The 57,671-nt window shown below is 40.9% G+C and carries 58 protein-coding genes, 1 pseudogene and 2 riboswitches (1 of these 61 running past the window's edge); of the genes and pseudogenes, 33 read left to right on the forward strand and 26 right to left on the reverse strand.

Translation table 11 applies throughout. The features are described from left to right. Nucleotides 1-949: pseudogene (locus HMPREF2573_RS03875) on the reverse strand (hypothetical protein); the annotation flags it as partial. 107 nt (nucleotides 950-1,056) lie between these two features. Here HMPREF2573_RS03875 and HMPREF2573_RS03880 point away from each other — a divergent pair. The 3 genes from HMPREF2573_RS03880 (at nucleotide 1,057) to HMPREF2573_RS03890 (ending at nucleotide 5,775) form a co-directional block, all read left to right on the forward strand. Next, nucleotides 1,057-2,388 carry an MFS transporter gene (locus HMPREF2573_RS03880; protein WP_003657442.1) on the forward strand — a complete coding sequence of 444 codons (1,332 nt, stop codon included), beginning with the start codon at nucleotides 1,057-1,059 and terminating at the stop codon, nucleotides 2,386-2,388. A gap of 278 nt (nucleotides 2,389-2,666) precedes the next feature. Further along, on the forward strand, nucleotides 2,667-3,491 hold the full coding sequence (locus HMPREF2573_RS03885) for a tetratricopeptide repeat protein (protein WP_003657443.1): 825 nt from the start codon (nucleotides 2,667-2,669) through the stop codon (nucleotides 3,489-3,491). Beyond that, entirely contained in the window at nucleotides 3,460-5,775 is a 2,316-nt protein-coding gene (locus tag HMPREF2573_RS03890) for a lipase family alpha/beta hydrolase (protein WP_070472626.1), read from the forward strand. The genes HMPREF2573_RS03885 and HMPREF2573_RS03890 overlap by 32 nt, the downstream gene beginning before the upstream one ends. Before the next feature lie 121 nt (nucleotides 5,776-5,896). Here the strand turns inward: HMPREF2573_RS03890 and adk are convergent, their stop codons facing one another. The 6 genes from adk to HMPREF2573_RS03920 all read right to left on the reverse strand — a co-directional run bounded on the left by adk (nucleotide 5,897) and on the right by HMPREF2573_RS03920 (nucleotide 12,745). Then, nucleotides 5,897-6,553, reverse strand: coding sequence for an adenylate kinase (gene adk / locus HMPREF2573_RS03895; RefSeq protein ID WP_038520231.1), 657 nt, complete (start codon nucleotides 6,551-6,553; stop codon nucleotides 5,897-5,899). A 272-nt stretch (nucleotides 6,554-6,825) separates the two neighbouring features. Beyond that, a complete protein-coding gene (gene ccmI / locus HMPREF2573_RS03900; RefSeq protein ID WP_003657446.1) occupies nucleotides 6,826-8,088 on the reverse strand; it encodes a c-type cytochrome biogenesis protein CcmI in 1,263 nt (420 codons plus the stop codon). 9 nt (nucleotides 8,089-8,097) lie between these two features. Then, complete coding sequence (locus HMPREF2573_RS03905; protein ID WP_042510389.1) at nucleotides 8,098-8,613, reverse strand: cytochrome c-type biogenesis protein; 516 nt, start codon at nucleotides 8,611-8,613, stop codon at nucleotides 8,098-8,100. After that, nucleotides 8,610-9,200 (reverse strand): DsbE family thiol:disulfide interchange protein, encoded by a 591-nt coding sequence (locus HMPREF2573_RS03910; protein ID WP_042510390.1) that lies wholly within the window; start codon nucleotides 9,198-9,200, stop codon nucleotides 8,610-8,612. The genes HMPREF2573_RS03905 and HMPREF2573_RS03910 overlap by 4 nt, the downstream gene beginning before the upstream one ends. Nucleotides 9,201-9,221: 21 nt before the next feature. After that, entirely contained in the window at nucleotides 9,222-11,246 is a 2,025-nt protein-coding gene (locus HMPREF2573_RS03915; RefSeq protein WP_003657449.1) for a heme lyase CcmF/NrfE family subunit, read from the reverse strand. Nucleotides 11,247-11,422: 176 nt separating this feature from the next. Next, nucleotides 11,423-12,745, reverse strand: a complete 1,323-nt coding sequence (locus HMPREF2573_RS03920; RefSeq protein ID WP_049149252.1) for a DUF445 domain-containing protein — start codon at nucleotides 12,743-12,745, stop codon at nucleotides 11,423-11,425. Between the two features lie 263 nt (nucleotides 12,746-13,008). On the opposite strand from HMPREF2573_RS03920, the gene rsmD reads away from it, so the two are divergent. The 6 genes from rsmD (at nucleotide 13,009) to HMPREF2573_RS03950 (ending at nucleotide 18,056) form a co-directional block, all read left to right on the forward strand. Then, nucleotides 13,009-13,617 carry a 16S rRNA (guanine(966)-N(2))-methyltransferase RsmD gene (rsmD, locus tag HMPREF2573_RS03925; RefSeq protein WP_003665437.1) on the forward strand — a complete coding sequence of 203 codons (609 nt, stop codon included), beginning with the start codon at nucleotides 13,009-13,011 and terminating at the stop codon, nucleotides 13,615-13,617. A gap of 227 nt (nucleotides 13,618-13,844) precedes the next feature. After that, nucleotides 13,845-14,966, forward strand: a complete 1,122-nt coding sequence (asd, locus tag HMPREF2573_RS03930) for an aspartate-semialdehyde dehydrogenase (RefSeq protein ID WP_003660239.1) — start codon at nucleotides 13,845-13,847, stop codon at nucleotides 14,964-14,966. Nucleotides 14,967-15,119: 153 nt separating this feature from the next. Continuing rightward, entirely contained in the window at nucleotides 15,120-16,109 is a 990-nt protein-coding gene (locus tag HMPREF2573_RS03935) for an asparaginase (RefSeq protein ID WP_070472629.1), read from the forward strand. Beyond that, nucleotides 16,106-16,912 carry a tRNA pseudouridine(38-40) synthase TruA gene (gene truA / locus HMPREF2573_RS03940; RefSeq protein ID WP_003660240.1) on the forward strand — a complete coding sequence of 269 codons (807 nt, stop codon included), beginning with the start codon at nucleotides 16,106-16,108 and terminating at the stop codon, nucleotides 16,910-16,912. Before HMPREF2573_RS03935 ends, truA begins: the two co-directional genes overlap by 4 nt. A gap of 120 nt (nucleotides 16,913-17,032) precedes the next feature. Continuing rightward, on the forward strand, nucleotides 17,033-17,254 hold the full coding sequence (infA, locus tag HMPREF2573_RS03945) for a translation initiation factor IF-1 (RefSeq protein WP_003657459.1): 222 nt from the start codon (nucleotides 17,033-17,035) through the stop codon (nucleotides 17,252-17,254). Nucleotides 17,255-17,387: 133 nt separating this feature from the next. Continuing rightward, nucleotides 17,388-18,056, forward strand: a complete 669-nt coding sequence (locus HMPREF2573_RS03950) for an esterase/lipase family protein (RefSeq protein ID WP_003657460.1) — start codon at nucleotides 17,388-17,390, stop codon at nucleotides 18,054-18,056. Nucleotides 18,057-18,162: 106 nt separating this feature from the next. On the opposite strand, the gene HMPREF2573_RS03955 is transcribed toward HMPREF2573_RS03950, so the two are convergent. Further along, nucleotides 18,163-19,239, reverse strand: coding sequence for a porin (locus HMPREF2573_RS03955; protein WP_003657461.1), 1,077 nt, complete (start codon nucleotides 19,237-19,239; stop codon nucleotides 18,163-18,165). Between the two features lie 607 nt (nucleotides 19,240-19,846). On the opposite strand from HMPREF2573_RS03955, the gene HMPREF2573_RS03960 reads away from it, so the two are divergent. The 3 genes from HMPREF2573_RS03960 (at nucleotide 19,847) to truD (ending at nucleotide 23,450) form a co-directional block, all read left to right on the forward strand. Further along, nucleotides 19,847-20,578, forward strand: coding sequence for a MiaE family protein (locus HMPREF2573_RS03960; protein ID WP_003673963.1), 732 nt, complete (start codon nucleotides 19,847-19,849; stop codon nucleotides 20,576-20,578). Between the two features lie 12 nt (nucleotides 20,579-20,590). Then, nucleotides 20,591-22,060 carry an NAD(P)H-hydrate dehydratase gene (locus tag HMPREF2573_RS03965; protein WP_003657463.1) on the forward strand — a complete coding sequence of 490 codons (1,470 nt, stop codon included), beginning with the start codon at nucleotides 20,591-20,593 and terminating at the stop codon, nucleotides 22,058-22,060. A gap of 304 nt (nucleotides 22,061-22,364) precedes the next feature. Then, nucleotides 22,365-23,450, forward strand: coding sequence for a tRNA pseudouridine(13) synthase TruD (gene truD / locus HMPREF2573_RS03970; protein ID WP_070472631.1), 1,086 nt, complete (start codon nucleotides 22,365-22,367; stop codon nucleotides 23,448-23,450). Nucleotides 23,451-23,525: 75 nt separating this feature from the next. On the opposite strand, the gene HMPREF2573_RS03975 is transcribed toward truD, so the two are convergent. Continuing rightward, on the reverse strand, nucleotides 23,526-23,819 hold the full coding sequence (locus HMPREF2573_RS03975; RefSeq protein WP_003657466.1) for a polyhydroxyalkanoic acid system family protein: 294 nt from the start codon (nucleotides 23,817-23,819) through the stop codon (nucleotides 23,526-23,528). A 106-nt stretch (nucleotides 23,820-23,925) separates the two neighbouring features. Then, nucleotides 23,926-24,501, reverse strand: a complete 576-nt coding sequence (gene dcd / locus HMPREF2573_RS03980) for a dCTP deaminase (protein WP_003657468.1) — start codon at nucleotides 24,499-24,501, stop codon at nucleotides 23,926-23,928. Nucleotides 24,502-24,770: 269 nt separating this feature from the next. Here dcd and HMPREF2573_RS03985 point away from each other — a divergent pair, with 269 nt between their 5' ends. From HMPREF2573_RS03985 to HMPREF2573_RS09420, 6 genes are all read left to right on the forward strand, one after another. Continuing rightward, entirely contained in the window at nucleotides 24,771-25,274 is a 504-nt protein-coding gene (locus tag HMPREF2573_RS03985; protein ID WP_036344481.1) for a Crp/Fnr family transcriptional regulator, read from the forward strand. An 89-nt stretch (nucleotides 25,275-25,363) separates the two neighbouring features. Then, a complete protein-coding gene (locus HMPREF2573_RS09720) occupies nucleotides 25,364-25,882 on the forward strand; it encodes a DUF294 nucleotidyltransferase-like domain-containing protein (RefSeq protein WP_036344483.1) in 519 nt (172 codons plus the stop codon). Continuing rightward, the gene (locus HMPREF2573_RS09725) at nucleotides 25,816-26,247 is read left to right on the forward strand and encodes a DUF294 nucleotidyltransferase-like domain-containing protein (RefSeq protein ID WP_255360631.1); all 432 of its coding nucleotides are present in this window, start codon (nucleotides 25,816-25,818) and stop codon (nucleotides 26,245-26,247) included. Before HMPREF2573_RS09720 ends, HMPREF2573_RS09725 begins: the two co-directional genes overlap by 67 nt. Then, on the forward strand, nucleotides 26,189-26,524 hold the full coding sequence (locus HMPREF2573_RS04000; protein WP_198920377.1) for a putative nucleotidyltransferase substrate binding domain-containing protein: 336 nt from the start codon (nucleotides 26,189-26,191) through the stop codon (nucleotides 26,522-26,524). The genes HMPREF2573_RS09725 and HMPREF2573_RS04000 overlap by 59 nt, the downstream gene beginning before the upstream one ends. An 8-nt stretch (nucleotides 26,525-26,532) precedes the next feature. Next, the gene (locus tag HMPREF2573_RS09415; protein ID WP_198920378.1) at nucleotides 26,533-26,895 is read left to right on the forward strand and encodes an exonuclease domain-containing protein; all 363 of its coding nucleotides are present in this window, start codon (nucleotides 26,533-26,535) and stop codon (nucleotides 26,893-26,895) included. A gap of 10 nt (nucleotides 26,896-26,905) precedes the next feature. Continuing rightward, nucleotides 26,906-27,142 carry a 3'-5' exonuclease family protein gene (locus HMPREF2573_RS09420; RefSeq protein ID WP_201738240.1) on the forward strand — a complete coding sequence of 79 codons (237 nt, stop codon included), beginning with the start codon at nucleotides 26,906-26,908 and terminating at the stop codon, nucleotides 27,140-27,142. A 101-nt stretch (nucleotides 27,143-27,243) separates the two neighbouring features. Here HMPREF2573_RS09420 and HMPREF2573_RS04010 read toward each other — a convergent pair whose 3' ends face one another. From HMPREF2573_RS04010 to HMPREF2573_RS04020, 3 genes are read right to left on the reverse strand one after another with little or no spacing between them, the layout of a single operon-like run. Beyond that, nucleotides 27,244-27,960 (reverse strand): LrgB family protein, encoded by a 717-nt coding sequence (locus HMPREF2573_RS04010; protein WP_003657471.1) that lies wholly within the window; start codon nucleotides 27,958-27,960, stop codon nucleotides 27,244-27,246. Nucleotides 27,961-27,965: 5 nt separating this feature from the next. After that, entirely contained in the window at nucleotides 27,966-28,343 is a 378-nt protein-coding gene (locus HMPREF2573_RS04015; RefSeq protein WP_003657472.1) for a CidA/LrgA family protein, read from the reverse strand. Nucleotides 28,344-28,383: 40 nt separating this feature from the next. Beyond that, nucleotides 28,384-29,640: an FAD-dependent monooxygenase gene (locus tag HMPREF2573_RS04020; protein ID WP_003657473.1), complete on the reverse strand. Its 1,257-nt coding sequence runs from the start codon at nucleotides 29,638-29,640 to the stop codon at nucleotides 28,384-28,386. Nucleotides 29,641-29,917: 277 nt separating this feature from the next. Here HMPREF2573_RS04020 and HMPREF2573_RS04025 point away from each other — a divergent pair, with 277 nt between their 5' ends. Beyond that, complete coding sequence (locus HMPREF2573_RS04025; protein ID WP_003660250.1) at nucleotides 29,918-31,090, forward strand: MFS transporter; 1,173 nt, start codon at nucleotides 29,918-29,920, stop codon at nucleotides 31,088-31,090. 117 nt (nucleotides 31,091-31,207) lie between these two features. On the opposite strand, the gene HMPREF2573_RS04030 is transcribed toward HMPREF2573_RS04025, so the two are convergent. After that, nucleotides 31,208-33,232 carry a UvrD-helicase domain-containing protein gene (locus HMPREF2573_RS04030; RefSeq protein ID WP_042510549.1) on the reverse strand — a complete coding sequence of 675 codons (2,025 nt, stop codon included), beginning with the start codon at nucleotides 33,230-33,232 and terminating at the stop codon, nucleotides 31,208-31,210. A 309-nt stretch (nucleotides 33,233-33,541) separates the two neighbouring features. Between HMPREF2573_RS04030 and rsgA the strand changes: the two genes are divergently transcribed. The 6 genes from rsgA to argB all read left to right on the forward strand — a co-directional run bounded on the left by rsgA (nucleotide 33,542) and on the right by argB (nucleotide 37,121). Beyond that, complete coding sequence (rsgA, locus tag HMPREF2573_RS04035; protein ID WP_070472633.1) at nucleotides 33,542-34,639, forward strand: ribosome small subunit-dependent GTPase A; 1,098 nt, start codon at nucleotides 33,542-33,544, stop codon at nucleotides 34,637-34,639. Nucleotides 34,640-34,739: 100 nt separating this feature from the next. Next, entirely contained in the window at nucleotides 34,740-35,153 is a 414-nt protein-coding gene (locus tag HMPREF2573_RS04040) for a rhodanese-like domain-containing protein (protein WP_003657479.1), read from the forward strand. A gap of 106 nt (nucleotides 35,154-35,259) precedes the next feature. Continuing rightward, nucleotides 35,260-35,535 carry a glutaredoxin 3 gene (gene grxC / locus HMPREF2573_RS04045; protein WP_003660255.1) on the forward strand — a complete coding sequence of 92 codons (276 nt, stop codon included), beginning with the start codon at nucleotides 35,260-35,262 and terminating at the stop codon, nucleotides 35,533-35,535. Nucleotides 35,536-35,578: 43 nt separating this feature from the next. Continuing rightward, nucleotides 35,579-36,025 (forward strand): protein-export chaperone SecB, encoded by a 447-nt coding sequence (secB, locus tag HMPREF2573_RS04050; protein WP_003657482.1) that lies wholly within the window; start codon nucleotides 35,579-35,581, stop codon nucleotides 36,023-36,025. A 140-nt stretch (nucleotides 36,026-36,165) separates the two neighbouring features. Beyond that, nucleotides 36,166-36,630, forward strand: coding sequence for a dUTP diphosphatase (dut, locus tag HMPREF2573_RS04055; protein WP_003665418.1), 465 nt, complete (start codon nucleotides 36,166-36,168; stop codon nucleotides 36,628-36,630). A 38-nt stretch (nucleotides 36,631-36,668) separates the two neighbouring features. Continuing rightward, nucleotides 36,669-37,121 (forward strand): acetylglutamate kinase, encoded by a 453-nt coding sequence (gene argB / locus HMPREF2573_RS04060; protein ID WP_077656151.1) that lies wholly within the window; start codon nucleotides 36,669-36,671, stop codon nucleotides 37,119-37,121. 43 nt (nucleotides 37,122-37,164) lie between these two features. Here the strand turns inward: argB and HMPREF2573_RS04065 are convergent, their stop codons facing one another. The 9 genes from HMPREF2573_RS04065 to HMPREF2573_RS04105 form a co-directional block, all read right to left on the reverse strand. Beyond that, entirely contained in the window at nucleotides 37,165-37,884 is a 720-nt protein-coding gene (locus tag HMPREF2573_RS04065) for a rhomboid family intramembrane serine protease (protein ID WP_003673286.1), read from the reverse strand. A 3-nt stretch (nucleotides 37,885-37,887) separates the two neighbouring features. Continuing rightward, a complete protein-coding gene (locus tag HMPREF2573_RS04070; protein ID WP_003657487.1) occupies nucleotides 37,888-38,730 on the reverse strand; it encodes an ion transporter in 843 nt (280 codons plus the stop codon). A gap of 144 nt (nucleotides 38,731-38,874) precedes the next feature. Continuing rightward, nucleotides 38,875-39,420, reverse strand: a complete 546-nt coding sequence (locus HMPREF2573_RS04075) for an NADPH-dependent FMN reductase (RefSeq protein ID WP_003657488.1) — start codon at nucleotides 39,418-39,420, stop codon at nucleotides 38,875-38,877. A gap of 186 nt (nucleotides 39,421-39,606) precedes the next feature. Next, on the reverse strand, nucleotides 39,607-40,518 hold the full coding sequence (locus HMPREF2573_RS04080; protein WP_003664581.1) for an META domain-containing protein: 912 nt from the start codon (nucleotides 40,516-40,518) through the stop codon (nucleotides 39,607-39,609). A gap of 448 nt (nucleotides 40,519-40,966) precedes the next feature. Continuing rightward, on the reverse strand, nucleotides 40,967-41,446 hold the full coding sequence (rplI, locus tag HMPREF2573_RS04085; protein ID WP_003657490.1) for a 50S ribosomal protein L9: 480 nt from the start codon (nucleotides 41,444-41,446) through the stop codon (nucleotides 40,967-40,969). Between the two features lie 16 nt (nucleotides 41,447-41,462). Next, nucleotides 41,463-41,690, reverse strand: a complete 228-nt coding sequence (gene rpsR, locus HMPREF2573_RS04090) for a 30S ribosomal protein S18 (RefSeq protein ID WP_003657491.1) — start codon at nucleotides 41,688-41,690, stop codon at nucleotides 41,463-41,465. 15 nt (nucleotides 41,691-41,705) lie between these two features. Then, nucleotides 41,706-42,107 (reverse strand): 30S ribosomal protein S6, encoded by a 402-nt coding sequence (gene rpsF / locus HMPREF2573_RS04095; protein WP_003657492.1) that lies wholly within the window; start codon nucleotides 42,105-42,107, stop codon nucleotides 41,706-41,708. Between the two features lie 242 nt (nucleotides 42,108-42,349). Continuing rightward, on the reverse strand, nucleotides 42,350-42,835 hold the full coding sequence (locus HMPREF2573_RS04100) for a hypothetical protein (RefSeq protein ID WP_003657493.1): 486 nt from the start codon (nucleotides 42,833-42,835) through the stop codon (nucleotides 42,350-42,352). 117 nt (nucleotides 42,836-42,952) lie between these two features. Continuing rightward, nucleotides 42,953-43,273 carry a YcgL domain-containing protein gene (locus tag HMPREF2573_RS04105; protein ID WP_070472636.1) on the reverse strand — a complete coding sequence of 107 codons (321 nt, stop codon included), beginning with the start codon at nucleotides 43,271-43,273 and terminating at the stop codon, nucleotides 42,953-42,955. Nucleotides 43,274-43,438: 165 nt separating this feature from the next. Then, nucleotides 43,439-43,557, forward strand: a riboswitch (glycine riboswitch). Nucleotides 43,558-43,570: 13 nt separating this feature from the next. Beyond that, nucleotides 43,571-43,681: riboswitch (glycine riboswitch) on the forward strand. A gap of 117 nt (nucleotides 43,682-43,798) precedes the next feature. On the opposite strand from HMPREF2573_RS04105, the gene gcvT reads away from it, so the two are divergent. From gcvT to HMPREF2573_RS04125, 4 genes are all read left to right on the forward strand, one after another. Then, entirely contained in the window at nucleotides 43,799-44,899 is a 1,101-nt protein-coding gene (gcvT, locus tag HMPREF2573_RS04110; RefSeq protein ID WP_070472639.1) for a glycine cleavage system aminomethyltransferase GcvT, read from the forward strand. A gap of 303 nt (nucleotides 44,900-45,202) precedes the next feature. Continuing rightward, nucleotides 45,203-45,583, forward strand: coding sequence for a glycine cleavage system protein GcvH (gene gcvH / locus HMPREF2573_RS04115; protein ID WP_003665406.1), 381 nt, complete (start codon nucleotides 45,203-45,205; stop codon nucleotides 45,581-45,583). A gap of 246 nt (nucleotides 45,584-45,829) precedes the next feature. After that, nucleotides 45,830-48,682, forward strand: a complete 2,853-nt coding sequence (gcvP, locus tag HMPREF2573_RS04120; protein ID WP_070472646.1) for an aminomethyl-transferring glycine dehydrogenase — start codon at nucleotides 45,830-45,832, stop codon at nucleotides 48,680-48,682. Between the two features lie 293 nt (nucleotides 48,683-48,975). After that, a complete protein-coding gene (locus HMPREF2573_RS04125; RefSeq protein WP_003660267.1) occupies nucleotides 48,976-50,562 on the forward strand; it encodes a carbon starvation CstA family protein in 1,587 nt (528 codons plus the stop codon). A gap of 179 nt (nucleotides 50,563-50,741) precedes the next feature. On the opposite strand, the gene HMPREF2573_RS09575 is transcribed toward HMPREF2573_RS04125, so the two are convergent. Together HMPREF2573_RS09575 and HMPREF2573_RS09580 are read right to left on the reverse strand one after the other, a co-directional pair. Beyond that, the gene (locus HMPREF2573_RS09575) at nucleotides 50,742-52,001 is read right to left on the reverse strand and encodes a TonB-dependent receptor domain-containing protein (RefSeq protein ID WP_227502601.1); all 1,260 of its coding nucleotides are present in this window, start codon (nucleotides 51,999-52,001) and stop codon (nucleotides 50,742-50,744) included. Between the two features lie 138 nt (nucleotides 52,002-52,139). Then, on the reverse strand, nucleotides 52,140-52,568 hold the full coding sequence (locus HMPREF2573_RS09580; protein ID WP_227502602.1) for a hypothetical protein: 429 nt from the start codon (nucleotides 52,566-52,568) through the stop codon (nucleotides 52,140-52,142). A gap of 349 nt (nucleotides 52,569-52,917) precedes the next feature. On the opposite strand from HMPREF2573_RS09580, the gene HMPREF2573_RS04135 reads away from it, so the two are divergent. The 3 genes from HMPREF2573_RS04135 to HMPREF2573_RS04145 all read left to right on the forward strand — a co-directional run bounded on the left by HMPREF2573_RS04135 (nucleotide 52,918) and on the right by HMPREF2573_RS04145 (nucleotide 55,612). Continuing rightward, complete coding sequence (locus HMPREF2573_RS04135; protein WP_003664568.1) at nucleotides 52,918-53,184, forward strand: DUF4212 domain-containing protein; 267 nt, start codon at nucleotides 52,918-52,920, stop codon at nucleotides 53,182-53,184. 3 nt (nucleotides 53,185-53,187) lie between these two features. After that, entirely contained in the window at nucleotides 53,188-54,960 is a 1,773-nt protein-coding gene (locus tag HMPREF2573_RS04140; RefSeq protein WP_070472649.1) for a sodium:solute symporter family protein, read from the forward strand. 193 nt (nucleotides 54,961-55,153) lie between these two features. Further along, nucleotides 55,154-55,612, forward strand: a complete 459-nt coding sequence (locus tag HMPREF2573_RS04145) for a hypothetical protein (RefSeq protein ID WP_003660272.1) — start codon at nucleotides 55,154-55,156, stop codon at nucleotides 55,610-55,612. A 90-nt stretch (nucleotides 55,613-55,702) separates the two neighbouring features. Here HMPREF2573_RS04145 and HMPREF2573_RS04150 read toward each other — a convergent pair whose 3' ends face one another. Beyond that, complete coding sequence (locus tag HMPREF2573_RS04150; protein ID WP_042510399.1) at nucleotides 55,703-56,899, reverse strand: Mrp/NBP35 family ATP-binding protein; 1,197 nt, start codon at nucleotides 56,897-56,899, stop codon at nucleotides 55,703-55,705. 169 nt (nucleotides 56,900-57,068) lie between these two features. Here HMPREF2573_RS04150 and queA point away from each other — a divergent pair, with 169 nt between their 5' ends. Beyond that, on the forward strand, nucleotides 57,069-57,671 hold the 5' portion of the coding sequence (queA, locus tag HMPREF2573_RS04155; RefSeq protein WP_003664561.1) for a tRNA preQ1(34) S-adenosylmethionine ribosyltransferase-isomerase QueA. The gene runs 471 nt beyond the window's last position; only the first 603 of its 1,074 coding nucleotides appear in the window; its start codon is at nucleotides 57,069-57,071; its stop codon lies off the right edge, out of view.

Below are 57,671 nucleotides of genomic sequence, written 5' to 3' on the forward strand. Positions count from 1 at the left end.
TTTTTTTGGTTTCGTACTTGCCATGATGAAAGACATCGCCGATCAGCAATGGCACCTCATCCGCCACGGTAGTAAATGCTTTATCATCAGCACCTTCACCTCGTACCTCCACCGCTCGATAATCAATATAAACAGGTTCACCTAAATCATGGATGATGACATCCACCTCTCCGATGCTATTTCTTATGATTGATAAATCAATATCATAATAACCGACAGCACGCGCTGCCACCAAAGCAGTTTGCCTTAGGCGTGGGATAGAGCCATTCAAATCCATCGCTGACTCTTGGGTGATGTCTTCAAGTGCTGCTTTGATATTTGCATAAGGCTCTGTTTTTTGATGCGATGACCCAATCGCACTGGTTTCGCCTGATTGCGATGATTGATAAAATTTTGCCTTAAGCCTAGGCACCTTATTGACACCATCATTAAATAGGCGTGCATAAAGACGCTTGATCAAACCTGGTTTTTCAGGTTCTAATGTCGGTGGTACAACCACCTCACTATTAGGTTGCTCGCCTTGATATTCTGGAATATAATCATTTGGATTGATTCCCATCTCAGTAGATTCTTGAGCAAATAATTCCTCCAAGCTTAGCGGTGTGGTTTCTTCGATGACCGACATATCCAAACCCAAAGGGGGTGATTGCTCACCGATACGAGATATCGGCGATTGATCATCAAAATTGACAACATCCAAAGCTTGTGATTGGGGCTTAGCATTCAGTCCAGCAGCATTAAGGCGTGCTTGTATCTGCTCAGGTGTTAGCAAAACAGGTGGATTGCCTGCCTTTGCTTGATTGATGGCGGTGTCATGAGCGGGTATATGATTGATGATGTTTGCAGAGTTATTTTGTTGTGCCAATGCTTGCGATGTCATCAAAGGCAAATAAGCCGCCAATGCGACAGGCATAAAACTGCAATTTGCAAACAAAACGGGCTTTGACATACAAAAAAACTCAAGATAAAAAATCAAATTCCTGCTATTATAGCAGAGTTTGTACATGATGAAAGCCCAAAATTTACCCCAACTTTAGCTTAAAATACCGATAAATTATGGCAAGCCAATTAAACTTATTTCGCCGTCAAGTGTTTACATCAATGTTTTTTACTCAATTTTTTGGGGCATTTAACGATAACATTTTTAAGCAAGCATTGATATTAGTACTCACCTATTCAGCGGCAGCAAAACTTGAAACCGAGGTGAGCTTATTAAATAATTTGGCAGCATTATTATTCATCTTGCCTTATTTTTTATTCTCAGCATTGGCAGGTCAGATTGCCGATAAATACGAAAAATCTACCTTAACTGGGCATATCAAATTACTTGAAATCATCATCATGGCAGTCGCTGCTGTGGGTTTTATTTATGAAATATACAGCCTACTGTTTTTTTGCTTATTTATGATGGGTACTCAATCCACCTTTTTTGGTCCTATTAAATATGCTTATTTACCCGAAACCATGCGTCATGATGAGCTGGTTGCAGCCAATGGATTATTTCAAACCAGCACCAGCCTTGCCATTTTAACAGGCATGATGACGGCAGGCATCTTAACACAGCTATATTTCTCTGAATATTGGCTGGCTACGGTAACCATCGTTGTGGCAATACTTGGTTATTTATCAGCACGCCAAATCCCAAAAACTAAAGTTCATGCACCTGATTTATCCATCAATTGGAATATTGCTGGTACGAGCTTTGAACTACTCAAGTACCTGTATCATCTGCCCTTATTGTTTTTTATCACTTTAGGTAATAGTTGGTTTTGGTTTTATGGTGCAACTTTTTTGACGCAAACACCTGAAGTCACCAAGGTTTTATTACACGCAGATGAATCTGTGGTCATCTTTTTGCTGAGCTTATTTTCTGTTGGTATTGCCATAGGCTCACTACTGTGTAAAACACTCACCAAAAATCAAGTCAGCTTTCGCTTACTGCCTTATGGATTATTAGGTCTGTCAGTCTTTGCGATGGCGTTATATTTTTCTTTAAATCAGCTGTCTTTGGCATTACCTATTTGGCCGTATGCTGTGATGGATATCATACATCAGTTGCACGCTTGGCCGGTATTTATCGCACTGTTTTTATTGGGATTTAGTGGCGGCGTGTATATTGTACCACTATATACTGCCATGCAAGCATATGCACCCATTGATTACCGTTCACGCATTGTTGGGGCGAATAATATTTTAAATGCCATTTTTATGGTTATTTCTGCAATTTTCTCAATTATTATTTTGGCAGTCATCAAACTGAGTTTGGCTCAGTTGTTTGCCATCACAGCAATATTAAATGCCATATTCGGTCTGTTTTTATGTCTAAAATTAAAAAAATATGATCGCACTTTACCAATCCATACGGATGAAACGGCGATTTTGCCTTGATTTTCAATTTGCAACAAAAGGGTAAGATTTTATGCAAATTTTTGTAAATCGTTACCTTAAAGTAGCATAAAATCTGATATGATTTGACAAATTTTAGGATTTTAGATTGCATTTATCATTAATTTTTTAGACGATTGCCATCACATCATAAAATTTCGCCATTTTTCATATAAAATGAATTAAAATTGTGAATTTTTATCAATTTTCAATAAAATTTTATCAAGGGTTACTACACCCTAATCAATTATTCATTCAGTCATCATTATCATGGATTTTTTATGAAAAAATTAGCACTGACATTATCAGTTTTTACTGCCATTTTTGCCTCTACCGCCATCGCTAACACCACCTATCAAAGCCCAACTATGCGTGGTGAAATCACCGAAACCATCACGGCTCGTGCTGGCACTGCTGATTTACTACAAACCATCGTGCAAGGTCTGCCCGCACCCAATATTTTAATCACAGAAATCAAAAATATCCCAACTGTTACCATTGCCGCCAATACCGCAGGCACCGTCATTTTAGATGTTACTTTGGTTGATGAGTTTTTGGATGATATCGCCCCAAATGCTCGCCATTATCCAACCAATTTCCCAAATCGTACCGCTGAATATATCACGACAGAAAATATCAAACATCTGTCAGATTGGATTGAATCTTATGCCAGCACGCCTGATGCGTCATTTGATGTTGTCATTCGTGCCGCTAAATTAAACGGTATCGCAAGAAATCTTAATCTTGGTACAACCTATACAGTTCGTGCAGGCACATACATGCAAAAAGCCTTACAATTAAAACCAAATGACCTTGAAGCCAATCTGCTATTTGGGATTATGCTGTCTGAATCAGGTGGTTTTAAAGAAGGTCGTAAATATTTAGATAAGGCAGTTTCAATGGGCAATGTTGAGGCTGAACAAAGCATCGCTCAAGCAGATTTGCTAAATGACAATCGCACAGCAGCACTCAAACGCTTGCGTACTTTGGCTAACAAACACCCAAATCACGCCCAAATTGCTGAACAAATTCGTATTGTTGACAACGGTGGTTATTACATTTGGAATATCAAAGATGATGACATTCATGTCAAGCCCATCAAATAATGCGTTGGTAAGTCTATTATCTTCCGTACAGTCTCTTGATTGTACGGATTTTTTTTATTATGATAAATCTTGGCTGATTGTAGCTGATTTAAACCCTGACGAACCGCCATACGCTTCACCAGAGAAATCCATGCAGACTTTACCAATAAAACCAAGTAAATTACGCTTAGGTAAGCTTTTGTTGCCTGCCAGCTTAATGATGATTTTGAGCGCTTGTCATATGCTTATACCGCCCAAACAGACACCTGCCAAATTACTTGAAAAAACAAGAAGCAGTATCATTACAAACGGTCGTGTCAGTGCAGCGACACAATCTATTTTAGTTTCGGCAGGTTATACCCAAGAAAGTTGCATGGCGGATTTTGAAGCGTGTGTTGATGATGTTAGATCAATTTTTTTCATCGAAATGCCCAATCGTTTACAACTGTCTGTATTTAGTGAGTTGTATTATACATATGCTGACAATCTCATCGCCCAAGAGGCGTGTCGCATCGAACTTGCCAGAGCACCCATTAATCCTTATTATACCAATGCACCCATCAGTAAAGACATCGCTGAAAATCAGCAAAAAGCTCGCACTGAGTGTCATGCCAAGTATCGAGATGCACTTTATCAAACTGTCAAATATAGCTATGCTTATTTATTTTATTACAGCTTAGGCGGTCATGGTACTCCCTCATCTCTTCCCCAAGAATCTGATATCCGAACGCTTGATCTTTATCACCTTGCCATCAATGATTTAATCACTCAAATTTATCGCAAAGATCATGGTGCGTTTTATAATGCCAAATTTCAGGATGTGGTATCATCTGGGCAATTAGAACCTATCTACAATCAGCTAAGAATTGGTCGTGTTCTCAGCAATGACCACGGTCAAAATACACTGCATATCTCTGTTGGTGATCGTGATTTTTTGACAAGTAAGCTCAAACAACACGAACACAGCAGCGAGCTATTTTCTGAGATGATTTCTGCTTATGATTCTAGATTGCTGGATTTGGATGTCAATGCACGACGCTCAGGGCTTGGTGTCAGTTTCGTTGGTGCTATCAATGATCGGCACACCACCAGTATTGATAATCTCAAAAAGCTTGCACGCAATAAGGCCTTAGACGATCGCATTCATCATGTCGGGCACATTCAGCTTACCGCCATCATTAAACCTATGGGCAATACCATTGATGAGGTACTGTCATCACATGAGTTTTATGCCTATTTTTTTAATCCAAGCAATAACACTCATGTCAAAATCGGCGATACATCATATCCTTTGACAGCGAATTTTTCAGCGGGCTATGCGTTGTGGTTGGCTGAAAATCAGCTAAGACAAGTCTCGCTGACGAATATGATTTCTCGTTCTGATGCCATCGCTTTACCTGAACTATTTATGCTAAAACCGTATAATCCTGACCAAAAAGTCATCATTATGCTGCATGGTTTGGCATCAAGCCCTGCCACTTGGGTGAATCTTACCAATACCCTACTGACCGATTCTAAGCTTAATGAAAACTATCAAGTATGGCAAGTTGCCTATGCAACTAACCTGCCCATTTTAGAAAACCGCTATCAAATTCATGAATTAATCCGTCATACTTTTGCCAAGCTTGACCCCAATGGACAAGACAAAGCCAGTCATAATGCGGTTTTAATTGGGCATAGCATGGGCGGTGTCATCTCAAGATTGTTGGTTTCTGATACCGATTTGACCCAAAAGCTTCATACACTCGGTCATAAGGAACAATATAAGCTGATCAATCATCTATCCGCTGACCAACGCCAAACACTCTCCAATCGATTAGTATTATCATCATTACCACAAGTTGATGAAGCGATTTTTTTATCAGCACCTCATCGTGGTACAGATTATGCAGATCGCTGGTTTACTCGCGCTGCTCGGCGTATCATCAAACTGCCTATCGAACTGACCAGATCGCTTGGTACAATATTTACCAATGATATTCAATCCCAAAGCTTCTTAGGCACTTTATACCTTCAAAATGGTGCAAGCCAGTTGTCAGATCATTCTTCTTTTATGGCACTGACCAAAGATATTCAAATTAGCCCATCTGTGCGTTATCATAGCATTATCGGCAACCATACCAATACCAATCAACAAGGTGACGCTGTCGGTAAAACAATTTCTGATGGCATCGTACCTTATACAAGCTCGCATCTTGAGGGAGCGGCATCTGAAATTATTGTTGAAGGTAAACACAACACACACGAGAACCCAAAAACCATCGTACAGCTGCGTAAGATTTTACATGAGCATTTGGATCAATAATTTGATATAAGATCATTGAATATATAAAATCATTAAATCAAGGCACAATAAAGCCCATCATCAAAATAGTGAGTGATGGGCTTTATTGTCAAATGACCGAGTATTATTCAGATACTGAGTATTATTCAGATTTTAAAACAGCAAAAATCTCATCACGAACCGTATCGATGGATTTTGTTCCATCAAAGTCATGATATTCAGGGGCATTTTCGCCCGATTTGGCAACTTCTTGATAATGACTAATCAATGTAGCGGTTTGGGCGTGATATACCGATAAGCGATCACGCACCACTTCTTCTTTATCATCATCACGCTGCACCAGTGCCTCGCCTGTGACATCATCAATACCGTCAGTTTTTGGGGGATTATAGATCACATGATAAGTACGACCTGATGCCAAATGTGCACGGCGACCCGACATACGGCTTACGATTTCATCATCAGGGGCGCTGATTTCAATCACATAGTCAATGGCAATACCAGCATCTGCCAGTGCTTTGGCTTGTGGGATTGTGCGTGGGAATCCATCAAAAATACAACCATTGTCACAATCTGGCTGTTTTAAGCGTTCTTTAACCAAATTAATAATCAGCTCATCAGAAACCAATTGACCTGCATCCATGACACTTTTTGCTTGCTTACCAAGCTCAGTACCTGCTTTAATTGCTGCACGCAACATATCACCAGTTGAGATTTGAGGAATGCCAAATTCCTTTGATATCAACTGGGCTTGTGTGCCTTTGCCTGCACCTGGTGGACCGAGTAAAATGATACGCATCATGATGTATTCTCCAAATAAAACTGCCTGATGGCAAGCGGCTGTTAGTAACAGATTGTACTATAAAGCACATTGAGAAATTGTTCAAGTTTTTTATCATAAAATCCAATGAAATCACAAGTTTTTATGAATATTTATATTCACCCATTCAACCAACTGTCATCATGGGTCTTTGAGTACTTTAAGTAAAAAGACCTGATTATTCTTCTCAACATACATTTTATAAATTATCAATAAACTCAATATTAACCAATACTAGGCTTATAACTATTTTATGGCACAATTTGAGAAATCATCAAAGACACTTCGGTTTGTTTATCCAAAATGATCGGATTGGCTGCCAAATCGCCCGCTTTAGGCATGGCATCACCCAAATGGCTGATGCGTGCATTTACTACCAATGCCTCGCCCGCTTGGCGTGCTGATGACAGTATTCGTGTTGGCATCATGGCATCCATATCACTTAGTGTCACACTAACCGCTTGTTGACTCATAAGCTCACTGGCTGGCAGTTTTTTGACAGCATAAGGTGCGCCGCCTGATTGCCCACTAATAGAGACAAATAAGACATCATCAGGTCTTAGCTTGTCTACCAAGGCGGGTGCCAGATTGATGGTAATCGTCACACCTTGGGCAACAGCAGCCTGCTGATTATCAATATTTTCAACCAACTTATCCAAACTTGCCAAAGCTTCACTATGGTCACCTGAGCGTGCCATCAAACTTGAGCGTAATCTGGCAATCCATGCTTTGGCATTAGGATAATTACCTGCACGCACCTCACCCATTGCCATCATCATCATGGCACCTTCATGATTGGGTGTTTGGGTTAAGATTTGGGTTAAAATCTTATGCGTTGTTGCATCCATTCTGCCTTCATTGATAAAAAAATTGGTCTGTGCATAAGTTAATGCAATCTCTTCATTATCAGGCTGTAAGCGATTGGCCCGTGCCAATGCTTCTAATGCTTGTGGCTGTGCCTCGAGCATCATAAATAGCTCAGATAAACGCATCCAGCGATTAGCATCATCAGCATTGCGATGCACATTGGTTTGCATGGCACTGATGAGTGCCGTTGACTCTTTGGCTGCCCATTCAGGCGGTACATCAATCTTACCAGTTAATAAATCGTCCGCCACTTGACCGACTTTATCTTGAGCTTGCCAAAGTGTAAAAACTGCCGTACGATCGGCGGTCATCATATAAGCAATGACAGCCAATATCGGAATCCAAATCATGATAATTGCACGCCCTTTGATACCAACGGGCGTTTGTGCTTCTGTCGTCGTTTGGGCATCTATCAGCTGGCGTTTTAGTTCGGTGATTTGGGCTTGATAAGATGCCTCATCAATAACCCCTGCTGCTTTATCAGCATCAAGCTCAGCAATGCGTTCACCAAAAATCTGCACATTAATCGCCATCAGTTGATTGTCAGATGATACGCCAACTTTTCGCCAAGGTAGAATGACTACCAAAGAGAGCAATACCGTCAAAACAGCACACAATGAGAAAAATAAAATTAAACTTGGTGTCATATTGATGCCTTATTTTGTTGGTTTTGAGTCACTGCCATCCAACGATTTATTTTGATGATGTGCCAAGATTTTTTTAAGTTTTGCTTCTTCACCAGCAGATAAAGGTGCATGACTTGTGGGGATTTGCTTAGACCAAGAACGACCTTTTTGGGCTTTATAAATCCAGCCCAACAGCAAAAGTAACAAAAGAATGGGTGGAAAAAACCATAAAATCCATGTAGATGGACGCACAGGCGGCTTATAGCTGATAAAATCTCCATAACGCTCAAACATATAATTACGAATCTCAGCATCACTACGACCATCTTTGACCATTTCATAGGTTTTTTGTTTTAAGTCTTGGGCGATGGGTGCATCTGAGCCTGCCAAATTTTGATTTTGGCATTTTGGGCAACGCAGCTCTTCGATGAGTACGCGATACTGAGCCTCTTGCTGAGGCGAATCAAATTCATACAGCTCAAAGCTTGCGGCGGCGGCGGTTGATACGCCAATCACCAATACCATCATCAAAGCACACAAGTTCATGAATCATCCTTATGACAGGCTTTAATTTTTTTGGCATCGGATAAACCATCATCAGCAACCGCTGTCAAACAGTGTTGAATACCATCCCAATTTTTCTCACCAATCTCACCAATAATATGTTGATAAACAATGCCATTTGTCCCCACAACATAGCTTTCAGGTGCACCCATCAGCCCCAAATCAAGGGCAAAATCACCCGTAAAATCCTGTACAGAATAAACAAACGGATCTTGATTTTTATTTAAATATGCCAACGCTTCAGACAGCTCATCTTTATAATTCACACCAATAATGGGAACGCCTTGCTCATGCAGCTTAAGCAAAAATGGATGCTCAGCATGGCAAGTCAAACACCACGAACCCCAAACATTTAAAATAAATGGCGTATCTGGAAAATCTGCCTTGGTGATTGTACGTGTGGTATCGGATAATAAGGGTAAGCTTAAGTTTGGCAAGGGATTGCCCACCAAACGACTGGTATTAATCTCGGTCGGCTTGCCAAGTCGCATAAAGAACATCACCACCAGTATCATAAAGATAATCAGCGGAATAATAAACAACATCAAGCGTTTATTGGGTTTTGCCATGATAATACTCCTTTGATGGTTTTATTGGTTTGTCATGGTTTTGTTGAACTTTGATGAATATTTACCAGACTTGGTTTGGTAAATGCGATATCGTTTATCCAAAATAGCGATGAATGCACCGACAGCCATAATAATTGCACCCAACCAAATCCAGCGTACCATAGGTTTGACATAGACACGCACCGCCCAAGTATTCATATCTACTTGACCATTTTGAGTGCTGATTGGCTCACCTAATGCCACATACATTTCATTTAATAAACTTGGTCGAATACCAACTTCGGTCATTGGCATCATACTGACAACATAATCACGCTTTTGGGGATATAATACAGCAATTTGCCGACCATGCTGTCTAACAATGATGGTAGCTTGAGTGGCATCATAATTGACCCCTTGAATCATCTCAAATTCTTGTAAATAAAAATCATAGCCTTGAACATGTACGCTATCGCCCACTGTCATGGCAACATCTTTTTCAATACTCATACTGCTGGTCGCTGCCACACCCATCATACAGACAATCACGCCAATATGTGCAATCTGCATACCCCAGTAGCTTGGGCTAAGCTTGGCTAAGCCTGAAAAAATACCGCCTTTATGATGCTTTAGTTTATCTTTAATGTCTAAGATAATAAAGATAAGCACCCACAACGATAAAATCCCAGAGACATAAATACCATAATCAAACAATGGCTCTTCCGCCAATTGAGACACCATATAAGCCAGCGCAGATCCAAGTACAAATGCACCGATGGCACAAGCCATTAAGGTTGCTAAAAATGGGCGGCTATCGTGTTTATAACGCATGACAACGCCAACGCCCATAAATCCAAGCAAAAGCCAAGTGAGCGGCACAAACAATGCATTAAAATACGGAGGACCGACAGATACTTGACCTAATTTGAAAAAATCGGCAATGATGGGGTATAAAGTACCCAATAAGACGACCAATGTTGCAACCAACAAAACTAAGTTATTAACCACCAACATGGTTTCTCTTGATTTGAGACGGTAACTGCTTTCAACAGTCAATCTCCAACCACGCAATGCAAACATTAATAAGCCAAACCCAATAACGATTGTTAAAATCGCCAGTACAGCCAAACCACGGGTTGGGTCAGCTGCAAACGAATGCACTGAGGTAATGACCCCTGAGCGAACCAGAAATGTTCCAAGTAAAGATAATGCAAAGGCAAAAATCGCAAGCATCATCGTCCAAGCTTTAAATACACCTCGTTTTTCGGTAACAGCCAAAGAGTGCATGAGTGCCGTAGCGGCAAGCCATGGCATGAGTGATGCATTTTCGACAGGGTCCCAAAACCACCAGCCACCCCAGCCCAATTCATAGTACGCCCACCACGAACCCAAAGCAATGCCTAAGGTTAAAAATGTCCACGCAACCAATGTCCAGGGGCGGCTCCAGCGTGTCCAAACTGCATCTAAGCGACCCGCCCATAATGCTGCCATACAAAACGCAAATGGTACTGCAAGCCCCACATAACCCATATAAAGCATGGGTGGATGAAAAATCAGACCAGGATCTTGTAATAATGGATTTAAATCAGCACCATCAACAGGCAAACTTGGTAAAACACGGTCAAACGGTGATGAGGTAAAAATCATCATTGCAAGCATCATAACCTGCACACCGCCTAATATAGATAAAACCCGAGCACGCATCTGTAATGGTAAGCCACGGCTAAATACAGCAACCAACATACACCAAGTTGCCAAAATTGTCATCCAAAGTAGCAACGAGCCTTCATGCCCGCCCCAAGTTGCAGAAAGCTTATAATACCAAGGCATCAAGCTATTTGAATGCTTAGCGACATAAACTAAGCTAAAATCATTATATAAAAAACCTGCAATCAATGCCAAAAATGATACAGCCATCGCTAAAAACTGTGCCATCGCTAGACTTGGTGCCAGTCTTTGCCACTGTACTTGATGTTTGATAACACCGATGGCGGGTAAAATGGCTTGTAGCATTGCAAGTACCAACGCAAGCAATAGCGAAAAGTATCCAAGTTCTGTTATTAGCATAGTAAAACACTCATTTGCTGGCAAAATTTTGCGGGGCTTTTTGATGTTAAATTGTTATCTGTTAACTTATTATCGGTTAGCTTGGTTAGCTTATTATCGGTTAAACGAACCAACCCACTCCAAGATAACTCATATGGCGATATTCTTGTAATATGTACCAAATCAACGATATTTGACTAAAAAAAGATAATCACCAAATGTAACCAACCTGCCAAAAATCCCGTGATACCACCTAAGATAATTAAGGTGATCTCATCTTCTTGAAAAGCTGGTCTTAATAAATTTTGAAACTCTTTAGGAGTTAGGGCACGAATACGACTTTCAAATAATCCAAAAATTTTATTGGCTCGAGAAACATTGAGTTTGGGATCACGAATAGGCACCATCGTTGCATCGATGGATTTATCAATAATTGTATCTTTAAAGGTGTCAAGACTACGCTTATCCATACCCACTTTTAGGCTTGTTGCCACAATTGGATCTTCAAGCATCTCATAAAGATGAGATTTCACCAACTCTCGGGTTTTATCCGCTCGCCTGCCATACATCATTTCATTCATGATATTTTCAAGTGTTACAAGTTCATTGACGACAATTTCGGCAAAAACAGTTGAAACCTCATCCTGACGCTTCATAAAACCACCTTGCCAAGAATATTTATGCCAATGCGGGTGCATCCATACGATTCGTTTTTGATGATCAACCATCTCATAACGAAATAGGCGAACAAATGGGACAGTTTTAGGCTCAACTGGGTTAAATACCATCCAAATGGCAATCCAATTGGTCAAAGCTCCCCAAATCATCGCAAAAAAAGGCACTGTCCAATGCTGCGGTACAAAGTAAAAAATGGCCATTTGGAGCACACCAAAGCCAAAGCCAATCAAAGCACTAATTTTCCAAATAAAATTAATTTCTTTTTTGCCGACCCGTAAAAACATATCCACCATAAGCTTACGGTCATTTTCCATTTTGGTGACAATCATCTCACGCATATCTACGAGCGACTCAACATTATAAGTCAAATCCATGACCAAAGATTTCATAATTGCCGCCAAATGTGAGTGAGCGTGGGCATAAATACGGCGGCGTATGGCATATGGCGTATGCGTCCATAGAGTATAAGACCGCTCAAGCATAATTTCATCAATTAAGCTTTCTAGATTTTTATCAACGGTGGCAGTGATAAACTCCGCCATCTCTTCAGGTTCCATCGCCTGAAAAAACTCATCTAAAGACCCAAGTTTTGAGAGTGTTTGGTCAACAATAATACCAGAGATTTTGCCAGCCTTGGCAGGCACAATACCTTGCCACCCCACACCTTTTAAACTAAACGGCAGCCCAAAAATGCGTATGCCCCAAAATTTAATCGGATAAAACAACATCTCAAGTGCCATCCACACATGCGCCCAAGTCACAAATGCTGTGACAGGTGGGATGGTCAGCATGGCGATAAATTCAGGATGCTCACTTAAAGCTTGCCAAAGGGATGAAAACATAGTGTCAATCTTGGGATTAAGAAAGTTAAATGGAGTTTATTGATTAAAATCATGATATGATAACACATCGTATTGTAGCATGTTTTCATGGTGTTTGCGGTGATTTTATCAAAGGTAGCATTATACAAAATTAAAGAATACAAAATCAAAGGCAATGCACTTTTTGCGACAAAAATAGCCTTAGGCTAACGACCATCAATCATGCTAATCAATCCAAAACCAAATATTACTCTCGCCCAATAACTGTTTAAACGATCATTGTCATGAAAAAACCCACTCAAAAATCCACCAAAGCTGTCAACCAAGTACGCATCATCGGCGGTCAGCATAAACGCAGATTATTAAGCTTTATAGATGCACAAGGTCTACGCCCCACCCCAGATAGGCTCAAAGAGACACTCTTTAATTGGCTGACTGGATATTTAACCGATGCCAAAATTTTGGATACTTGTGCAGGTAGCGGTGCGCTTGGCTTTGAGGCTGTATCTCGTGGGGCAAAAACAGCAACATTGATTGAGCCAAATCTTGCTCAAGCCCAAATGCTTAAACAAAATGCCAAGCTTTTGAAACTATCAGACAAGCTAACCATTGTTAGCACCGATGCCATCAGTGCTTTAAACACCATGCACGATAGACACGATGCCTTTGATATTATTTTTATCGATCCGCCTTATACTCTCAATTTATGGCAGCCTATTTTAGAAAATCTGCTTGACAATGCCTTAATCCATGCTGACAGTAGAATCTACCTTGAGGCTGACAAACCCTTACACAGCATACTAGATGATGACACATCTGCCAAGTTCACTCTCATCAAATCAACCAAAGTAGGTCAGGCCATGGCATATTTATTAACACCAACACCCAATTAAATCCATCAAATCATGGCGTATTCATCCTAATATCATTGAACAAACACACTATTTTTAGCATCAAATCAAATACAATTTTTCTTAACTAAAAATAAACGCCCAAAGACCATAAAATGACTTGATTTTTTAATCATAAAAGGGCATAGTTATCAATTCTTTTTTAGTTCAGTCATCTGGGTTTGATTGAGCGTTTTCACCAATAAAAGGTATCTAAAATGGCAGAAAAAATGGTTGTTGGTTTGGTTGGGTGGCGTGGCATGGTTGGCTCAGTTTTGATGAGTCGCATGGTTGAAGAAGGCGATTTTCAGCACATTACGCCTGTATTTTTTTCAACCAGCAATGCTGGTGGTCAAGCACCAAGTTTTGATGGTGTGGACGGCGGTACGCTCAAAGATGCAACTGATATCCTAGAGTTATCTCGATGCGATGCCATCATCACCTGCCAAGGCGGTGATTATACAAAGCAAGTACACAGTGCATTGCGAGATAGTGGGTGGCATGGCTATTGGATTGATGCAGCCAGTAGCCTGCGTATGCAAGAAGATGCCATCATCATTCTAGACCCCATCAATCGTGATGTCATTGATAAGGCACTTGCTGATGGTAAAAAAGACTTTATTGGCGGCAACTGTACAGTCAGCCTAATGCTGATGGCAATTGGCGAGCTATTCCGTCGTGGTTGGGTTGAGTGGGTATCTGCCATGACCTATCAAGCCGCTTCAGGTGCTGGTGCGAATAACATGCGTGAACTCATCAAAGGCATGGGTGTTCTGCGTGATTCGGTGTCAGATCAGCTTGATGACCCCGCCTCAGCCATCCTTGAGATTGATAGAACTATTGCTGATACACAGCGTAGCGACGATTTTCCCAAGCAGCATTTTGGTGCTGTACTGGCAGGCAGTTTAATTCCTTACATTGACAGTCAGCTAGATAATGGTCAATCTCGTGAAGAATGGAAAGCTCAAGCTGAAACCAATAAAATCTTAGGTAAATCAGCTGATGAAACCATCAATATCGATGGTATTTGTGTGCGTATCGGTGCCATGCGATGCCACAGCCAAGCACTTACCATCAAGCTAACCAAAGACATTCCCTTGGCAGAGATTACAACTGCACTGCGTGAAAGCAACAATCCATGGCTTGATGTTGTTGAAAATGATAAAGCCGCCAGCATGGAGCGTCTGACCCCTGTGGCTGTTACAGGTACGCTAAATGTTGCTGTGGGTCGTCTGCGTAAACTGAATATGGGCGGTGAATACTTGACCGCATTTACAGTCGGTGATCAGCTGCTTTGGGGTGCTGCTGAGCCTTTGCGTCGTATGCTTGCCATCCTGCAAGGTCGTATCTGATTTTACAAAATCACCAAATTAAGGTGTGTCGTGACTGACGCACCTTTTTTTGATGGCTTTATTAGGCAGTTTTATTTATAATATTGAGTAAATTTATTCTATGAAAGCACAGTACATCTGAGTTGACATAGCCCTAAATACAGCTTAATTATTATGACACCTACCCAATCACCCATTTGCCTCATCTATGCTGGCGGCACTTTTGGCAGCCATGGCACACCACTATCTGCTTTGCCTGCTGAGATTTTTTTGCCAATACTCAGCAATCTATATGGCACAACTGATCATCATATAAAAATCTTGAACAATCAGATCATCAAAGACTCAAGCCTTATGACGCCATCTGATTTTGTGGGCTTTTATGAGCTGATTTTGACCGCTTATCATGATGGTTATCGAAAATTTGTACTCATCACAGGCACTGATACGCTCAGTTTTTTGGCGGCTTTTTTGGCACATGCATTTGATGAATTTACCGATTTAAGTCTCGTGATTACTGGCAGTATGCAGCCTTTATTATTGCCACAATGTGCTGATTTATCCATCAATTATGATAGCGACGCTTGGAATAATTTATCGCAGTCTTTGGATTTGGCAGCGGCACAGTGTGGCACATTTGTCCATTTTCATCATCAATCATTCAATGCCAAACATACCCAAAAAATCAATAGCCAAGCACCCAATACCTTTATGGGAGCGGATGCCATATTTAATAAATCATCACCACCATCGATCAATACCGCCATTTACTTAAATCAATTACCCTCATTGATTAAGCGTGCTAAATCTGTCAAGATTCGGTCAGTGTATGCACTGCCTAACGATCCTAATGCACTGGCTGATGAATTGTTGGTAGCGGCTGATGCTTGTGCGGGGATTTTGATTGGCTATGGTGCAGGCAATCTACCTAAGTCACAAGCCATAATTGATGCTTTGGCAAAGTTAACAGATCGTGGCGTTGCCATCATTTGTACCACCATGTGTGCCTATGGTGGCACAAATACGGACTATGCAGCAGGAGCTTGGCAATATGAACATGGTATTTGGGCATCTGGTTCATTAACCATTCCGTCTATTTATGGCCAAATACTTTGGCTATCCATCACCCAAAAGCTCACCGCTTGGCACTGGAAATCCTCATGAAAACACATACTTTGGCTGTCGGTATCGAATTCATCGGCACACGCTATCGTGGTTGGCAGCGGCAAGAAGAAGTCATCGGCGTACAAGCCGTCATCGAAAAAGCACTATCCACCATTGCCAATGAGTCCATTGAGCTTATCGCTGCTGGGCGTACCGATGCAGGCGTACACGCAGGTAATATGATTGCACATTTTGTAACGCACGCTGAGCGCTCAGCCCACAGTTGGTTGCGTGGTACAAATAGCCTACTGCCTGATGACATTGCCTTAAGGTGGGTTCAGCCCATGCCTGATGATTTTCATGCTCGCTTTAGTGCCATCGCTCGTCGTTATCGCTATATCACACTCAATCAGCCCTATCGCCCTGCCATTTTACACCATCAAGTCACGCATGAATACACTAAGCTTGATATAGATGCTATGATAATAGCCAGCCAATTTATCGTAGGTACACATGATTTTAGCAGTTTTCGGGCAGCTGCCTGCCAATCAAATCAGCCAGTACGTACAGTCACACATGCCAACTTGTTTCAGCATGGCAGCTACTTGATACTAGATATCCAAGCCGACGGATTTTTACATCACATGGTTCGTAACATCATGGGGGCGTTATTTGCTGTTGGACGAGGAGAAATATCCCCAGAGACATTTTATGAGCTGATGCTTGCAAAAAATCGCACTTTGGCACCACCAACCGCATCTGCTGATGGGCTATATTTTATCAATGCCTATTATCATAAACGCTTTGAATCACTACTACCGCAGATGCCACTAACGCCATTATGGCTAAACTTACCTGATTGATACTCAATCATGACATCAGGTACACGGTCATGATAAATCGTACAAAATCATCATTTGATGCTGTATTTTTCATCAAAAAAGAGTATAATAGACCAAATTTATTATTGATTACTTAAGATTATGGCAAAAAAAGACGATATTATCGAATTTGAAGGCGAGGTTATTGATACTTTGCCAAATACTTTATTCAAGGTTCGCCTAGATAATGGACACGAAATCATCGCCCACATTTCAGGTAAAATGAGAAAGCACTATATCCGTATCCTAACAGGCGATAAAGTCAAAGTTGAAATGACACCTTATGACTTAACCAAAGGTCGTATTACATACCGTGGCAAATAATCTGACAGATACGACAAACCCAATCAATTGGTTGGGTTTTTTTGGTATTTGAAATATGTGTATTTTGTGTTAGTTATTTTTGATGGCTGATCAATTTGAGAAGATGTGATTAATTAAATAAGTACTTTATATGATGGATACACCATTAACCATTCTCATCCATGGCTTACACTTAAGCCCTTGGTATATGAAACCTTTGGAGAAAAAATTAATCAATTTGGGATTATCGACCCATCGCTACGGTTATCGCAGTTTGATGCAGCCCATCGCCGTACACAGTGAAAACCTACATCAATATCTTACCCAAACCCATGATGTCAATCGCCCAATCAATTTAGTTGGGCATAGCTTGGGTGGTTTGGTCATTCGGCATTTTTTGGCAAATTATCCTGTCTGGCGGATACATCGCTGTGTTACCTTGGGAACGCCACACTGCGGCAGTCAAGTTGCACACTATGCCAACACATACCTAAAACCATTCGTCAATCAATCTTATTTGGGCGCACTTGATGGTACTTGTCCACAACTGCCCAATGGTATTGAGCTTGGCATCATTGCAGGCAATCGACCTTTTGGGCTTGGTTTGCCTTTATTAATGCTACACAAGCGATTACATCGCCTAAATAAGCTTGATGCTCAACATGATGGTACTGTCTTTGTTTCTGAAACAATACTTCAAAATGCCAAGGATTATTTATTACTGCCAGTCAGTCATACAGGGCTACTCACAGATTTGACTGTTGCCCATCAAACCGCATATTTTTTAAACCATGGTAAATTTCAACACCAGCCCAATCATTAATCGATACCAAAACACTACCTAAGCCATAGCTAACATTTAACCACCAAATTGATTATCGCAATAAAAAGCCCATCATTAAGATGAGCTTTTTTGCTTCGGGTAAAGATTAGAATTTATATTCTAAACCTGCGCCGATACCAAAGCCACTGTTCTTATAACCATCAAACTTTGTATCTTTGTGTGCATTTTTATGTGTTTCATTACTGCCCTCATACTTGACATTTTTACGCTCGCTGTTGACATAGCCAGTGTAGACATGACCTGTGGTGGCTTTATTAAAGGCATATTTACCACCAATACCAACACCCACTGACTCATCGCCATCATTACCAGCAACATTTTTAATCAAAGTTGCCTGACCATAGGCTGTCCATGGCGTGGCAGTTTTCATCTCGCCACTCACGATAAGGGTGTTTTCTTTTTTATCGCCTACCTTGCCCTCAGACAAAGGACTGGCTTTTTGATTTTTGGCAGCGACACCAAATTCTGAGATTTGATATAAAGCACCTACAGTCAATGCTGGAGAAACCGCATAGTTGCCAGATAGGCGAATGTGACTGTCATCACCGTAGTGAATATAAGTCGCACCTGCATTGATAGGGCCTGTGCTATAAGTTGCACCCACACCAAACTGGTCATCTTTGGCAAGACCGCCCTTGTCAGTATCTGAGTCAAATGCATACATAGCTAAGAACTGAGTACCATTATACTCAGGTGATACATAAGCAAAGGCATTGTTGGCACGAGGGGCATTAAAAGTAGGACCGATGTCAGCGACATTATTACCTTCCAACATGCTGGCAAAATCAACACTGTCATCAATAGTCGTTAAGCGACCAGCCAACAATGTGCCGTATTGTTTATGAGCAAGACCTAGGTAAGTATCACGAGATTTAAAGTTATCGCCACGATCAGCATCAATGTCAATCTTATATTCAAGTTGATACACAACATCAGTATTAGCATTTAAAGCTTCAGAACCTTTAAAACCAATGCGTGAGGTATTTGAGTTAAGCCCGCTTTCATTGGTATCTTCAGATAATTGTACAAGACCTGAATTATAAGTTGTATCAGTATTGTTGGCATCAATAGTCAAAAATGCTTTACCGTAAACAGTCGGTGTTGCTTGTGCAGCAGATACAGATAAAGCAGCGACAGCGGTTGCTAGAGCAAGTTTTTTCATGGTTTTCTCCACTGGAAAGGTGTATTCCCTAGTACAATCGTACTTGTCAATAAGATACACTGGCAAAATGCCGATGTATCGCTAACGATGATGATAATTCATCATGACACAGAGTAACATAAAATTACATGTTGTATCAATATGGAATACTAAAATTTATACTATGGCTATAGGATACCAACTTTAAAATATTTTGCAATACCTTAATAATTAAAATTTTTATAATATGAATAAGTATTTATGTAATATATTAATATATATAATATTTTTTGTATATTAAATTTGTATTATTTTGAATTATTACGATTTAATGATGATAAAATCAGCTCACTAAATTCAATAAAATTAAAAAATTTGTTACAATTTAATTGCTATTACCCACCTAAAAATCTTGACAAATAAAATATTTATAAACTTAATTTTAGATAGTGAGTGTAATATGAACATAAAAATATTGCATAACTGTAACGATTATAAATATATTGTTCAATGAATTGCCCAAAACTTTTACATTGATAAGTTTGAATATAAAACTTAGGTATTTGTCTATCATTTGGGTAATTAAGCTATGGTATAATAAATTTATTTATGACATTTTGGATGATATATGAGTGAAGCGATCACCGCCCCTGAAGATGATCTAACAGTCATCACGACCCATGCACGCACCAAGACAGATATTAGCCATATCCATGAGTTTTTAGGTTGTCGCACCTCGGAGCGTTGGCTAAACTTGGCATGTGAACATCTACCACTGCTACTCCAAGATCATGCCAACTGTGAAAAAAAGGCAGCAGGCACAGCGATGAATTTGATTTTTCGTTATGAATTTCATCGCACTTTACAAGAGCGTTTGGCTCAATTGGTGCGTGAAGAGATGCTGCACTATGAGCAAGTTTTATCATTAATGAAAGAGCGTAACATTGATTGGTATTATCTGCCTGCAGGTCGCTACGCCAAGGGGCTTTTGAAACACAAACGCACCCATGAACCTGCTGCAATGGTAGATGTGCTGATTATTGGTGCATTCATTGAAGCTCGATCGTGTGAGCGATTTGGGGCGTTGTCAGAGGTTATTGATGATGAAAAACTGGCACGCTATTATAAGTATTTACTCAAATCAGAAAGCCGTCATTATGAAGACTACTTAATGTTGGCTCGCTCCATCACAGATGACAGTATTGATGAACGGGTGGCTTTTTTTCGTGACATTGAATGTGAGCTGATACAGTCGCCTGATGATGAGCTACGCTTTCATAGTGGCACACCAAGCGATACTTTGATGGCAAATGGTGTGCCACCAATCATCTCATCGCCCAACAAGTTGCAACCTGATTAAAAGGCACTCATCATGTATCATTTTCCAACGCCCATCTATACAGCAAATGCGGTCAAAGACTGGCAGAATCGTTGGGTTGGGCTCGGTAATCGTAGTTTTGGGCTGATGCAGCAAGCCGCACTGATGATGTCCAATACACTAAAAGCTCATCTAAAGCCTGATAGCTCTATCTGTATTTGGTGCGGCGTTGGCAACAATGGCGGTGATGGTTATTTACTTGGGGTATACTTGTCGGAGTATTATCATGTATCCATCTACCCTGCCCTGCCTGCTAAGAGTGATGATGCTGTTTGGGCTTATCAAGATGTAATTGCTGCTGATTTACCTATTTTACAGTCGCCTATCGAAGCAGATATACATATTGATGCATTATTTGGCGATGGTTTGACACACCCATTGGATGATATTTGGTGTACCATCATTGAGCAGTATAATGCCATAAAAGGTACCAAAATCGCTATTGATATACCTTCAGGGCTACATCCTGATACTGGTATACCTCTGCCCTGTGCAACACAGGTGGATATGACACTGTGCCTAATGGCTTATAAAGCTGGGTTATTCATGGGTTATGCCAAAAACTATGTTGGGTGTATTATCAATCATCCGTTAATTCCCACTGATGTGTTACTTGAGCCAATTGCTATCATAAATAACCGCTTACCCAGCCTACCCAACAGAACCAGACATAGCAATCATCTACATAAAGGCGGCGCAGGTTCGGTCATGGTCATTGGTGGCTCTGCACTCATGGGCGGTGCTGCCTTGATGAGTGCTGAAGCTGCCATTCAAGTCGGTGCAGGTCGAGTCACGGTCATGACACATCCCAATCACCATACCGCCATCATCAGCAAAAGCCCCAACCTGATGCTTGGGCATATCGATAAGATTGACCAAACACAGCTTACTGAGATGACTGCAATATGCTTTGGCATGGGGCTTGGGCGTGATGACTGGGCTAAGAGCATTTTTAAAAAGTGGCTGGCAATACTAATGACACACCATATGCCAATCGTACTCGATGCCGATGCACTATGGCATTTGGCAAATCAGCCACCATCTCGCCTGCCTGATCACTGTATCGGTACACCACATCACGCCGAAGCTGGGCGACTTTTGGGTATCAGTGCAACACAAGTTGAAGCCGATCGTATGGCTGCCATTATTCAGCTACAAAATCACTATGGCGGACAGTGGATTTTAAAAGGAGCGAATTCTTTGAGTATTGATACTTTGGGCAATATCAGTATCTGTACCTTGGGTAATGCTGGCATGGCAACCGCTGGTATGGGCGATGTATTATCTGGTATGCTGGCAGGTCTACTCGCCCAAGATGCCACCTTACCCTTTGCTCAAATTATCGCTTTGCATGCCAGAAGCGGTGATATACTAAGCCAAGAGAGTATCAGTGTTGATGTCAATAAGATGGGTAATACTGCCGCCAAACTACTCAAAACCAATGCCATACCCTCTGATAATTAGCATAGTATCACCAAATCAGATAATAAAAACCTGATTCAAATCAACGGTTTGACCAAGGTTTTTATTGATGATAAATTGGAATTTGGCCACTTCTTGGTAATCTTCATCTTAATGGTTTTCATCTGTTAGCCTTATGGCATACATGATTTTTTAGTTATTATGACTGATTTTGCCATTTAAAATAAATTGCTGTCAGGACAGTGATCATAAAATTCCGATACGCCTAATGGCAACCACATACCGAAACTTTGATCAATTTGATATCATTAAATAACCAAAAAGCAAAACAACCAAAAAGTAATTTATGAGCCCAACAACTTTACCACTGCCTTGGCAGCCACCCGTTTTACACGCTGATTTTAAAAGTACGCCTAATGACTTTATCGTTACTGAGATTTTGGACATCGAACACTCAGGCAACGGTGAACATCTGTGGCTACATATCACCAAGATAAATCTAAATACCACCTATGTCGTAAAGCTGCTTGCCAATTGGGCAAGTGTGCCTATGCGTGATGTCGGCTACTCTGGACTCAAAGATCGGCATGCAATAACGCATCAATGGTTTAGCATTCGGCTACCCACCAAGGCGATACCAAAGACTTCTTTGGAAAATTTTGCCAAAGCATATCTGAATGATGACGAATCTTTTATACTTAACCATCTGATTTGGCATAGCCGCAAACTCAACCGAGGTACGCACAAATACAATCATTTTGCCATTCGCCTGCGTCATCTTAATGGCGATATCAATACCATAGATGAGACACTTGAGCGTATCAAATCTGGCGGCGTGCCGAATTATTTTGGTGAACAAAGGTTTGGCATCGATGGTAAAAATCTTGACAAGGCTCACAGTTTTTTTGAAAGCCAGCTGATGAGTGATCAGCCCTATCGTCCCCACAAAAAATTTGCCGAAAAAGATGGACTGCTAATATCAGCCGCCAGAAGTGCTCTGTTTAACGCCATGCTAGGCAAGCGTGTGGCTGATGGTACATGGAATCAGGCACTTTTGGGTGATGTTTTTAATTTAGAGGGCACAGGTTCAATTTTTCAAAATATGCCAACAGATGATGTAAAAACCCGTATCAAACAGTGCGACATTCATCCAACTGCACCACTCATTGGCATCGGTGATCGGCGTGACTGCGGCAGTGTTCGGATGCTTTATGATACACTGCTTAATCATCATCACAACCAAACACTCTACCAAGGATTGATAAAAATCGGTGCCAAATTGGCATACCGCCCACTTCGGCTGATGGTGTATGATCTGACTTGGAATCGGTCAGGCGATGAGTTATATCTTGAATTTAGACTACCTAAAGGTGCATTTGCTACCGTTGTGATTTCTATGATTGCCCAAGAGTATCAGTCAAAGGATAGTTAAGATTATGAAATTTTAAGATGATTAAAATAATGAATAATCCACTACTGAATCATCAATACAGATCATCATCTCAAATCAGCTTTGGGGGAAATAGTTATCTAAGCCTTCTTTGATGCCTGAACTGATCACACCTTTTAGAGGTTTAGCAAACAGTCCAAGTTTAGCTTGAAAGGTGATTTTATCAGCAGTCAAAGTTGCTTGAGCATCGACACCTGCTTTATGAATGCTTGCATTGTCTTGGTTGTTACCTTTGATATAGTTGATATTTAGCCCAAACTGATTTTCGGCCTCTTGTAGCCATGCTTGTGCTTTCGTTCTGGCACTTTCAAAATCCAAACCATGCTGACGCTCAAAATAAATATCACTCATAACAACCTTTTTACCTTAGTTAATGAAACTCAATTGATTGACCATTGTAGCGTATTTTATCTTCAGTTTAGGTGCTATTTTGTCACTTATTGTACCATCAATGAATTTAGGTTTTTGGTAAGGTGACACCTGTTTGACCTTGATATTTACCACCACGATCTTTATAAGAAATTTGGCACACATCATCAGCATCTGATTGGAAAAATAGCATCTGTGCCACACCCTCACCAGCATAGATGCGTGCTGGCAAATTGGTAGTATTGCTAAATTCTAAGGTTACATGCCCCTCCCATTCAGGCTCAAGTGGCGTGACATTGACAATGATTCCACAGCGTGCATAAGTGGATTTGCCCAAACAGATCGTCAGTACATCTCTTGGGATGCGAAAATACTCAACAGTGCGCGCCAAAGCAAATGAATTTGGTGGAATGATACATTCATCACCAATGATGTCAATAAAACTGCGATCATCAAAGTTTTTGGGATCTACGATGGCTGAATGCACATTGGTAAATACCTTAAATTCATTAGCACAGCGTACATCATATCCATAGCTTGAGGTGCCGTAGCTGACCAACTTTTGACCTTGTGCATTGTAGCGTACCTGCTCAGGCTCAAACGGCTCAATCATGCCATAACTTTCGGCCATTTGACGAATCCAGCGATCTGATTTAATAGACATTATTTACTCTTATGTGTTTAAATTTGTTTTTATTATAGAGCATTTACCCCATCTTTTATAGTGCTTATTAAAACAAATCTGCTCTAAAAACCACCAACCCACCCACCATGTTTCTGGAGAATTTATGGTCTGATGCTTGTGAAATTCTTGACATCTGCTAATATATTAAGCATGGATCTATGGATAAAATAAGCATACAGGACGACTGGCATGAATTGCTTTGACTTTAGTACCGTACCTTATAATACACTGCCAATCATCAAAGGCAAGTGCTTGAAAAAGCAACAGATATTATCTTTTTTGATGATAATGCCGCCATCATTGAAGCACAAGATAGTATTGATACTTTGTATATCATCATCAAAGGTATGGTCAAAGAAATTGATGCCAGTGGCGAGATATTGGCACTGTATCACCCTTCAGATAGCTTTGATACACGGGCGCTGTTTGGACAGTCTTATCGGCATAGTTTTATTGCCGTTGAACAAAGTTTATTATACGCCATGCCCAAAACCATCATCCGTACACTCATCGAAGAAAACAGCGAATTTAGTGCTTACTTTTTTGCCAATATTGCCGATAAGCTTAAAAATCGATCAGATAATCGCCGTGAAAATGAGCTGGCTGGATTATTCACTGCCAAAGTGCGTGATGCTTATCGCTCATATGATGAGTTGTATGATGGCTCAATTGGTTTGATTGACGCCGCCAAAATCATGCAGATAAATAAATCCAAATCCTTACTCATCCACCACGATGGTAAATCGGTCTAGTAACCGAGTCGGCATTTTGTGATGCCTTCATTCACTCATCAGGCACGCTTAACCCCAATGATGCCACACATCTGTGGGCACATTTTGATTTGGTTTGTGCCGATGCCGATGATTTTATGTTCAGTGCTTTATTAAAAATGATGAATCATCGCATTCAGCGGGTGGTCGTTACCGCCAATGGTGATCCCATTGGTGTACTTAAACAAATTGATATTTTGGCATTTTTGTCCAATCACAGTCATTTGATTGCCGAAAAATTGGAAGTTGCAACCAATTTGGATGCTCTCACCCAAGTGGCATCACAGATGAACCACACTATCTCAGTACTCTACGCCAATGGCATGCAAGCCAAACAATTAGCCCAGCTCATGCAGGTACTTAATAGCCGTCTGTTTGAAAAAGCATGGCAAATGATTGCACCTGCCAATCTTGTCGCCAATACTTGTTTGGTCGTGATGGGTTCTGAAGGTCGGGGCGAACAAGTTTTAAAAACCGATCAAGATAATGCGTTGATATTGTCCGTGATGGCATTGATATGCAGATGGTGCGGCCTTATGCCGAGCGTTTTTCTGGCGTTTTGGCGGAATTTGGATATCCACCTTGCTTAGGTAAAATTATGGTCAATAATCCATCATGGTGCCAGTCGGTCAGTGAATTTAAACAAACTGTAGGCAGCTGGTACAAAAACCCCACGCCTGATCATATGATGAATTTGGCAATTTTTATGGATGCCAAATCCGTCAGCGGTGATGAAGCACTACTTAAAGAAGTACGCACGCACCTAAGTGGCTATTTGGACAGCGATGTGGGGATGCTGATGAGTTTTGCACGGGCAGTTAATCAGTTTGATGAAGATGGGCATGGATTTTTTGCACAAATTTTGGGTCACAAAAGCACAAAATGGATATTAAAAAATGGGAATATTCCCTGTGGTGCATGGCACTTGTGCATTGGCACTCAAGGCAAAAATTAGTAAGACCAACACTTTTGAACGCATCGCACGGCTATCTCAGATGGGTTTAATCGAACAACAGCTTAGCCAAGATGTCTCAGAGGCATTGGCTTATCTGATGAACACACGCCTAAAAAATGGACTTTTGGCACTCAAGCACAACCAAGAGCTTGCCCCAAACCACATTAATACCGAAAATTTATCCACACTTGAGCGAGATTTATTAAAAGATGCGTTACAAGTTGTGAGGCAATTTAAGCACCATGTCAGTAGCCAGTTTAATCTACACTATGCTTAAGGTGCGTTATGTTTGATAAATTAATACATCACTATTATCGCCGTCAGCTTAAAGATAAACGCTATGAATTTTTGTATGACACGCATCCTGATGAGTTGGTCAGCTTTGATTGTGAGACAACCAGTCTTGATATCTCTGAAGCCCAAATCATCTCTATCGGTGCTGTCAAAATCCGTGGCAATCGCATCTTAACCAGTGAAACCTTTGAAATTTTAATCAAGCCTGAGGGCATGATACAAGCAACCAATGTCACCATCCACGGACTAAGACCCAAGGACTTAAGTGGCGGTGTCAAGGTAGATTTTGCCATTGAGCAATTTTTGCAGTTTGTGGGTGGACGACCGCTTGTGGGATATTTTTTTGGAATATGATGTGGTGATGGTGAATAAGTTTTTAAAACCCATGCTGGGTATCAAACTGCCACAGCCAAAAATTGAAGTGTCTCGGCTGTTTTATGCCCAAGAAACCAAAAACAAATACTATGACAGCTATGTTGATTTGACCATGGCAGGCATGATTAAATCCTTGGGGATGCCTGACCTACCAAGGCATGATGCTTTGAACGATGCCATCAATGTGGCAATGATGTACCTTACCTTAAAGCATCGAAAAGTATAGCTAAATTGTAAGCAGGCTAAACAAACCATACCCCCATTTGGTTTACCAAATAAAATCACCGTCTTATCGTCCGCCTGCCAGTGTGACCAAAGTCGCTGTCATCATGATACCAGCCAAGGTACCAGTACTGGTGCTAAAAATGCTGTCATAATGCCATTTAAAATCAGACCCAATGTCGCATAAGCCACATAACGCCCGCCCAGCTGCATTGAGCGTACCGTACCAAGCGCATGAGATGCCGAACCAAGTGATAACCCCATGCCCATTGGCAATCTCATGCCTGATTTATAAAGTATCCAAACACCAAAAATCTGACCTACCACGCCTGCAATCAGCACCGTTGCCGCCGTAATGCCGATAATTCCACCCAAAGCTTGGGTAACCTCGATGGCAATCGGCATCGTCACAGACTTCGCTGCCGTTGCGATCATGCTATCATAACTACCGCCCAACGCCCGTACAATCCACACACCAGAGACGATACCAACAAGACTTGCCACAAATTGAGACACCAAAATCGGCAGCCACTGTACACGAATTTTTTGCCATTGAATATACAAAGGCACTGCCAAACACACAACCACAGGCTGAAGCCAAAAGGTGATATAGCTACTGGCTTGTTCAAACGCCTGCCATTTGATATTGGCAAATTTTAAAATCAAGATAACAACAATGGTCGTTACCAAAGTTGGGTTAATCAACGGCTGGTTGAAGCGTGTTCTTGCCCATATTGTCAGCTCAAATACACCCATCAAAAGCATCAGCAGTAAAAATGGACTGGTAGACAGCGTCTGGTACAGTGTTACAAATTTATCCATCTGACTTATCTGCCTTGGTTTTTGGTGGTTTGAGCGTGAGATTTTTGAAGTTTTCTTAGCCAAGTGTATGAGCCTGCCGAGGTTAGTAGCACCAAAATCGTGCTGACACTCACACCGATGATTAGCACCCAAAAATCATCTCGAATAATGTCTAGATATTGCATGATCGAAATACAAGCAGGTACAACAAGTAGCACCAAATAATCCATGAATACTTTGGCAAGTTTTTCGATGGTGGCAAGCTTAACTATGCCTACCTGCAATGCCAAAAATAATAAAATCAGTCCAACGACGCTCGGTGGCAGCAATAAATCAAATAAACCTACGATGAGCTGACCCAGAAATAAGCACCCAAATACAATCATTATCGCCTTTAAGATCATGACATATCCTTATACTGTATCGCCATATGACCAATGAAAATCAAGACTTAAGTCCCATGGCATAAGTTGCCACCAAAGGCTTAATGCCTGGCACTTTATCAAAACAAATCAAGCCCACATTACGCACAAATCTCATCACAGGATTGGGGTGGCAAAAGCTACCAACGACAGTATCACAGAATTTGATAACGCGTTTTTGGTCTTTTTGGCGAGCATTTTCATAACGGATCAAGCGATCATATTGTCCCAAATCCACCTGACTGCCTTCTTTGGCAACCGCTTTTGCCAGCATATTTGCCAGTGTATACGCATCTCTTAGACACAAATTAAACCCTTGACCTGCCACAGGGTGTAGCGTATGGGCAGCATTGCCCATAATGACAAAACGACCTGATACCTGACGATGTGCTAGCACTTTGGTCAGTGGATATACACCACGCCTACCTGTCGCCACAAATCGCCCTGCTGCCGTACCAAAAACTGTTTGGAGTGTCTGAAGGTAATACTCATCATCGCTTAAATACCGTCCTTCTTCACCTTTTGGACAAATAAACACCACCGAGCGGCGATAACCTGCCGTCTGCCCTGTGCCACCATCGCCCATACCATCTGTCAAAGGCAGCACCGCCAAAGGCCCAGCCTCACTAAAGCGTTCAATTGCCGTATGTTTATGTGCTTTATCAGTTTGTACCACACCAACGATACCAACCTGCTCATAGTCATGAATATCAACACCGATATTCAATCGTTGACGCACCGCCGAATGCTGTCCATCACAAGCCACCACAAGTGGCGCTGTTAAGGTTTTGATTTGACCTGTATCAAATTTTACTGTAATGCTTGCATGAGCTTCATCTTGAGCGATATCAATCACACTTGTACCATCATATAAGTTGATCAAGGGACTATCCTTGACTGCCAATAACAACTGCCTGCCTAAATGTGCATTTTCCATCACTTGCCCAAAGCTTTCCACACCTTCTTCATCTTTATTTAAGGTGGCATGCCCAAAGCTGCCAAGCTCACTGATGTTAACTTGGTCAATATGGCATGCATGACTCTGAAGATACACCCAAAGCCCAATTTCTTGATAAATTTGCACAGTACGGCGTGACAGTGCTGTATTACGGCTGTCTAAATACTGCGTGCGTGCGTTATCTTCATCAGGCTCAATGGTCGGATAACGATGATGCTCAACAAGTGTGCTTTTAATGCCATGATGTGCCAACAATAAAGCAAATGATAAGCCGACATGACCACCGCCAACAATCAATACCATCTTTTGAGTCTGTGCCATATCATTTTTCCTGCTTGTCTTGGAGATTAAAAGTGAATATTTTAGCATTTTTATAGAATAATTTGGCAAAATTGGCTGATTATTTAATCAGGGTAACTCTTAGGTAGCTTATCTTAGATCATTTAAGTTCTTAGGTCATTTAAGTCATCAAAAACCCAAAAATAAGCCATTGATAAATGATATAACATGTATTATAAAAATTATCTAAAGTCAAAGCTCAAGCCTTATTCGCCTTATCTGTGCTACAATAGACAAAAACTTCAGCCAAAATCAGACTATGACTGCCCTTCATTTCCATCTGCCAACCTTGAGTGAAAAATTCACTATTGCCATGATCGGATTTTTTGCATTTTTGCAAGTGTATTCAGTTCAGGCGATTTTACCTGTACTGATGATAGATCTTAAGGCAACTGAAGTTCAAGCAGGAATGGCGGTAGGTGCGACCGTGCTTGCCATTGCACTGATATCGCCATTTATGGGTATGCTGTCTGATGCTGTTGGTAGAAAGCCATTCATCGTAAGCTCATTACTTATGCTTGCTCTGCCAACAGCACTGATTGGCATGGCAAGTAGTATCCATGAAGTGATTTTTTGGCGGTTTTTGCAAGGGGTAAGCGTGCCTGGCATTACGGTAGTTTTGATTGCTTATATCAGTGAAGAATACAGCTCAAGACTGACAACTATGATGTCACTTTATGTATCAGGGACGGTACTTGGTGGTTTTAGTGGGCGGTTTTTTGCAGGGCATTTGGAGCATTTTATTGGTTGGCGTTATGGCTATATAGTGATGGCAATATGCACATTAATCGGTGCGATTTGGGCATATAAATCCCTACATCGTTCACAAAATTTTATCATTTCTGAGAATTTTCGTACTGCATTTGCCACATTATTCTCACACACCAAAAATCTTCATGTCATCTGTAGTGGATTTTTGGGAGCGTGCGTTTTGTTTAGTTTGGTGGGCTGTTTTACATTCATCAATCTTCATTTATCAGAAAGCCCGTATCTACTCACGCCTGCCGATCTTGCCAATATTTTTGCCATTTATTTGATTGGTATGGTCATCACACCATTATCCACACGCGTGGTGATACGCTTTGGCATGACCTCAACGATACTGTTGGCTATCCTTGTTTCTATCACAGGCCTATTAATGACATTGTTTATGCCTTTGGGTATAGTTATTATGGGACTAACTTTAATGTCCTCTGGTGTGTTCATCACTCAGTCTGCAACCATCAGCTATTTGACCAGCCATGTCAGCGAGGGTCGGTCTTTGGCGTCAGGGCTGTATTATATGGGTTATTATGGCGGTGGCTTCATTGGTGCTTGGGCGTGTGCCTTAGCTTATGCCCAAGGCAAATGGCTTTGGACAGTTGGGCTAATCTTGGTGGTTCAGCTGATTGCTTTGGGCGTTGTGACCTTATTCATGCGTAAGCACGCTTAGCCAATTTTTAAATCAACCTTACATGCAGCTTAGTTTTTAATCATGAAGTCATTATGATATGTGATACCAAGCCATTCATTCCAAAAATGCAAGACAACTTTTTTAATCGCTGCTATTTTATTTTTTCTTAGCAGCAAGCATCGCTTGAATATTTGCCAGATAGTTTTCAGCGACTTTTTTAGGATCTTCTTTTTTGGTAACAGCACCAGATAGATACTCTGCTGGCAACTCATCAAGAAATCTTGAGGGTGTCACCGCCTTAAAATCCGCTCCAGATCGTCGCTGTTTACATAGCAATAAAGTCAGCTCACTTTTGGCTCTGGTGATACCAACATACATTAAGCGACGCTCTTCTTCGATATTAGCACTCATGATTGAATTGACATGCGGTAACAGTTTTTCTTCACAGCCAATGATGTAGACATAATCAAATTCAAGACCTTTGGCGGCATGTAGCGTCATCAGATTAACTTTGTTGGTATTTTCTTCTTCTTGTTGCTGTTCAAGCATATCCAACAAAACCATCTTGCGAATCACAGCATCAATGGTCTTATCATGCTCATCATCAGCTCGATTAATCAGTGCAGCGATACTTAAGTATAAGGCTTCAATGTTATCTAAGCGCCCCTTTTCTTGTTGGGGATTTTTGGAGCTTTCTTTGACATAGTCAATATAACCTGTCTCAGTAATCATCTGACGCACCAAGGGCATAGGATCGCTATTATCATGTAGCTGATGCGTATAATAATTAATAAACTCCCCAAAAGATTCAATGATCGCACCTGCCTTAGCACCCAATGCGTCCTTAACACCTGCACGAGTACACGCACCAAGCAGCGATGTGCCGCAGTGCTGTGCAAACAGTCCAAGTTTTTCAAGTGTCACCGAACCGATACCACGCTTAGGTGTATTAATCACTCGCAAAAATGCCGCATCATCATCAGGATTAATAATAATACGAAGATAACCCATCAAGTCCTTGATTTCGGTACGCGCAAAAAATGAAGTACCACCAGATAATTTATACGGAATCTCAAGCTGTCTTAGCTGAGCTTCCAATGCCCTAGCCTGAAAGTTGCTGCGATACAGCACCGCATATTTATCCCAAGTCTGGTTATTGCGTAGTCGATGCGTCAAAATTTCTTTGGCGACTCGTTCAGCTTCATCAAAATCATTATTACAAGTGATAACACGGATTTTTTCACCATCACCTTTATCAGACCAAAGCGATTTTTCAAACATATGCTCATTATTGGCGATGACCGCATTGGCAGCACCCAAGATGTGATTGGTTGAGCGATAGTTTTGTTCCAATTTTACCACCTCAAGATTGGGGAAATCTTGCTTTAAAAGTGCCATATTTTCAGGTTTAGCACCTCGCCATGTATAAATTGACTGGTCATCATCGCCCACGACTGTAAATCGTCCAAGACGCCCAACCAATAGTTTAATTAACTCATACTGTGCGGTGTTGGTATCTTGATATTCATCCACCAGCAGATAGCGGATACGATTTTGCCATTTATCTTTAACCTCATGACTTTCCCTTAAGATACGCACAGGCATGGCAATCAAATCATCAAAATCCACCGCATTATACGCTCGCAAATTACGCTCGTATAATTCATACAAATGCACAAAACCAAGATCTTCAGGGTCATCGAGCGTTTCAGCGGCATCTTTGGGTGCAATGAGGTCATTTTTCCAATCAGAGATTTTCTTGATGGCTTCATGCACCAGTTCACGGCGTTCAGCACCGCTTAAATTATCACGCACCATCAGTTCTGCAAGCAGACGCTGGCAGTCATCTGCATCCAAAATTGAAAAATTGGGTTTTAATGATGTGTGTTTTAATTCATAGCGTAAAAATTGCAGACCAAACTGGTGAAATGTTGAAACAGTCAATCCACGAGATTTTTCATGAGATAAAATCTTTTGAACGCGTGATTTCATCTCACGCGCCGCTTTATTTGTAAAAGTCACTGCCGTGATACGATCGGCAGGAATGCGGCAATTTTCGATCAAATGGGCAATCTTTTGGGTGATAACCGATGTCTTTCCTGAGCCAGCACCAGCCAGTACAAGTAGCGGACCTTGGGTGTGATTTAACGCTTCTAATTGGCGAGGATTTAGCTTACTCATGGTTGCCTTATATTTGACAATTAAGCGATTGGCGACAATCAGCACTTAATTGCTGTGAGTTAATGATAAAAATAAATCCGTATTATAAAAGATTTTTGGCAGTTTCCCAAATAAATTCGGCCAATTTATGCACAAGTAAATTTGATTTGGTGAATTCTTCCAAAAACCACAAACACAATTTGCCCAAGTAAATTTTTTATGCTACAGTGGTGAACACCAAGCTTACCAAAATCTTCATCTTAAGGTGCATCTTGTAGGGATTATCATACCCATTTTTAGTCAATCTTATTTATTTGAAAGTCATCATTTATGTCGCTGATTCGCCGCCGCAAATTAACCAAACGCCAAACTCGCCAAATTGAACAAAATCAAACCGTCCAAGCCGATGATGCGACATTTGCCGAAGGTGTGATCGTGTCGCACTTTGGCAAGCAGCTTGATGTTCAGATAACAAATCTGCCCACAGTTATGCCAAGCTTACCTGATACAGATGCTAATAAACCTTTGGTGCAGATTGGCACGATTTGGCGTTGTCATGCTCGCACCAACTTACCCATGCTTGCTACAGGCGATCGTGTCAAATTTAGCCTTGATACGACCGCAGGATTGGGACGCATTGAGCATTTACTTGATCGGCATAAACTCATCACTCGCCCTGATCGCTACCATAAGGTCAAGCCAGTGGCTGCCAATGTAGATATGCTTGTCATCGTATTTGCACCACTGCCCAAGCCTGCCGTTAATCTTATCGATCGATATTTATTAATCGCCAAGCTTAATCATATCACACCATTATTGGTATTAAATAAAGCCGATTTATTAAATGAGCAAAATTCAAATGACCAAGATGCCATCATGCAAATGATCGATGAGTATCGAGCATTGGGCGATCAATATGGCTTTAGCGTAATCCAGACCTCAACGCACACCAAATCAGGTTTGCAGACACTTTTTAAGCACATTAATGGTAAGCTGTCCATCTTTGCTGGGCAATCAGGTGTGGGCAAATCAAGCCTAATTAATGAGCTTTTACCCAATGCCAATCAATCCACCAACATCATCTCCCAAAACTCACAGCTTGGTCAGCACACCACAACGACCAGCCGACTTATGCCTTATGATGCCCATCATGTGGACAAAGGTGGCATCATAGATACGCCAGGAATTCGTGAATATGGGATTTGGCATCTGTCGGCAGATGATATTTTGCTTGGTTTTGAAGAATTGCATGCACTGGCTGGCAGTTGCCAATTTCGTGATTGTCATCATACGCCCAATGCCAAAGGATGTGCCTTATGGGCAGCGGCAATGCAAGGCGAGGTATTACCAAGGCGTATCGAAAGCCTGACATCCTTGATTGATGAAGCCAAGGCGGGTCAAAGTGCGGTTAAGCCTTCTGCCAAATAATACCAATCTGCTCATGACTCATCATGAATATGAAAAACGGTGCAATTAGATACATTTGGCGTTATAATACGAGTTTTATGATTAGACATTGGAGTATACTTTGGAACGTTGGTTTGAATTTATCGGTAATCATCCAGTCTTAGTTGGATTGCTGATTGTATTAATCATTGCATTTTTTGCCATCGAAGGCAAACGCAGTGGTCGTAAAGTTCCGCCAAGCGAATTGGGCTTATTGGTCAATAATCAAAATGCTCGCATTATTGACATTCGCCCAGCTAACAAGTTTGCCAATGGTCATATCACTGGTAGCCAAAATATACCGTTTAACGACCTTAAAAATCACCTAGCTGAATTACAAGCCATTGAAGTGCCTGTGATTTTGGTTTGTGATATTGGCATGCAAGCAGGTGCTGCTGTACAGCTGATCAATCGACCCAATTTTATGCGTCTTGAAGGCGGTATTCAAGGCTATCAATCAGCGGGCTTGCCTTTGGTTGGTACTAATAAAAAGTAGTTTAAATCATTTTAGCTAAAAATCATGGCTTAGTCTTATCAATAAGCCTTGAAATATTCATGAAAAGCCTTATATAAGATGTGGACCTAATTTAATGGAAATGGCAATGCAAAAAGTAACCATCTATACCACACCGACTTGCCCTTATTGCTTGGCTGCCAAGCAGCTTTTGAATAATAAATCTGTTGCTTATGATGAGATTAGCATGTATGATATCAATGCTGAGGATCGTGAAGCACTCTCAGCCAAAACCAATGGCTATCGTACTGTCCCACAAATCTTTATTGGTGATAATTTCATTGGCGGTTTTGATCAGCTTAATAAATTAAATGCCGATGGCAAACTTGATGAGCTTTTGGCGCAATCATTTAGCCATTTTTAATATACGAATTAATATACAAATAACACACATTTAAGGAATTATCATGTCTGAAGAACTTCAGCCACAGCTCGGTTTAGAGCGTATCTACACAAAAGACATTTCATTTGAAGTGCCAAATACCGAAGTATTTACCAAACAATGGCAACCTGAAACTGATGTCAGCATCAGCACAAGCGATAACGATTTAGATGAAGACTACAAAGAAGTGGTACTCACTGTCAGCGTAACTGCCAAGCTTGGTGAGTCAGTTGCGTTCATCGCTGAAGTTCAGCAAGCAGGTATTTTTTTGATGCGTAATATCCCTGAAGCAGATATGCCACATTTGCTACAAGCGTATTGCCCAAATATTTTATTCCCTTATGCTCGAGAAGCCATCAGCGATATCGTGACGCGTGGTAGCTTCCCGCAGTTACTACTTGCACCTGTGAATTTTGAACAAGCTTTCTTACAAAGTCAGCTAGAAACCCAAAATGACGAAGGCAATGCCTAAGTGACAGATTGATACTTTAAAGCTCGATCATAATCGGGCTTTATTCTTATCATTTTATCAACGATAGGTAAAGGTCTTGACAAAAATTGCATAAAAATTCAATCATGATAGCCTTAAAAACCATCAAATAAGCAGTCCCTATGAAAAGCGTACAAGTCAAAATCCTTAATCCTAAAATTGGCTCTCATCCAGACTTTCCCCTACCAACGCATGCTACCGCAGGCTCAGCAGGGATTGACTTGCGAGCCTGTATTGATGAGCCAATGATTATTGCCGCAGGAGAAACCAAGCTTATTGGCACTGGATTATCCATTTATATCAGCGACCCTAATTTTGCTGGGCTAATTCTCCCTAGGTCTGGACTTGGTCATAAGCACGGCATTGTACTTGGTAATTTGGTTGGCTTGATTGATTCTGACTATCAAGGTGAGCTGATGGTCTCGATATGGAATCGCAGCGATACCAACTTTGAGCTTAAGCCTGCCGAAAGAATGGCACAATATGTCATTGTTCCCATAATGCGTCCTGACTTTGAGATTGTTGATACTTTTAGTGATATCAGCACTCGTGGATCAGGTGGTTTTGGGTCTTCTGGCCGCCATTAATTAATCATTACTTTCCTTTATCAACTTAGTTACTAGAAATCTGTTATGTCTTTGAAGTTGATTCGGTAAATGAAGAAGTGGTTGATATACTGATTGCCAGTAATTTTATCCCAGTGATTGCATCGCTTGGGGTGGATGTCAATAGCGATACCTATAATATCAATGCAGATTTGGTTGCCAGCCGTGTCGCCAAATTTCTTGGGGCTGAACGCTTACTTTTACTGACCAATATTAAAGGCGTGCTGGATAAACAAGGTCGTGTACTCACCCATTTATCAGCCAAAGATATTGATCACTTAATTGCTGATGGAACCATTTCAGGTGGTATGATTCCCAAGATTGAAGGTGCACTTGAAGCCATCAGATCGGGATTGCACAGCGTTACTATCGTTGATGGTCGTGTGCCACACGCATGTTTGCTTGAGATATTTACCGAAGAAGGTGTTGGCACGCAGATTTTATGCAACAAATCGTCAAATCCTATGCAATAATATCCCGTCATTTGCCATGATGGGATATTATTTAAGGTTTAATTCAGCCAATCACCGCCATGATTTGCCAATGTAACCAATACCAAATTACCCCAAATAGCATCGCCATGCCCATCATTGCACCAGTCAATATTAAATTGGTATACTGACGATAAGACAAAGCATAACGATAAACCACACCAAGAGTAAATCCAACAAGTGTGCCGCCAATATGCCCTGCATGATCAATTTCCTTGACAGCAAAACCCATCAGTAAATTAATCGCCATCACAAAACCCAAAGTTTTGGTATTTAGCTTAAGTGCAATGGGTGCCTGTAGCAATGCCAATGAAAATAAAAATGCACCCAATCCCATGATACCGCCAGACGCTCCAGCACTGATAGCTAAAGGTGTACCCAAAAACACAGCCTGCCATGCCAAATAATTTCCAAGCAAGTTGCTGCCTACCACAGCCAAAATAAATAACAAACCAACATGAACGGAGCTGATGATAATCTCGGTAACTTGTCCAAAATAATACATCGCAAAGCTGTTGAATAACAGATGTAATATACCAATATGTAAAAATCCACTGCTAAGCAGTCGCCAAGGCTCGCCAACCATCGACAGCGGCATAAAGTTAGCACCAAATCGTAGTAAGTCGTGCGTGCTTGGGGCATCTATATCAACACCCATCAATAACTGTACGATCGCCAAACCAATAAAGCTCAGTATCAATAACAAAGATAAAGGTGCAGTTTGCCAAAATGTTGAAAAATTCATCTGTTATACATGTAAGTCATGACCACAGCGGTCACAAAATTTAGCATTAGTTGCATGCCCAAATTTACCACAATTTGGGCAAGAAATTGGCTGAAGTTGCGGCCGCATAGTCCGAGTTAGCTCAGCAGTAAAAATCCCTGTCGGTACGGCGATGATGGCATAACCTGTAATCATCACCATACTTGCGATCGCCTGCCCTAGTGGTGTTTTTGGGGAAATATCGCCATAACCTACCGTTGTCAATGTCACAACCGCCCAGTAGATTGATAAAGGAATACTTGTAAAGCCATTTTCAGGGCCTTCAACAACATACAAAACTGAGCCAAAAATGGTTACAAGCAGAAGTAGCGATAGAAAAAATACCGTAATTTTATGCTGGCTGGTTTTAAAAGCAGCCGCCAAAAATCCAGCTTGCTGCATATAAGATTTGAGTCGAAAGACACGAAAGATTCTCAGAATTCTAAGAATTCGAACAACCAGCAAATAATGCGTACCTGCAAAAAATAAGCTCAAATATGTTGGCAATAGTGCCAATAAATCAACTGCCCCATAAAAACTGGTCACATATCGACGAAGATTTGGTGCAGAATAAAGACGCAATGCATATTCTATGGTAAATAAAATCGTAAAAAACCATTCAGCAACGAAAAATAAACGCCCATATTGCAAGCGTAAAAATAATACGCTATCGAGCATAACCACCAAAACACTGGTAATAATTGCCACTAAGATTAGCACATCAAATAACTTACCGGCAGGCGTGTCCGTCCCTTCGATAATGATATAGATCTTATTTTTTATTAAGCTGTGATTGATTGAACTTTTTAATAAATTTTTTTCTGGCATACACAAAGCCATGATACAAAGATTTGTCTATTATAGCTGAATTTTAAATCAATAGGTAGCTTAGCTTTGTAAATAAAAATAACCACCCAAAATTGGGCGGTTATAAATCACCATACATCAGCGTGCAACTGATGGCGGTTGATGCTAAAACTTTTCAATAAATTCAGCATACGCCTTGATAAAGTTCTTTAAAGTTGCTTGACCGTGCTCAGATACCAGCTCACCTTGTTCATTGAACGCCCCAGTAAAGATACCGCCGAAGTATGCACCAAAGGGCAGTGTTGGCATATTGAGCGCTGGATTTGTCGCAATGGTACGCAGCTGATCAGTGACCCGTGAGCTACCATTGGCATTGACACTGATTAAACCCAATGGCTTATTAGTCCAAACGCTTTGACCAATTGGGCGTGATGCAATATCAATGGCATTTTTAATCATAGCCGAACAACCACCATTATGCTCTGGGCTAATCCATAGTACTGCATCGGCTGCTTTGATTTCTTCACGAAATCGGTTGTAAGCGGGTACATCTTGCTCGTCTAAATCACGATCATACAGTGGCAAATCTGCGATTTCAACGACTTTAAATTGTAGTGATGATGGTGCAACAGATTCAAGATAGTTAAACGCCAACCGATTAACAGAAGTTTGGCTTGCACTACCGATTAATACTGCAACTTGCTTTGCCATAATTTGATTTCCTTAAATGTTTACGCTCATAAGATGAGATAAAATGGGCTAATTGTCATCATCATGACATTGTTATTCAAAGCATATTATGCCGATAAAATCTCTCCAAAACAAGGTGATTTATCACACATGATTTTCTATTTCAGATCGTACGACAACTTCACTCTAAATTTGTGATCTCAATTATTATTGAGACACGGGAACATCCAAATAGTAAATTTCAACAGGTCTATCATAGATATAATATGGGTTTTCTTTACTATCAGGATTATTGTAGGCATTTAGTCGAATAATTTGACGCAAATTAGGCTGATGCTCATACCCATGAATTTGACCATAAAAGGTACGCCATGCACCAGAGCCAGTCTTAATGCCTTGTTCATTATAAGTGACATTACGCACTTTTAAACATCGTTGCTCTTGACCAATTTCATCAATACAGTTAATTTTATTTGGTTCAATTTCCCAAAATAGCAATACTGACTCCCCAAAACGAACTTCAGGTTTCATATCACCTTGCCAAGTGAGTACCTGAGCACCTTTTTGGAGTAATAAGGTGGCTGTGTATTCGTCAGGACCAGTTTTAATTTGTAGGTTTGAGCCGTTTAAATCCTGTGCAAATTTCGATTCAACTTGAGCTAAATCAGGTGAGTGGCTGTCAGAATGATGACAAGCCATTAAAGTTGATGTTCTGTGATGAATTGATAAAACACCTTCAGATAATTGATAATGTTGAGAGTGATGGTTACAGCCCACATTAAAGTAAAGCCCACGATTTGAAAAACTTAAGCTCCCTGCACGATTTTTAATAATATTTTCGTAGCTGTGAATTGGTGCTCCTTGCACTTCGGCAGATATCAATGTCCAGTTATAAGCTTTAAGTAGCTCATCAGTTGCTGTTTGATAGGTTGAATTTTCGAAGGCGTTTAATTTAGCAGTCTGCTTGGGAGTTCTAATTGGGGGTTGCTGTGTTGCCTCAGCTGCCGCCTCATTCACCACATCCCCAATCTGATAGCAAGCAGAAAAAGAAAAGACTGCTATGGCTGAAGTTAAAACAAGCAATGAAGTTGTTAAAAGTTTGGGGTTTGGTACTTTCATCATAATCATATTGGGTTTGGCGTATGGGCGACCTTGGATTACTGAAATTAAAATTTAGAATCAATGACACAGCAAATTAGAATATATCAGTCTCACTAAGTTTAAGTTATTTAAGTTTAATATAATATAAAACGACATAAATTTTTGATGCAACTTTTATGTATGTTATCACTGTATTTTATCACCCATAGAAAGATCAATTCTATTATTTTTGTAATGATATCTGGTGAAAGTTGTACTTTTTATGTAAATAAGGTGTACAACAATCAACTTTTGTGGTAATAGATTTTGATAAAAAATTTTAGCCCATCAATAAAAATAATTGAACATTTTTTATGAATTTATACACCAAAAGATAGCCAACCAATTTGGTCATCTAAAGATGATGATACAAAAACCCCTAAAGATAATGCTTTAGGGGTTTTTAGATAACTATCATTAATAAAAATTATTCGCTATCATCTTCATCGGCAGTTGGTGCATCTTCCGACAAAATGGTCACTAAAATATCGGTGCTAATATCATGGTGCAGCTGGATCGTAACTTTATATTCACCAATTTGACGGAAAGCGCCTTCTGGCATTTTAACCTCAGAACGGTCAACTTCTAAGCCAGATTTAGTTAATGCATCAGCGATATCACGAGCACCGATAGAGCCAAATAGTTTACCTTCATCACCAGACTTGGCACGCATGATGACATTCACATCAGCTAAGGCTTCGGCACGTGCATTAGCAGCTGATAACTCTTCGGCTTCCAAAGCTTCAAGTTCAGCACGGCGAGCTTCAAACTTAGCCAAATTGGCTTCAGTTGCAGGCAGTGCTTTGCCTTGTGGGATGAGATAGTTACGACCGTAACCTGCTTTTACATCAACAGTCTCGCCAAGCTTACCAAGATTAACGACACGCTGTAATAGAATAACTTGCATGATTTATCTCCGTTAATTACTTGTGGTTGTCGGTATATGGCAATAGAGCCAAATAACGAGCTTGTTTAATGGCAACTGCAAGCTGGCGTTGATACTTAGTAGAAGTACCCGTGATACGGCTTGGAGTGATTTTACCATTTTCGCTGATGTATTGTTTTAAAAGTTCAACATCTTTATAATCAATGTGGGTAATGCCTTCTGCGGTGAAACGGCAGAATTTACGACGACGATAGAAACGAGCCATGAGTAATCTCCTTAATTATTCGCTTGCGGTGTTATCACTCTCAGCTTCCTGAGTGCGAACATCGTTACGGCGGTTGGCTTTACGAGTGCGTTTGTCTTCGGCTTCTTTTGCCAAAGGAGATTGTTCGGTAATGGCTTCATCACGGCGAATGATAAGACTGCGAATGATGGCATCGTTGTATTTGAACAGCTCTTCTAACTGTGCCAATGTCTCATCGTTACACTCAATGTTTAGCAAAACATAGTGTGCTTTGTGGATTTTATTGATTGGATAAGCCAATTGACGGCGACCCCAATCTTCTAGGCGATGGTTATTACCGCCATTATCTTCTACGATAGAACGGTACTTAGTTACCATGTCGGCAACCTGGTTGCTTTGGTCTGGATGTACCAGTAGCACCACTTCATAATGTCTCATAAGGACTCCCTACGGATTAAAACAGCCACCACCTTATGATGATGGCAAGGAGATGTAAACTTAGATATTAGATAAAAGTCACAAGGCGTATATTATACACCAAATTTTAAAACATTCAAGATAAAAATGCCTAGGTGTGATTTATCTTTTAATCATCATTGCTTATTTGCTTTAACAAAATTGGTATGACGGCTTAGTTTAAACCCAATCAAATCAATATTTTTCATCAGTTGGTCAAATGCTTAGTTTTTGTCCTCAGATTGTGGCAATTGTTGTTTTTGCTTTTGAACTTGTCTTACCCAAGCCTGCTTTTCAGCATTAGCCACAAGCACACCTCGAACCATCTGCCAAGCTGCACCCACCACAAGCAACGCAGCAAGTATCGCAAAAATCGGTACTGCTGCCCCAAGTGCAGCACTAAAATCTTTCATCAAAATGGCATAAAATACGCCAATCATCGCAGGGGCAATCTCACCGCTATTCCCTGCCGCTTGACCAGGTGTAAACATAACAGCTGCAAGCACTGCTAAACTAATCCCCTTAAAAGGTTGGGGTATCAGACGCATGACAACAAGCCACAACAGTAACACCAATCCACAGCAGACGACATAAACGATGAACGGCAACTGACTTGCAGGCACACCCTCCGTCAATCGCCCCCAAAAGCCAAAAAAGCCTGCCAGTGCTTCACCGATTTTCTCAAGCGGTAAATTTTTTAACCAATTCATTGATTTTTGACCAAAAATAAAATTGGGTTATTTTAACACTTTTTTAATCATTCAAGCATAAAAATGTTATTAAAATTAGTTATATTTAAAATTTGATAAAAAATTAAATGATTAAAATTAATCAAATTGTTTATCCTGAGCATCTTGGGCTTTGATAGCCGCTTGAGCTGCCAGCATCTCCGATGGCGGTGCTTGCACATAATAGCCTTGTTCGTTAAGTTTGGCTTTAACTTGATGAATGTCCGCCTGAGCTAATTTTTGCCTTGATGACAAATCTAAATGCATAATAAACTGCCCAAAACCAAGTTTGGTACGCATTGCTGCAGGCAAAACACCCAGCCAATCCTTAAGGTTTTCTGTGTCATTTGGATAGTCAGGTCGGGCGATGTATACATACCAACCTTTATTTTTTGGAAATTTATAAACATCACAATGCATTCAAAAATCCTTAATAAAATGTTAATAAAATTGTTTAAATAATCTTTCTTAAAAATATTGATAATTGGCATTTATTTTGAACGATTTTGGTTTATTTTACCAATTATTTTTAAAAAGCTTAAAATTTCACTTGTAAATTGTAGCATTATTTTTCATAATAAGAAGGTCTGATTTTCAGGAGAGTGTATTTTGATGGTCTCAAAATACCACCGAAGGCGTAAACGGCATTGCTCTTAGCACTGCATTCCCCATAATCGCTCAGGTAAATGGACTGAAAATTCTCGGTAGGGAAACTTACCAACACAATCTGGAGAATGGTAAATTACCTACCGAAGGGAAGAAAATGATGATAAAATCAAACCTAGCATCATCATTGAAAATCTCAGGTCAAAGGACAGATGGGGTGCTAATTTTGGTATTATTTTTTAATGTTATTTTTTAAGATAAGTTTTCTAAGATAAGCTTTATGATGATGTCTTAAAAATAACACCCTAATTTTGCACTCATCACTCTAAGGAATGAACCATGACCGCTCCACAACGCACCCCTTTATTTGATGCTCACACCGAACACAATGGCAAACTTGTTGATTTTGGCGGTTGGGAGTTGCCTGTCAATTATGGCTCACAAATTGATGAACACCATGCCGTGCGGACAGATGCAGGCATGTTTGATGTCTCGCACATGCTGGTTACCGACATCAGCGGTGATAATGCCAAAGCCTTTTTACAAAAGCTACTTGCTAACGATGTTGCCAAATTAGGCTTTGCTGGTAAGGCTTTATATTCTGCCATGCTAAACGATGATGGTGGCGTCATCGATGACCTTATCGTCTATCGCATGAACGAAGATGAGAGTGCTTATCGCATCATCTCAAACGGCGCAACCCGTGAAAAAGACTCTGCACACTTTGCCAAAGTTGGCGGGGCATTTGGTGTCACTTTGACCCCACGCCATGATGTTGCCATGCTTGCCATACAAGGGCCAAATGCCATCACCAAACTCCTTGCCGTCAAGCCTGAATGGACAGACAAAGTCAATGCCCTAAAACCCTTTGTTGGTGTGGATTTGGGTGATGATTGGTTTGTCGCTTATACAGGCTACACAGGTGAAGATGGCGTTGAGGTGGTCATGCCAGCAGATGAAGCGACTGGGTTTTTCGATGAACTCATCAAAGCAGGTGTCGCCCCATGTGGACTTGGTGCCAGAGACACCTTGCGTATGGAAGCTGGCATGAATCTATACGGTAACGACATGACAGATGATGTCAGCCCCCTAGAAGCAGGCATGGCGTGGACGGTTGACCTAAAAGATGAAAACCGTGATTTTATTGGTAAATCCGCCCTTATCGCCCTAAAAAATGACGGCGTCAAAATGCGTCAAGTTGGGTTATTGCTTGCCAAAGGCGGTGTACTTCGTGCTGGCATGGAAGTGATTACCGAAGATGGGTTTGGCATCACCACCAGCGGGGTATTCTCCCCAACTCTAAACCAATCCATCGCCATCGCTCGTGTGCCTGCCAGCTTTACAGGTGAGCATGCCAAAGTTATCATGCGTGGCAAAGAGATGGATGTGCGTGTACTCAAATTACCATTTGTCAGACATGGCAAAAAGCAATTTGATTGATTGTACACCAAAAAACTGACCAAAAGCATCAAAGGTGCTTTTGGGTCTTTATGTTCGTTTTATTATGTTTAGAAATTGATTTAGGAATTGAAATAATATGAAATACCTATGTACATGTTTGGTTATTTTATTATTGGTAGGCTGTGATGCCAAAGACAGATGTTTAGATGATGGCGGTCGTTATGATGAAGCAAGCAAACAATGCGTCTATGAATAGCTTGACAATCCTTGTACACCGCTTTTAAGCACACCCTTTTAACCCATTAACCCCCATTTAATTCACCAAACTCACAGGAGAGACCCATGAGTAATATCCCCGCTGATTTAAAATATGTTGCCAGCCACGAATGGCTAAAACTTGAAGATGACGGTATCATCACCGTTGGTATCACAGACCACGCCCAAGATTTGCTGGGTGATGTGGTATTTGTTGAGTTGCCAGAAGTTGGGCGTGAAGTATCTGCTGATGAAGAGATTGCCGTTGTTGAGTCAGTCAAAGCGGCAAGCGATGTCTATGCACCGATTGCAGGTGAGATTGTTGAGATTAATGATGAGTTGGTAGACAGTCCAGAGCTTGCCAACGAAGACCCTTATGGCAAAGCATGGTTCTTTAAAATCAAGCCTGCCAATGTAGCCGATTATGATGACCTACTTAGTGCCGAAGAGTACCAGAGTGCTTTGTAAGCTGTTTAAATCATTAAACTGTTCAAATCATCAAGCAAGGGTAAAAATTTGCCCTTGTTTAAATTGTTTAAATTGATTAGCCATTGGCAAATTTGATTTTACCTCATGCCCCATTGACATATTTGCATCATGCCTTATTGGCAATTAAATGGGCAAATAATTGATGAAATATCAATCATCCATCAATGGTTAATCAATTTAAACACCCATTGACTAACTTTTAAAGCCCAGCACAAGGAAAACTTTATGTCATTTAATGATTTTTCAGAATTATTCTATGAAAATGCTTTTGTTCATCGTCATCTTGGCAAAGATGCCAATGAACAACAAGCCTTATTACAAACCGTTGGTTTTGATGATTTGGACAGCTTTATTGATGCTGTCGTTCCCAAAGCCGTTCGCCTGAATAAAGATTTGGATTTACCAAAAGCCATGAGTGAGCATAATGCCTTGGCAAAACTGCGTGCCATGGCAGATAACATTACCGTTGCCAAAAGCTATATCGGTCAAGGTTACTCGCCCACTCGCCTGCCTGCGGTCATCCAACGAAATGTGCTAGAAAACCCCGGTTGGTATACCGCCTATACGCCCTATCAAGCTGAGATTGCCCAAGGTCGGCTTGAAGCTTTACTTAATTTTCAACAGGTGTGCGTTGACCTAACTGGCATGGATTTGGCAGGGGCAAGCCTGCTGGATGAAGCAACCGCCGCCGCTGAGGCGATGGCGATGGCTCGGCGTGTGAGTAAATCAAAATCCAACGCCTTTTTTGTGGATGAGCGTACCTACCCACAGACCCTTGATGTCATTCATACTCGTGCCAAATATTTTGGCTTTGAAATTGTGATGGGTGATTTTGATGTTGCCAAAAATGGTGAGTTTTTTGGGGCATTTTTCCAGTATGTCGGTAAAGATGGCGATGTGGTGGACTTGACCGATGTCATCACCGCTGTCAAAGACAACGGAGCTTATGCCATCGTTGCCAGCGATATCATGAGCCTTGTGCTTTTAAAATCCCCTGCTGATATGGGAGCTGATATTGCTTTGGGAAGCACACAGCGTTTTGGCATTCCGATGGGTTTTGGTGGGCCACATGCTGCCTATTTTGCCTTTAAAGATAAAGACAAACGCTCGGCACCTGGTCGCATCATTGGCGTATCAAAAGACGCCCAAGGTAATACCGCCCTACGCATGGCACTACAAACCCGTGAACAACATATCCGCCGTGAAAAGGCCAATTCAAACATTTGCACAAGTCAAGTACTCCTTGCCAATCTGGCAGGCATGTACGCCGTCTATCACGGGGCGGTAGGACTAAAACGCATTGCCACACGCATTCACGCCCTAGCGGTCGCCTTTGCCAAAGCGGTCAAATCATCAGAGCTGGCAGTGCGTCATGATGTGTTTTTTGATACCGTACTGGTTGAATGTGGAGGGCAGGCACAAACGATTTTTAAGACCGCCAAAGACAAAGGCTACAACTTATGGCAGCATGACAATGGCGGTATTTCTGTATCATTTCATGAACTCACCGATGAAGCAGAGTTTGATGAACTGTGTCAAATCTTTGGGGTCAAAGGCAGTCTTGATGCCATCCAGATTCAATTGGGCGATTTATTAAGACAAGATGACATTTTAACCCATCCTGTGTTTAACAGTCATCACACCGAACACCAAATGCTACGCTACCTAAAATCCTTAGAGGATAAGGATTTGGCGATGAACCGTTCAATGATTTCATTGGGTTCTTGCACCATGAAATTAAACGCCACCAGTGAGATGTTGCCCATCACCTGGGATGAGTTTTCAAATGTGCACCCATTTGCACCCAGCGAAGACACCAAAGGCTACATTCAGATGATTGAGAGCCTACAAGCCCAGCTAAAAGCCATCACAGGCTTTGATGAAATCAGCATGCAGCCCAATTCAGGGGCATCTGGTGAATATGCAGGCTTGCTCGCCATTCGTCGCTATCATGAAAGTATGGGTCAAGATGAGCGTAATGTCTGCCTAATCCCCCGCTCAGCACACGGCACCAATCCAGCAACTGCCCAGATGATGGGCATGAAAGTTGTGGTCGTTGCAACCGATGATAATGGCAATGTGGACATTGATGACCTAAAAGCCAAATGTGATGAACACAGCGATAAGCTTGGTGCTTTGATGATTACTTATCCATCAACGCATGGAGTTTTTGAAGAGGGCATTCGTGATATTTGTGATATGATTCACGCTCACGGTGGACAGGTGTATATGGACGGTGCTAATATGAATGCACAAGTTGGCATCATGCAGCCCGCTGATGTCGGGGCAGATGTGCTACACATGAATTTACACAAAACTTTTTGCATCCCACATGGTGGTGGCGGGCCTGGCATGGGGCCAATTGGTCTAAAATCACACTTAGCACCTTTTATCTCAAACCATCGTGTTGCACCTGTGTTTAATGCCCTGTCTGACTGTTCGGCGGTTTCAGCCGCTCCTTATGGCTCGGCAAACATTCTGCCAATTTCATGGATGTATATCACCATGATGGGTCGTGATGGTCTTTTATCAGCCACCAAACAAGCACTGCTTAACGCCAATTATATCGCAACTAAGCTAAGCGAAGATTATCCTGTTTTATATACTGGTAAAAATGGGCGTGTGGCTCATGAATGTATCATTGACATTCGCCCATTAAAAGCACAAACAGGCATCTCTGAAACTGACATTGCCAAGCGTTTGATGGATTATGGCTTTCATGCACCAACCATGTCATTTCCTGTGGTAGGCACGCTCATGATTGAACCAACAGAATCTGAAAGCAAAGCAGAGATTGACCGCCTCATCAGTGCCTTAAAGCAAATCAAACAAGAGGCCTTAAAGGTGCAAACAGGCGAAGATGGTTGGACACCAGATGACAATCCACTTGTCAATGCCCCACACACCGCCTTTGTTATAACAGGCGAATGGACGCATCCGTATAGCCGTGAAGAAGCTGCCTTCCCATTGCCTTATATCAAGGCACATAAGTTCTGGCCTTCGGTGGGTCGGGTGGATGATGTTTATGGTGATAAAAATCTGATTTGTGCTTGCCCGAGCATTGAAAATTACGAATGATACTTTAATGCCCAAATAGTACTTTAAGTACCAAAAAATCCGCTCAGCAAAGTTTCAACAAAGTTGGGCGGATTTTATTTATCCAATCTTTTTTTATCTTCTTATCAATCAAGCTGATGATGAATATTCGCTTAATTTAAAACTTAGTAATAAATATGATTTTATCAAGATAGAATCATACAATTTTCTTTACATTCTGGTAATTTTTCGTTATTTTATACCTAATTGTTGCAAACACCGCCTGCCCAAAATTTTTCTGGGTGGCTCAAACTCCATTTGTTGGATAATTGATTATGTTATGGTTCTTTTTTTGTGTAACCATTTTATTGGTTGGCTACTTTATTTATGGCAAAGTCATCGAAAAAATTTTCGTCATCAATCCTAATAAAAACACACCAGCCTATACGATGGCAGATGGTGTGGATTATGTACCTATGTCTAAGGGTAAGATTTGGCTCATTCAGCTTTTAAATATCGCTGGCACAGGCCCAATTTTTGGTCCTATTTTGGGGGCATTGTATGGACCTGTCGCCATGCTCTGGATTGTCATTGGTTGTATATTTGCTGGGGCGGTACATGATTATATGTGCGGTATGCTATCGGTGCGTAATAGTGGCGCAAGTATGCCCTACTTAACTGGCAAATATTTAGGTATCATTCCTAAGCATTTTATCAACCTGCTTGCTGTTGTATTGCTTATTTTGGTTGGTGTGGTATTTGTTGCAAGCCCAGCACAACTGCTTAGCTCTATCACGATAGATATATTTGGCACTGCCGCCACAGGTACAATTTCTGTGGATAATGCTGAAAGTATGGCTGCCGTTACTGGCACATCAAGCAATACCGTCTTTGGTATGACCAAAGAAACCATTATCGTTGTTTGGACAGCCATTATTTTTATTTATTATATTATCGCCACCTTATTACCCATTGATAAAATCATCGGACGCGTCTATCCTATTTTTGGTGGGCTTTTATTATTCATGTCGCTTGGCATGACTTATGGCTTGGTTATGAATGAGCTTGGTAGTACTCAAAGCTATTTTTATAGCAGTATGGGCGGTTTGTCATTTGATGCTTTTTTTCAAAACTTACAACCTAAGGGTGATTTACCCATTTGGCCGCTGCTATTTTTGACCATCACCTGTGGTGCATTATCAGGATTTCATGCCACACAAACGCCATTGATGGCTCGCTGTGCGATGAATGAATCTGAAGGTCGATTTATTTTTTATGGTGCGATGATTGCTGAAGGTATTATCGCATTGATTTGGTGTACGGTTGGTTTATCTTTTTATCCTGATTTGGTCAGTTTACAAGAAGCCATTAGTGTCGGTTCGCCATCAAAAGTTGTTTACGACAGCTCAATTGCTTATCTTGGTGCTATCGGTGGTGTGTTCGCTGTGCTTGGTGTGGTGATTTTACCCATCACCTCAGGCGACACTTCTTTTCGTGCTGCTCGCTTAATCATTGCTGAATTTTTAAATGTTGAGCAACGCACACTCTTAAAACGACTTGGGATTGCCATACCGCTATTTGTGATTGGTTTTATTATCTCAAAAGTTGATTTCCAAATTTTATGGCGTTATTTTAGTTGGGCAAATCAGTCTGTTGCTGTGGTCATGTTGTGGACAGCGGCAGGTTATTTATACCGCTATCGCAAACTGCACTGGGTTTGTACCATTCCTGCCATCTTTATGAGTGCTGCATGTTATACTTTCTTGGCTTATAATAAGATCGGTTTTGGGCTAGATTACCAGCTATCGGTATATATCGGTTTTGGCTTAACCATCTTAACAACAGCCGCATTTTTCTTATTTGTTAAGCGTGAGCGTGTGGCTGGTGACCCAGATGCTTTGGTGTTTGAACCCAAAGTTTAGGCTGGCAGTCAGTCTTAATGGATTTATATTAAAAAACCTTTGGTTGCCCAAAGGTTTTTTAGCGAAAGCTGATTTTTAAATGATCAAATATATCAATTTTCATCCATCATAAAACCACCCAAAATTACTATCTTGGGTGGTTTTGGTGAATTTATCCATGTAATCAACGCTTTGGCTCATTAAAAGACATACTCTAAGCTGACCTTAAAGTTACGACCAGGCGCTAAGAAACGATTAATCCCCTTGTCATTTTTCTTATCAATCATGTTACTGGTACCAAATGGTCGAATTGAGCGTGCCGAATCCCAAGCCATATATTTTTTATTGGTCAGATTATACGCACCCAGTTGCAGCGTCAGGTTTTTGGTAGGTTTATAATAACCTGTTAAATCAACCGTCGTATAGCCGCCACTTCTCCATCTAAGCGTACTATCGTTTGCTTGCTCCTCTTTCCAAAATAGATTGTAGGTATCTTCAGCCTTTTTGGCACTGACACGGGTAATGTATAAATTTCCACCAAATTTTTCATGCTTAGCATCATAACCAATGCCAAAAACCGAGGTATCAGGCTGAATGGCATTCATCGGAATATTACCATCAGCACGACCTTTTTGGCGTGTCATCTTATAGCTGAGCTGTGTTCCATTTATGGCAGGTACCAGCTCGCCCAATTTTAGTACAGAATTAATCTCAATGCCTTCTGCTTTGGCATTTTGCCAATTCATGCTTTGATAAACTGACCATTTTCTAGAACTTTTTCTTTCAATGTCCTCCAAACCACGGAAAACAAAATCAATAAAATCGGTATATTTGGTTTCAAAAATACTGCCAGAGATAAAGCCATATTGACCATGCACTGTCACTGCCAGCTCTTTGGTTTTGGCAATTTCAGGCTTTAAATCCACATTAGGTTTAATGGTAATATCAGGATGCTGAAAGGTAAAATAAATCTCATCAATTGTTGGCATTCTAAAGCCTTTAGAATACTTGACCTGTAAATTGATATTTTTGGTCACATCAAACGCAGGCGAGATACTGTATGAATGCTGTGAATGGGTTTTGGGTTGCCCAATATAAGCAATATTTTCTGCAGGGTTTTGGGCAAGCTTGGTTTCATAAGCCTCTTTTTTGGCATGATAATCCGCCAAATCGGTTCTAAATTTTGGGTCATTTCTACCACTGTATTTTGAGCTCCACCATTTTGGTTCTTCGCCAACATCATTGCTTGGTAGTGGAATAAATAGACCTTTGACCAAATCATCTGGAATTTTGGCAGTTTGTCCAGCTATATAATTTGGCTGATATTTGATGCGGTTATAGCGATATCCCAATCCCAAACGAACCCGATCACCAATTAAGACAGAGTCATTTAAGTAAACCGAGCCATCTTTGGTTTTTACAGGAATTAAAAATGAAATAAAGTAGTGTGTCTTGGGCATAACAGGCCATTAAATGTTGATGAATTATCACAGGTGCGAAGCTTTTCACTAAAATCCCAGCCTAAGGTTTTATCACTCCACCAAGTCGATGACCAGGCATTGTATCCAGATTTATTGACCATGGATTTTTCGGTTGTTTCATAGCTTGCACCATAAAGTCATGTGATGAGATACACTACCTTTATCCAGCCACTTTTTAAAGTCAAGATTCATCTGCTTGGTATTGGTATTTAAATCACGATCAGAATATAAATTTTCTAAATACCCTTGGCTTGACGGAAATGGCATCAGTATCTTATGAGAATATTGAGAAGTCGTTGCGTAAGTTTTATTGGTATTAGGATCAGTTTTTCTGCGATCCAAGTTTACCTGAGTGGTACGAACAAATCTGCCATAGTTTGCTTCATAAGCATCAACTGGGCTATCACAGTCAAAGACATCGCAATCAAACCAATACTGATCAACACGCCTGCTATCAAAATCTGAATACACTTTACCATTCGCATGAAGCACAGCTTTACCGTTTTCACCTGCAGCAACCGTAAAAGGATTGCCATTTTTATCCACAACTTTACCATCTTTAAGCTGTAATCCTAATGGGTTGCTCAGTACTTGACAATGCTCACCATCACAATAATCATCTGTGCGTGCTTTTGTGTTAATATCTTGTTTGGTTAGTTTTATAGAAGCTTCATCTTATAAAAAATTCATAAAAAAGATTGCAATTGATGATGGTTATGCTATGCTATGACCATCTGATTTGTCCAGCCAACTATTAACACGGTGTTAACACGCTGGTTTTATCATCATCAAATCAGGTAACAAAAGGAAAATTGTAAGCAGGGATTAGCTTCACACATGACATCATATCGTATTGATGATACGCCTACCCTGCTCCTTTGACAAGGAGTGATCTATGTCACAACATGAACATCATCATACCAGTGGATATTGGGCAGCCAATGTCCGAATCATTACTATTTGTTTAATTATTTGGGCACTTGTTTCCCATGGCTTTGCCATTTGGCTTAGACCAATGCTGTCAGGCATCCAATTCGGTGGTGCTGACTTGGGTTTTTGGTTCGGTCAGCAAGGTTCAATTTTGTGTTTTATTCTTTTAATCTTTTTTTATTCATGGCGAATGAACAAGCTTGAAGAACGCTTTGGGATCAAGGAGGACTAACCCATGAGTCAATTTTGGATTAATATCATTTTTGTTAGTTTGTCATTTGCTCTTTATTTTGGTATTGCGATTTGGGCTCATGCTGGCTCTACCAAAGAATTTTATGTGGCAGGCGGTGGTGTACACCCTGTTGTTAATGGTATGGCAACGGCTGCTGACTGGATGAGTGCAGCATCATTCATCTCAATGGCGGGTATGCTTGCCATGGGTGGTTATGCTGCCTCTGCCTATCTGATGGGCTGGACTGGTGGCTTTGTTCTGTTGGCTTTATTGCTTGCACCATATTTGCGTAAGTTTGGTAAATTTACCGTTCCTGACTTTATTGGCGATCGTTTTTATAGTAAAACAGCTCGCTTAGTTGCGGTTGTCTGCTTGATTTTGGCATGTACGACATATGTTATTGGTCAAATGACAGGTGCAGGCGTTGCTTTTTCTCGCTTCCTAGAAGTTGATAGCAACACAGGTCTTATCATTGCTGCGATTGTTGTTTTGTTTTATGCAGTTCTTGGGGGCATGAAAGGCATCACTTATACCCAAGTTGCTCAGTACTGTGTACTGATGGTTGCTTATATCATTCCTGCCATCTTCATTTCTTTGAACTTAACTGGTAACCCAATTCCCCAGCTGGGTATGTTTGGCAATGATGTCAGTACAGGTATGCCAATTCTACAAAAGCTTGATATGCTGGTTGCTGACCTTGGCTTTGCTCAGTATACCGCTGATGTGCCAAATAAGCTTAATATGTTCTTATTGACCATGTCTTTGATGATTGGTACTGCTGGTTTGCCACATGTTATCATCCGCTTTTTTACCGTGCCTAAAGTATCAGATGCACGCATCTCGGCAGGCTGGACATTGATCTTTATTGCACTGTTATACACCACAGCACCTGCAGTAGGTTCTATGGCACGTCTAAATATTATCAATACTGTTTACCCACAAGGGCTTAATCAGCCAGCATTGGCATACGAAGCACGCCCAGAGTGGATGAAAAACTGGGAAACGACTGGTCTTTTGAAATATGAGGACAAAAATAATGACGGCCTAATTCAATACTATAATGACAAAAATGAAGAATATGCAACAACCGTTACTGCCGAGAAAGGTTGGCAAGGTAATGAGCTGACTGCCAATAATGATATCTTAGTACTTGCTAATCCTGAAATTGCAAATCTACCAAGTTGGGTCATTGGTTTGATTGCAGCAGGTGGTTTGGCAGCGGCATTATCCACAGCAGCAGGTCTTTTATTAGCAATCTCATCAGCCATCTCACATGACCTTATTAAGAAAACCATCAAACCTGATATCAACGACAAAGGTGAACTTATGGCGGCACGCATCTCAATGACGATTGCGATCGTGGTTGCAACCTATTTAGGCATGAATCCACCAGGATTTACTGCACAGGTTGTTGCTGTCGCCTTTGGTATTGCTGCATCAAGCTTATTCCCAGCACTGATGATGGGTATTTTCTCAAAACGCATCAACTCAACAGGTGCAACTGCTGGCATGATTGCAGGCTTGAGTGCAACATGTATCTATGTATTTTTATACATGGGCTGGTTCTTCATTCCAGGCACCAATAGTTTTGAAAATGTGGAAGCCAACTGGATCTTAGGCGTCTCGCCACTGTCATTTGGAGCCATTGGTGCTGTAATTAACTTCATTGTTGCGATCGCTGTATCTGCCATGGGCAATCCACCGCCAAAAGAAGTTCAAGATTTGGTTGAAAGTGTTCGTTATCCAAAAGGTGCAGGCGGTGCAATCAACCACTAACCTACCCTCTTATAAAAAATCGCTCAGAATTCTGGGCGATTTTTTAATAAGTTTAAATAGTTTTTTTGGTGACATCCATAAGATTGTGATAATTTTTATGGCATTTTATGCTGTAGTTATCTATAATATTTATTCATAATATTTTACTACACAAAATTACATTTTTTATACACATATAAAGGATAAACCAATCATGATGTTTTGGGAAATCTTGGCGACCATCTTTAGCGGTTTTTTATTGGCAGGTCTTGTTATGCCAATCCGATTATTTTATAAGCGTGCACCAAAATGGATCGTACCTGTTGCAGCAGGATTGGGAATGATTGGCTTTCAGGTATATACCGAATATGCTTGGGCAAATGATGCCATTGCCAAGCTTCCTGACCAAAGCATCGTCGTTGCCAAAGTAGAAAAAAGCACTTGGTTTCGCCCTTGGTCGTATGTCAAACCACAGGTTTTTCAATTTGTGGTATTAGATAAGGGCAACACTCGGATAGATTTTAATAATCCAGCCATTAAACACAGTACGCTGTATTTTTTTGAACGCCGTGCAGCAGTGCATCCACTTGGCATTTCTGTTGATTGCACTCATCCTAATTTGGCATTTAATGACACCACCAATCAAAATATTATCGACGCCCTTTGTCCATAGCTTCACCCAATCAAAAAGATGCTTATCACAAGCATCTTTTTGATATTAATATCAGCTCACCAGATCAATACTCTATATTAAAATTCTACATTAAAAAAACCGCTCACTGGATTTTTTGGTAAACTGTATAGCACACTCATTGACAAGCTTAGCAATATACTCATAATGCCAAGCTAAGTTGGCATCAATTAACTCATCCGCCTTGCCATTATCCATTGCTACACGAATGCTGGCATCCAGTGGTAATTGACCAAGTAAAGGGACATCATAAGCTTTTGCCATTTCATCACCGCCACCTGTCCCAAAAATCGCTTCGGTATGACCACAATGCGTACAGGTATGTAGTGCCATATTTTCAATAATACCAAGCACCCTAATATCAGTTTTATGAAACATCTCTACGCCTTTTTTGGCATCAAGCAGTGCGATATGCTGTGGTGTTGTCACGATAATCGCCCCTGTTAAAGGAATACGCTGTGCCAAAGTTAGCTGAATATCCCCTGTACCTGGTGGCATATCAATCAGCAAATAATCCAGCTGTGGCCAGTTGGTTTGATTATAAAGCTGCATTAATGCGCCTGTTGCTTTGATGCCACGCCATGCAATTGGTGTATTTTCAGCGTCAATCAAATTACCAATTGAAAGCACTGCCATCCCATTTGCATCAATTGGGATAAACTGGTCATTTTCTACGATCGGCTTTTTGGTTGCCACGCCCAACATGGTTGGAATGGAAGGTCCATAAATATCTGCATCCAAAATACCGACACGCTTACCCATCTTTTGAAGTGCCAACGCCAGATTTACCGTTGTTGTGGATTTACCAACGCCACCTTTACCTGAAGCCACAGCGATGATATGGGTGATGCGTGGATGGGCGTTCAGTTGTGACTGCTTAGTTGCTGCCTTAGTGGGTGGCTTATCATCATGCTGAGCGGAGATGGCATCGGTTTTTTTGGTGGGATGATGGGTTTTGATAAGATTGGGCTGTGTGGTGTGGTCGTGAGTATTGTCCGAGCCATTATCCTTTGAGCTGACCGTAACATTGATATTAACCTCTTTAATACCAATAGGATACAGCTTTTGTTGTAATTTATGATACTGTTTTTCAAGCTCAGCGGTATCATCAGACTCAAAAATTCGCATTTGTAATTGCAATATTTTATCATCAACAATATCCATTTTCTCAATATATTGCCTAAACGGCTGTCCATAGAGCATCATCTCATCAATGACTGCTTGCATGGGGTCAGTTGTTGGCTTTTTCTTTTTAAATAATTCAAACATATCTCACCACCAGATGACTTTGATTGATTAACTCACACTTTGATAGACATAACTATCATCATTAGATATTTTAGCACAGTTACGGTGCGTCATAAAGGCAATCAGTCGCTAGAGAATATGATCAAAGTTTGCTAAAATACGCAATTTATTATTGACAATCTCATCAGCCATGACACAACAAACCCAACCTGTCTTACTTAGCGACTATGACTACCATTTGCCTGACGACCTAATCGCTCGGTATCCTTTAAATGAGCGTACCAGCTCACGCCTATTGCATGTCTCAAAAAACAGCTGTCAAGATTTACGATTTACCGATTTACCAAACTTATTAAAAAGTGGGGATTTATTGGTACTCAATGACACCAAAGTCATCAAAGCTCGCCTGCATGGTCAAAAACAAACAGGGGGAGCGGTTGAGGTTTTGATTGAACGCATATTGCCCGATGAAATCAACAACAATCTTTATAAAGCCTTGTGCCATGTACGCTCAAGCCGCTCACCAAAAGTCGGGCAAACTCTAAATTTAGCCAATAATCAGATGCAAGCTACCGTTATCGGTCGCCAAGACAATTTATTTATTCTAGGCTTTAGGTCGCCCATTTTGGCTGATTTGGATAACTATGGTCAAATGCCCATTCCGCCCTATTTTGAGCGAAAGGCTGATGAAACAGATGATGAGCGTTATCAAACTGTCTTTCATAATCCCACCAAATCCGCCAGTGTTGCTGCACCAACAGCCAGCCTACACTTTGATGACGCATTATTGACA

Origin of the sequence: Moraxella sp. HMSC061H09, from assembly GCF_001809255.1 — a bacterium.
Taxonomy (GTDB): domain Bacteria; phylum Pseudomonadota; class Gammaproteobacteria; order Pseudomonadales; family Moraxellaceae; genus Moraxella; species Moraxella catarrhalis.

What these genes read in the sequence shown, in the direction of transcription:
- HMPREF2573_RS03880 (WP_003657442.1), top strand. Translation starts at nt 1,057, where the DNA reads ATGGCAAGCCAATTAAACTTATTTCGCCGTCAAGTGTTTACATCAATG.
- HMPREF2573_RS03885 (WP_003657443.1), top strand. Translation starts at nt 2,667, where the DNA reads ATGAAAAAATTAGCACTGACATTATCAGTTTTTACTGCCATTTTTGCC.
- HMPREF2573_RS03890 (WP_070472626.1), top strand. Translation starts at nt 3,460, where the DNA reads ATGATGACATTCATGTCAAGCCCATCAAATAATGCGTTGGTAAGTCTA.
- adk (WP_038520231.1), bottom strand. Translation starts at nt 6,553, where the DNA reads ATGCGTATCATTTTACTCGGTCCACCAGGTGCAGGCAAAGGCACACAA.
- ccmI (WP_003657446.1), bottom strand. Translation starts at nt 8,088, where the DNA reads ATGACACCAAGTTTAATTTTATTTTTCTCATTGTGTGCTGTTTTGACG.
- HMPREF2573_RS03905 (WP_042510389.1), bottom strand. Translation starts at nt 8,613, where the DNA reads ATGAACTTGTGTGCTTTGATGATGGTATTGGTGATTGGCGTATCAACC.
- HMPREF2573_RS03910 (WP_042510390.1), bottom strand. Translation starts at nt 9,200, where the DNA reads ATGGCAAAACCCAATAAACGCTTGATGTTGTTTATTATTCCGCTGATT.
- HMPREF2573_RS03915 (WP_003657449.1), bottom strand. Translation starts at nt 11,246, where the DNA reads ATGCTAATAACAGAACTTGGATACTTTTCGCTATTGCTTGCGTTGGTA.
- HMPREF2573_RS03920 (WP_049149252.1), bottom strand. Translation starts at nt 12,745, where the DNA reads ATGTTTTCATCCCTTTGGCAAGCTTTAAGTGAGCATCCTGAATTTATC.
- rsmD (WP_003665437.1), top strand. Translation starts at nt 13,009, where the DNA reads ATGAAAAAACCCACTCAAAAATCCACCAAAGCTGTCAACCAAGTACGC.
- asd (WP_003660239.1), top strand. Translation starts at nt 13,845, where the DNA reads ATGGTTGTTGGTTTGGTTGGGTGGCGTGGCATGGTTGGCTCAGTTTTG.
- HMPREF2573_RS03935 (WP_070472629.1), top strand. Translation starts at nt 15,120, where the DNA reads ATGACACCTACCCAATCACCCATTTGCCTCATCTATGCTGGCGGCACT.
- truA (WP_003660240.1), top strand. Translation starts at nt 16,106, where the DNA reads ATGAAAACACATACTTTGGCTGTCGGTATCGAATTCATCGGCACACGC.
- infA (WP_003657459.1), top strand. Translation starts at nt 17,033, where the DNA reads ATGGCAAAAAAAGACGATATTATCGAATTTGAAGGCGAGGTTATTGAT.
- HMPREF2573_RS03950 (WP_003657460.1), top strand. Translation starts at nt 17,388, where the DNA reads ATGGATACACCATTAACCATTCTCATCCATGGCTTACACTTAAGCCCT.
- HMPREF2573_RS03955 (WP_003657461.1), bottom strand. Translation starts at nt 19,239, where the DNA reads ATGAAAAAACTTGCTCTAGCAACCGCTGTCGCTGCTTTATCTGTATCT.
- HMPREF2573_RS03960 (WP_003673963.1), top strand. Translation starts at nt 19,847, where the DNA reads ATGAGTGAAGCGATCACCGCCCCTGAAGATGATCTAACAGTCATCACG.
- HMPREF2573_RS03965 (WP_003657463.1), top strand. Translation starts at nt 20,591, where the DNA reads ATGTATCATTTTCCAACGCCCATCTATACAGCAAATGCGGTCAAAGAC.
- truD (WP_070472631.1), top strand. Translation starts at nt 22,365, where the DNA reads ATGAGCCCAACAACTTTACCACTGCCTTGGCAGCCACCCGTTTTACAC.
- HMPREF2573_RS03975 (WP_003657466.1), bottom strand. Translation starts at nt 23,819, where the DNA reads ATGAGTGATATTTATTTTGAGCGTCAGCATGGTTTGGATTTTGAAAGT.
- dcd (WP_003657468.1), bottom strand. Translation starts at nt 24,501, where the DNA reads ATGTCTATTAAATCAGATCGCTGGATTCGTCAAATGGCCGAAAGTTAT.
- HMPREF2573_RS09725 (WP_255360631.1), top strand. Translation starts at nt 25,816, where the DNA reads ATGGTGCGGCCTTATGCCGAGCGTTTTTCTGGCGTTTTGGCGGAATTT.
- HMPREF2573_RS04000 (WP_198920377.1), top strand. Translation starts at nt 26,189, where the DNA reads ATGGGAATATTCCCTGTGGTGCATGGCACTTGTGCATTGGCACTCAAG.
- HMPREF2573_RS09415 (WP_198920378.1), top strand. Translation starts at nt 26,533, where the DNA reads ATGTTTGATAAATTAATACATCACTATTATCGCCGTCAGCTTAAAGAT.
- HMPREF2573_RS04010 (WP_003657471.1), bottom strand. Translation starts at nt 27,960, where the DNA reads ATGGATAAATTTGTAACACTGTACCAGACGCTGTCTACCAGTCCATTT.
- HMPREF2573_RS04015 (WP_003657472.1), bottom strand. Translation starts at nt 28,343, where the DNA reads ATGATCTTAAAGGCGATAATGATTGTATTTGGGTGCTTATTTCTGGGT.
- HMPREF2573_RS04020 (WP_003657473.1), bottom strand. Translation starts at nt 29,640, where the DNA reads ATGGCACAGACTCAAAAGATGGTATTGATTGTTGGCGGTGGTCATGTC.
- HMPREF2573_RS04025 (WP_003660250.1), top strand. Translation starts at nt 29,918, where the DNA reads ATGACTGCCCTTCATTTCCATCTGCCAACCTTGAGTGAAAAATTCACT.
- HMPREF2573_RS04030 (WP_042510549.1), bottom strand. Translation starts at nt 33,232, where the DNA reads ATGAGTAAGCTAAATCCTCGCCAATTAGAAGCGTTAAATCACACCCAA.
- rsgA (WP_070472633.1), top strand. Translation starts at nt 33,542, where the DNA reads ATGTCGCTGATTCGCCGCCGCAAATTAACCAAACGCCAAACTCGCCAA.
- grxC (WP_003660255.1), top strand. Translation starts at nt 35,260, where the DNA reads ATGCAAAAAGTAACCATCTATACCACACCGACTTGCCCTTATTGCTTG.
- secB (WP_003657482.1), top strand. Translation starts at nt 35,579, where the DNA reads ATGTCTGAAGAACTTCAGCCACAGCTCGGTTTAGAGCGTATCTACACA.
- dut (WP_003665418.1), top strand. Translation starts at nt 36,166, where the DNA reads ATGAAAAGCGTACAAGTCAAAATCCTTAATCCTAAAATTGGCTCTCAT.
- HMPREF2573_RS04065 (WP_003673286.1), bottom strand. Translation starts at nt 37,884, where the DNA reads ATGAATTTTTCAACATTTTGGCAAACTGCACCTTTATCTTTGTTATTG.
- HMPREF2573_RS04070 (WP_003657487.1), bottom strand. Translation starts at nt 38,730, where the DNA reads ATGCCAGAAAAAAATTTATTAAAAAGTTCAATCAATCACAGCTTAATA.
- HMPREF2573_RS04075 (WP_003657488.1), bottom strand. Translation starts at nt 39,420, where the DNA reads ATGGCAAAGCAAGTTGCAGTATTAATCGGTAGTGCAAGCCAAACTTCT.
- HMPREF2573_RS04080 (WP_003664581.1), bottom strand. Translation starts at nt 40,518, where the DNA reads ATGAAAGTACCAAACCCCAAACTTTTAACAACTTCATTGCTTGTTTTA.
- rplI (WP_003657490.1), bottom strand. Translation starts at nt 41,446, where the DNA reads ATGCAAGTTATTCTATTACAGCGTGTCGTTAATCTTGGTAAGCTTGGC.
- rpsR (WP_003657491.1), bottom strand. Translation starts at nt 41,690, where the DNA reads ATGGCTCGTTTCTATCGTCGTCGTAAATTCTGCCGTTTCACCGCAGAA.
- rpsF (WP_003657492.1), bottom strand. Translation starts at nt 42,107, where the DNA reads ATGAGACATTATGAAGTGGTGCTACTGGTACATCCAGACCAAAGCAAC.
- HMPREF2573_RS04100 (WP_003657493.1), bottom strand. Translation starts at nt 42,835, where the DNA reads ATGAATTGGTTAAAAAATTTACCGCTTGAGAAAATCGGTGAAGCACTG.
- HMPREF2573_RS04105 (WP_070472636.1), bottom strand. Translation starts at nt 43,273, where the DNA reads ATGCATTGTGATGTTTATAAATTTCCAAAAAATAAAGGTTGGTATGTA.
- gcvT (WP_070472639.1), top strand. Translation starts at nt 43,799, where the DNA reads ATGACCGCTCCACAACGCACCCCTTTATTTGATGCTCACACCGAACAC.
- gcvH (WP_003665406.1), top strand. Translation starts at nt 45,203, where the DNA reads ATGAGTAATATCCCCGCTGATTTAAAATATGTTGCCAGCCACGAATGG.
- gcvP (WP_070472646.1), top strand. Translation starts at nt 45,830, where the DNA reads ATGTCATTTAATGATTTTTCAGAATTATTCTATGAAAATGCTTTTGTT.
- HMPREF2573_RS04125 (WP_003660267.1), top strand. Translation starts at nt 48,976, where the DNA reads ATGTTATGGTTCTTTTTTTGTGTAACCATTTTATTGGTTGGCTACTTT.
- HMPREF2573_RS09575 (WP_227502601.1), bottom strand. Translation starts at nt 52,001, where the DNA reads ATGCCCAAGACACACTACTTTATTTCATTTTTAATTCCTGTAAAAACC.
- HMPREF2573_RS04135 (WP_003664568.1), top strand. Translation starts at nt 52,918, where the DNA reads ATGTCACAACATGAACATCATCATACCAGTGGATATTGGGCAGCCAAT.
- HMPREF2573_RS04140 (WP_070472649.1), top strand. Translation starts at nt 53,188, where the DNA reads ATGAGTCAATTTTGGATTAATATCATTTTTGTTAGTTTGTCATTTGCT.
- HMPREF2573_RS04145 (WP_003660272.1), top strand. Translation starts at nt 55,154, where the DNA reads ATGATGTTTTGGGAAATCTTGGCGACCATCTTTAGCGGTTTTTTATTG.
- HMPREF2573_RS04150 (WP_042510399.1), bottom strand. Translation starts at nt 56,899, where the DNA reads ATGTTTGAATTATTTAAAAAGAAAAAGCCAACAACTGACCCCATGCAA.